We start from the raw sequence: 57,671 nt of genomic DNA on the forward strand, positions 1-57,671 counted from the left end.
TGGCGCGGGTGACGGTGCCCTCTCTGCGTTGCTGCATGATATGTCAGCCAACCGTTACCACCGTGACAATGTGCCTAATTCGCGTAAACACCAGTATCCATTTTTGACCTACTCGTCTTTCTCTCAGGTGTGTAAATACGCCAACCGTGTGAGCTATGAGGTATTGGCGCAGCACTCACCACGCCTTTCTCGCGGGTTGCCAGAACGTGAAGATAGCCTGGAAGAAGCCTACTGGGAACGCTAAGGCGAGAGGCTTTGAATGCGAATAAAAAACCGCCAATTTGGCGGTTTTTTATTGCGAGGATAAGGGCGTTGTTATTGATACGCCTTTTCATGGACAGTGCGTACGGCGCGGCCAGAGGGATCGGCTTGGTTTTTGAAAGATTCATCCCACTCAATGGCTTTGGCACTTGAGCAAGCAATTGATGGGCCGCCTGGAACGCATTTCGCCGCATCGTCGAGCGGGAAAAGCTCTGCGAAGATCTCACGATACATATACGCTTCTTTGGTGGTCGGCGTGTTGTATGGAAAGCGAAATTCAGCGGTGGCTAACTGCTGGTCGCTGATCTTTTCGTCGGCAATGGTTTTTAAGGTATCAATCCAGCCATAGCCAACCCCATCGCTAAACTGCTCTTTTTGTCGCCATGCCACTGATTCGGGCAGTAAATCGCCAAAGCACTCACGAATGATGTGTTTTTCCATTTTACCGTTACCGCACATTTTATCGTCCGGTTTGATTTGCATCGCCACTTCCAAAAATGCTTTATCGAGGAAAGGCACACGGGCTTCCACCCCCCAGGCGGCCATTGATTTGTTGGCGCGGGCACAATCGAACATGTTTAGTGCGAGCAGTTTACGCACGGTTTCCTCGTGGAATTCTTGTGCGTTAGGCGCTTTGTGGAAATACAGATATCCGCCAAAGACTTCATCGGCGCCTTCACCGGAGAGCACCATTTTGATCCCCATCGCACGAATTTTGCGTGACATCAAATACATAGGTGTAGAGGCGCGAATAGTCGTCACATCATAGGTTTCAATGTGATAAATCACATCGCGAATGGCGTCTAGCCCTTCTTGAATGCTGTAAGTGAATTCGTGATGAACAGTCCCTAGATGATTGGCAACCTCTTTGGCTGCTTTTAAGTCAGGCGCGCCCTCAAGACCAATCGCAAATGAGTGCAAACGCGGCCACCAAGCCTGGCTTTGGTCATCATCTTCAACGCGGTTCGCCGCAAACTGTTTGGTGATCGCAGAGATCACGGAAGAATCGAGCCCGCCAGAGAGTAATACGCCATACGGCACATCGGTCATGAGCTGACGATGTACGGCACTTTCTAACGCCTCTTTGAGCGCGGCTTTATCGGTGCGGTTGTCTTTGACGGCATCATAGTCCATCCAATCGCGCTTGTAGTAGCGGACAGGCTCACCCTGCTTACTCCATAAAAAGTGACCAGGAGGGAATTCGCTGATGGTTTTACATACCGGTGTCAGTGCTTTCATTTCTGACGCTACATAATAGTTACCGTGCTCATCATGGCCGTGATACAGCGGAATAATGCCAATATGATCGCGGCCAATCAAGTAGGCATCTTGCTCTTCATCGTACAAAATAAAGGCAAAAATACCGTTTAAGTAATCCAGCAGCTCAGCGCCTTTTTCTTGGTATAACGCCAAAATAATTTCGCAATCTGATTCTGTTTGGAACGGATAATCCGCCGCGAATTCGGCACGAAGCTCTTTGTGATTGTAGATCTCACCGTTCACTGCCAACGCTTGGGTTTGTTGTGGGTTATAAAGTGGCTGCGCACCACTGTTAAGATCGACAATCGCAAGGCGCTCATGGACCAAAATAGCTTTATCTGATGAATAGATCCCCGACCAGTCAGGCCCTCGATGGCGCATGGTTTTTGACATTTTGAGCGCAACGTCACGCAATTGTTGCGGATCGGTTTTAATGTCGAGCGCTCCAAAGATTGAACACATAATTTTCCTCTCCATAGTGTTGATTGATGTGCTGTGGCAGCCATGTGCTGTGGCAGTTATATAGTGCCAACGTGGTGGCCACAATGTAGAGACACTGTGCCTTGGGGAGAGGAAATGCACAAGTAGATAAAACAAATTCGTTATCTAAATCGTGCCCTTGATGAATATTATTTAAAAATAACGATAAATAGCGAATAAAAACTAAAAATAGCGCAGATAACATACAAAAACGCACAAGAAGCGTCAGCATCTTGTGCGTCATAAGGGAGAAAACAGCGATAAAACGGCGCTAGTCAGCCGATGACGAAAAGCGCTCTCGCACATGGCGAGCAAAGCCACTGCCTGCTTCTTGGTAGATATTAAAGGCTTCGTCTACACCCAGAGCCTTAAGTTGCTCCAACTCATCTTGGTACTTAGCAATCGCGGCCACTTTGCCCTTAAAGGGCGTTTGCCGGATTTGTTCCAGTGCCAGTGTATTGGCTTGGCTATTGGGCATCGCAAGTAAAATCAGTGATACGTTGCCATTTGAGACCGCTCGGGACCAAAAGTCGGGGTCGGTGGCATCACCCATGATCACCTGCCGTCCTTCTTGCTGGTGGTGAGCGACGGATTCCTCTCGGGTATCAATCCCCACGATGGGCTGCTGGTGAGTGGTTGCCAATTCATCGTAAGCGCCCGTGCCGATACGCCCCATCCCCAATACCAATATGCTGGCGTCACCGAGATTAATGGGTTGTTCACTGCTGTGAAGTTTATCTGGAGCACGCTCGGGTAACCAGCGCGAGGCCCATGTATACAACGCGTTACTAAAGGTATTTAGCGGCGCAGAGAAGATAAAGCTGAGCGAGACCGCGATCGCAATAGAGACAAGAATCGGCCCAGGCATTAATCCGGTTTGGTACGCCAGTCCACCGACAATGAGACCAAATTCACTGAAGTTGAACAAGGTAAGGGTGGTAAACAGCGCGGTGCGCACACGATAGCGAAAACCACTAACGACCCAATAATACAAAATGCCTTTTATCGGCAGCAGCAACATTAAAATCAACGCAAAACTAAAACTTTGCCAAGTAGGTTGCTCGGATAAGCCAATATTGAGGAAAAAGCAGATTAAGAATAACTCTTTAATATTAAATAGAGATTTAGCCATTTCTGATGCGCGGGGATGACTGGCGAGTAACATTCCCAAGATGAGCGCGCCTAAATCAGGCTTGATCCCGACCGCGCCAAATAGCCCGGCGCCAGCAACCAGTGCAAGGAAAATAGCGTAGAGTACCAGCATTTCCCCATGGCCTGCCTTATCGAGTAGCTTGCCGAGTACGGGCTTGAGCAGAGGCAAAGCGAATAACAATAATGCGGTCAGATCAGGTGTTTTTCCTGAGATGGCTGTCAAAAAGATCACCGCGAAGATGTCTTGCATGATCAGCATGCCAATCGCCAAGGTACCATACGTTGCGTTGAGTTCGCCTTTATCTTGTAAGGCTTTAATCGCAAAAACGGTGCTAGAAAAAGATAACGCAAAACCGAGTAGCAGCATCTCTGACAGGCCCATGCTTGATAGCATGGGAAGACTCAAGGCTTTCAGGCCCATTAGCGCTAAGGTAAAAAAGCCGGTTGTCAGCACATTGTGCGCGGTAGCTCCAAACCAAATTTCTTTAGCAAACAGCGTTTTGACATCGAGCTTTAACCCAATTGTAAAAAGGAGAAGGGTGACCCCTAGTTCGGCCAGCTGGGTGATCACGGGGGTGGATTGATACCCCATTGCATGGAGAGCAAAACCGGCAAGCAGAAAGCCAACTAAGGGGGGAAGGTGGCAGCGCATTAATATGTAGCCACTAACAAAAGCGGTTGAGATAAAAACCAGTTCCATATTTTATACTTATTCCAGAGTTGAATGAGACAACGTCTTGTCTGTCACGTGGCTATAATGTACACGTTTTGTGGTCAATCTGTGAATGTAAAATAGTCACTAACTTGGCCGATGAGGGATAGATGTGAAAAGGGGAGAAAAACGGGCTTACAGAGGAGCAAGCCCGATAGCATTATTCTCCGAGTAACTGTTGAAGGAGTTCACCGTTTAGCATCGCACGCTTGACTAAAGCAAACGCCGCCATAGTCGGCTGAGTTTGTAAATCCGCGCTAACGATCGCCAGTTTTTGGTGGAAGCTTGGCAGTGACTGGTTTTCTACACAGCGCTCAATGGCGGGGAATACCACACTTTTGGCGGCGGTGATCTTACCCGCAATGACGACCAGCTGTGGGTTAAACAGGTTGACCGTCATCGCGATCGCTTTACCCAAATGATTACCGACTTTGACTAAAACTTGACGGGCCAGCTCATCGCCTTGCTCGGCGGCTTGGCAAATGGCCTCGATGGTTAACGTTTGATCGTGCGTTAGGCTGCTGGGATGCCCTTGAGCCAATAATTGCTGCGCATGCTCAATGATGGCCTCGTTTGATGCGACGGTTTCCAGGCAGCCAAAGTTACCACATTGGCATTTCTTACCGAGAGGGTCGATTTGAACATGGCCGAGTTCACCCACATTCCGGTTGTGACCGAGAAAGATCTGGCCATTGACGATAATCCCTGCCCCGGTTCCGTGATGCACACTGACCAGCATTGAATCGTAGTAGTCTTGACTGGCGCCAAAGTAGTGCTCAGCGAGTGCTTGTCCTCGAATGTCGTTGCCAACAAAGGCTTGCACGCCAAATTCATCGCGCAGTGTATCGGCGAGCGCGAGTTGCTGAATATTAATATTGGGCATGTACTCGACCACACCAGAATCTGGGTCGACCAAACCTGGCATCACAACCGAAATGGCAATGAGCTCTCGAATGGCATGTTGGTGAGTATCAATAAATTGGCTCACGATATCGATTAAGCCTTTGACCAACTGATCTTGATCTTGGTAATGAAAGGTTTCACCGTGCTCAGCCAGTGAGGCGCCGCTTAAGTCATACAAAGATAGCTCAATAAAATGACGCCCCAATCTTACGGCAAGCGTATGAAAAGGGGCGCACTCGGTGGTCAGTGAAATGGCGCGACGTCCACCGGTTGAGGCCTGTTGCGCCACTTCTTTGATCAGGCCTCTTTCCAAGAGTTGGCGGGTTATTTTTGTCACACTTGCAGGAGCCAGTCGACTCACATCAGCAATTTGTATGCGTGAAATAGGCCCTTGTTGATCAATGAGTCGATAAACGGCTGCGCCGTTCAATTGCTTTACGAGATCGACATTCCCAATTTTTCCGCCAGTCATAGGTGTCCTAGCTGTGTAAATAGTGCCCGTTTACGATCGTTGCTTGAATGTTGATTGAACGGTCAAAAATGGCAAGATTCGCGACTTTTCCGGGACGAATACTGCCATAATGCTGATCAATGCCCATTGCGCGAGCAGGATAGAGCGTCGCCATCCGCAAGGCTTCATCCAAGGCGATCCCTACATGCTCAACACTGTTATGCACCGCTCGGTCCATCGTCAATGCTGAGCCGCCAAGTGTACCATTTTCATCAACACACTTACCGTCGCGGTAATATACTTTCTTACCTACAAAAATAAAGTGATCCATGTCAGCTCCTGCTGGTGCGACTGCATCGGTAACCAACACTAATTTATCCCTTTTTACTTGGTGCGCGAGTCGAATATTGGCATATGACACATGAAAGCCATCAGCAATCACGCCGGTATAAACATCGGGAGTATCATAAATCGCACCGACCATCCCAGGCTCGCGCCCTGTGATCGATGTCATGGCATTAAACAGGTGCGTAGCAAAGCCGATACCATTGGCGAAGCCCTCTCTCGCTTCAGCGTAGGTCGCATTGGTATGTCCTGCCGAGACAATAATCCCTGCCTTTGTCAGCGCCTGGATATGGGCGCGGGGGGTGAGCTCGGGCGCGACAGTAACTTTTGTAATGACGTCTGCGTTATCGCATAAGTATGCAATCATGTCATCGCTACTTGGGCGAATATAATCAGCGCTATGAATTCCTTTTTTTTGAGTATTTAAATAAGGTCCTTCTAAATGCAACCCAACTGCTTGATGCGGGTGCTTGGCTTTATGGTCCCGCATTGCCGCGACAGCGGCTTTCATATCGGCATCAGAGCTGGTGATCAGGGTAGGCAGGAAATTAGTGCAACCTGATTTAAGATTCGCTTGGTGCATGGTGTCGATGGTTTCGGACGTAATGTCATCATTAAACATCACGCCGCCACAGCCATTCAGCTGCAGATCAATAAAACCAGGGCTAACCATCGCACCTTCTAGACTGCGTGTTTCAATGTCAGTGGAAAGCGCATGTTGTGGGCACACGTCTGCAATCAGGCCTTCCCGAATGACGATGGCATGATCATCAAGTACCTCATGGCCAGTAAAAATCCGGCAGTGGGTTAGGGCATACATGCTTAAATTCCTTATAAATGATGGATATTTTGGGCTTCAAGCTCTTGAAAGTACTTCACCGTTTTGACTTTTAGCTCTGCGGTTGAGGGCGAGTCGCACACAATCATGGCCTTGGGATGAAGCTGCAGTGCCGAGACGGTCCAAAGATGATTGACGGACCCTTCCACCGCCGCTTCGAGCGCTTGCGCTTTATTGGCACCAGTAACCAGAATCATGACTTCTTCGGCATCGAGTAGCGTACCAACACCGATGGTGAGCGCGTGTTTTGGCACTTGATTGATATCATTATCAAAGAAGCGAGAGTTTGCCACACGCGTGTCTTCGGTCAAGGTTTTGATCCGAGTTCGCGATGCTAACGAAGAGGCCGGTTCATTAAATGCAATGTGGCCATCGTTACCCACACCGCCCATAAAGAGATGAATTTTGCCGTAGGCTTTGATTTTTTCTTCATAGCGTTGGCATTCCGCCTCGATATCGGTCGCATTTCCATCAAGCAGATTGATGTTTTTTTCCTGAATATCAATGTGGTTAAAGAAGTTTTCATACATAAAGGTACGATAGGCCTGCGGATGATTGGCCGGGATACCACAGTATTCGTCCATATTGAATGTCACCACATGTTCAAAGCTGATTTCGCCTTTTTTATGAAGTTTAATCAATTGGTTGTAGGTATTCAGTGGGGTGCCACCGGTCGGCAAACCTAACACAAAAGGGTGGTCTGCGGTCGGGGCAAACTGGTTAATGGTATCGACGATGTAACGCGCCGACCAAAGACCAACTTGCTGGCTGGTTTGTAAAGGAATGAGTCGCATGAGTCACCTCGGTAATCGGTTCCGTAATCTAGGCTCTAGCATAACGGATATGTGCATTTATTTTTATCATAAAATAAGTTTTATGATCAGGCTAACAATTTTCTTCTGTTTTGGGGTTATTCGGTGATGATTCTCACAAATAGCACGGGTTTAATTTGCGAAGCGAATTTATTGCCATAAACTGCAAGTGAGTAACATTGCTTTACAAAAGAAGTGATTTAATAAAAAGTCCTTGAGTGAATGCTCAAGTGGTGGTTCCAGCAAAGGCGCATAGACGCACAATTGCTGAACACAGAAAAATACACAGGGGGAACGACGGTGAATATTCTTGGTTATGCACAACGTATAGGTCGTGCGCTGATGGTGCCGGTAGCGGTACTACCTGCAGCTGCGATCTTAATGGGGGTCGGCTACTGGCTGGATCCAACCGGTTGGGGCGCAAATAACGCCCTTGCTGCTTTTATGATTAAGTCAGGCGCGGCGATCATTGATAACATGTCCGTCTTATTTGCCATTGGTGTGGCATATGGGATGTCAAAAGATAAAGACGGTGCGGCGGCACTGGCGGGCTTTGTTGGCTTTATGGTGATCACCACGTTATGTGCCCCAGGCGCGGTTAGCCAAATTGGTTTAATCGATATTTCTCTGGGTAACAATGAGTTAGCGTTTAGCAAAATCAATAACCAGTTTATCGGTATCTTGATTGGTGTGGTATCGGCTGAGCTTTATAATCGCTATAGTGGCGTTGAGCTGCCAAAAGCGTTGGCCTTCTTTAGTGGTAAACGCTTGGTACCTATCCTGGTATCTGTGGTGGCTATCGCCATTTCGTTTGTACTGATGTTTGTCTGGCCTGTGGTGTTTGGTGGCCTGGTTCACTTCGGTGAAAGCATTACCAACTTAGGCGCCGCCGGTGCTGGTATTTACGGCTTCTTTAACCGCCTACTTATTCCAGTCGGGCTGCATCATGCGCTGAATGCGGTATTCTGGTTCGATACCGTCGGGATTAATGACTTGGGTCGTTTCTGGCTCGGTGCGCAAGGCCTAGAATCTGGTGAGGCGATTAAAGGCACTACAGGTATGTATATGGCCGGTTTCTTCCCCGTGATGATGTTTGGCCTACCGGGTGCAGCGTTGGCTATGTATCACACCGCTCGCCCAGAGAATAAAGCACGTGTGGCATCGATCATGATTGCTGCAGGTTTTGCGTCTTTCTTTACCGGGGTGACTGAACCGCTTGAGTTTGCCTTCCTGTTCGTCGCGCCAGTGCTATTTGTCTTGCATGCGTTCTTGACCGGTATTTCGTTGTTCATTGCTGCAACGTTCAACTGGACGGCAGGTTTTGGTTTCTCGGCAGGCCTTGTTGACTTGGTGTTGTCTTCGAAAAACCCTGTCGCCAACGAGTGGTATATGCTTCCTGTCATGGGGCTGGTGTTCTTTGTGCTCTACTATGCCACCTTCCGAGCGGCTATCATGGCAATGAACTTGAAAACGCCAGGTCGAGAAGATGACGCGGTTGAAAGTGCGCCTGCCAACAACAATGGCAAGAGTGATAACCGTGAACTTGCGCGTCAATACTTGAAAGCATTAGGCGGCCATCAAAACCTGACTTCGATTGATGCCTGTATTACGCGTTTGCGTCTGTCAGTTGCTGACCGTGATATTGTTGATGAAGCGAAGCTGAAAGCGATTGGTGCGATGGGCGTGGTCAAACTCGGCGAAAATAACTTGCAGGTTATCCTCGGTCCATTGGCAGAGATTATTGCCGGGGAGCTCAAGCAGATCCCTGAAGATGAAGATCTCTCCAAGGTGTCGTTGCCTTAAACTTAGTTTGAATGATAAATAATGACGATGAAAACGCTCAGCGGGTTGCTGGGCGTTTTTTTTATCCACGGAGCATGTTGGTTTCGTCTAAAAAAGTAACAATTAAGAGGGCGTAGCAAAGACAATCACAACAACGGGTTGAGTCAGAGGGCGGAATAGGCGATCATAACGTCTATGTAGCTTTAAAATTCGCATTTTTGATACGAGGTAACCTTGATGAGTGATGCTGAAGCTCGTCCCACTAACTTTATTCGCCAAATCATTGATAAAGATTTGGCGGAAGGGAAACACACAGCGATCGTGACACGTTTCCCACCGGAGCCGAATGGGTATTTGCACATTGGCCATGCTAAATCAATTTGTTTGAATTTTGGGATTGCGCAAGACTATCAGGGTGAATGTAACCTGCGTTTTGACGATACCAACCCAGAGAAAGAAAACGTTGAGTATGTCGCGTCAATCAAGCGTGATGTGCAGTGGCTAGGCTTTGATTGGGCGGGAGAGGTGCGTTACTCCTCAAACTACTTTGATAAGCTTTATGGTTATGCCATCGAGTTGATTAAAAAAGGATTGGCGTATGTTGAAGAGCTCACGCCCGATGAGATCCGCGAGTATCGCGGTACCCTGACGGCGCCGGGCAAACATAGCCCTTACCGTGAGCGTACTGTTGAAGAAAACCTCGCACTGTTTGAAAAAATGCGCGCGGGGGAGTTCGAAGAAGGAAAAGCCTGTCTACGAGCCAAAATAGATATGGCATCGCCGTTTATGGTGATGCGTGATCCTGTGCTTTATCGCGTTCGTTTTGTCCACCATCACCAAACTGGGGATAAGTGGTGCATTTACCCAATGTATGACTTCACCCACTGTATTTCTGATGCGCTTGAGGGCATTACTCACTCACTTTGTACGTTAGAGTTTCAAGACAACCGTCGATTGTATGATTGGGTACTGGAAAACATCACCATTGATTGTACGCCTCATCAGTATGAATTTAGCCGTCTGAATCTCGAATACACGGTGATGTCGAAACGTAAACTCAATCAATTGGTAGAAGAACAACTCGTTAATGGTTGGGATGACCCGCGTATGCTGACTATCTCTGGCTTACGTCGTCGCGGCTATACACCGGCGTCGATTCGTGAGTTTTGTCAGCGCATTGGTGTCACTAAGCAAGACAACACCATTGAAATGAGCTCTTTGGAGTCTTGTGTCCGTGACGACTTGAACGACAACGCACCGCGCGCAATGGCTGTTCTTGATCCCATTAAACTGGTGATTGAAAACAAAACAGACGGTGTTGAGTGGCTTGACGCGCCGAATCATCCGAACCAACCCGAAATGGGAACCCGCCAGGTACCCTTCTCGAGTGAAATCTGGATTGAGCGCGAAGACTTCCGCGAATCAGCAAACAAAAAATATAAGCGTCTGGTGTTAGACAAAGAAGTGCGTTTGCGTAATGCCTATGTGGTGAAAGCAGAACGCTGTGACAAGGACGAAGACGGCAATATTACTACGGTGTATTGTCGCTACGACCCCGATACGTTAGGGAAAGACCCAGCCGATGGTCGTAAAGTCAAAGGCGTTATTCATTGGGTATCTGCCGATAAGGCGTTACCTGCTGAGTTCCGTTTGTATGATCGCCTCTTTACGGTACCTAACCCAGCAAGTGCAGATAACTTTGCCGAGACGATTAATCCAGAATCACTGCAAGTACAGCAAGGCTATGTCGAGCCAAGTATGCAGAATGCGCCGGCTGAAAAAGGTTATCAGTTCGAGCGGACGGGCTATTTCTGTGTCGATAACAAAGATAGCCAACCCGATGCACTTGTTTTTAACCGAACAGTGAGTCTAAGGGATACTTGGGCGAAAATAGAAGGGAAATAATAAAAAGCCGGCGTGTTTATCACGCCGGCTTTTTTGTTGTTATGTCACACCGCTAGTCGGTGAGCATCGATTAATCTGCGTTGTGAATGGAAGGATCGGCTTTGCAGTCGCCCTCCTGACAATGGCCATACAGATACAGGCTATGGTTGGTTAATTTCACATTAAAGCGGGCGGCAATCTCTTTCTGACGCTCTTCAATTAAGTCGTCAGAAAACTCAATGACTTTACCGCAATCAAGGCAAACTAAGTGATCGTGATGATGCTGTGTCGCGAGTTCAAAGACCGATTTACCGCCTTCAAAATGGTGACGCGTTACAATGCCCGCATCATCAAATTGGTTTAATACGCGGTAGACCGTCGCTAGGCCAATTTCTTCGCCTAGATCAATTAACTTCTTATACAGGTCTTCGGCACTGATGTGCTGGCAATCTGGCTGTTGCAGCACTTCTAGGATCTTGAGTCGTGGGAGCGTGACTTTCAGCCCAGCTTGCTTCAACGCCTGGTTATTGTCTGACATGTGTATCTACCTGTTTTCTGTCTCTGTGAAGACAGTTGGATTAGCAAGGAAATATTCTATAAGACTATCAAAATTGCACTGCTCTCGCTACATCAGCCATGCTTTCTGCGTACGAAAATTGTTCATCTGTGGTTGCATCAATGTTTACAAGATGTGAATATTACCTGGTTGGACCAGATAAGGAAGTCAATAGACCATGAATCGTTTCTATAAGCCACGAGTGGTGAAGTGGGCACTTAATAGCTGGCCACCGTTTTGGGGTGCCGGTATTCGTATTGAAAACATCAGCCCTGACTTTAAACGTGTCAATATGCGATTGAAGTTACGTTGGTGGAACAAAAATGCCAATCGTACTCAATATGGCGGCAGTATCTTCTCCTTAACTGATCCTGTTTACGCATTGATGTTAATGGGTATTTTAGGGCCACAGTACCATGTGTGGGACAAGCAAGCTGATATCAATTTTATCAAGCCTGGGACCACCGATTTATATGCAGATTTTGTGATCAGCGAAGCGGTATTAACTGATATTCAGCACAAGGCAGGGCGGGGTGACAAGGTGTTACCCGAATTTGTGGTACATGTGAAAGATGCACATGGCGAGGTGGTTGCAGAAGTCAAGCGCACGCTGTATGTGAGAAAGAAACGGCAATACCGTGATATCTCGCCCAAAGAAGCTGCGTAATAAAAAACGCCAAGGCTAAGCTCGCCTTGGCGTTTTTACGTCTCTCGAATCAGTGTGTTTTAGTCTTCGAGTTCGGCTAAACACATTTCTTCGTGAATTTGCTTAACCCATTTGCTCACACGTTCGTCGGTCAACTCTGGTTGGCGATCTTCATCAACGCATAAGCCGACAAAGTGGCTATCATCCACAAGGGCTTGCGAGGCTTCAAACTCGTATCCTTCCGTTGGCCAGTGACCAATGATGGTCGCGCCCTTGGCTTCAATAATATCACGCACTGTGCCCATTGCATCACAGAAGTACTCTGCGTAATCTTCTTGGTCACCACAGCCGAAAATGGCAACGAGTTTGGTGGAAAAGTCGATTTGCTCTAGCTCGGGAAAGAAATCATCCCAATCACACTGCGCTTCACCATAATACCAAGTTGGGATCCCGATCAGCAGCAGATCGAAGTTATCAATATCTTCTTTGCTGCTTTTCGCGATGTCTTGCACGTGGACCATTTGCTTGCCCAGCTGCTTTTGAATGCTTTTCGCAATTGCTTCAGTGTTGCCTGTGTCACTACCAAAGAAGAGACCTACACTCGCCATATAAAAATACCCGTTTTTGTCAGTGGGTTGCTGTTTGCAACTAACTCGAATTTAAGAAAAAGCCGTGCTTTTTCACACCCATATGCATAGGCGATTATTCTCCGTTGGGTTAGCCGATACCGACGCCTTCCCAAACCAATTGAATAACCCCTTTTACGATAAAGCCGACACAGCCTAGCGTGAGCACAAACCAGACGATTCGTCGACCGAATACTGGTACGTTGCCCTCACGTAACACGTCTTTAATTGCCATGCCGATAAAAAAGAAAATCGCGGCGAAGACGAGATCTAGACCAATTTTTTCGAGCAATTGAAAGTGCTCGTAAAGCATGCGTGCCTCCATTGAGCACCGACTTCTGCGGCGCAATATACCACAAGGGTTGCTTAACTGTTAACGCTCGCCCGGCATTAAAAAGCGTTCGATGACACTTGCGACCACGGCTGGCTTTTCTGCATGTAGCCAATGCCCTGTGCCTGCCACCATGTGCGCTTTTGAATGGGGGAACTGCGCGACAATGGTATCGCGATGCTCAGACTGGATGTATTCAGAGTTCTGTCCTTTAACAAATAATGTTGGGCCTGAATACGGTCCAAAGGCTGTCCACCCCATGATGTCACGATAACCGTGATAAAGATTATCAATATTAAAGCGCCAGTCGTAGTGACCGTGATCGGTTTTATAGAGTGATTTCAATAAAAATTGGGTCACACCTGGGTTTTCGATCGATCGATTCATGATCGATTGCGCTTGCTGGCGATTTTCTAAGGTAACTGTTTGGGTCTCGCGTAGTGCGTTAAAGACATTGTCATGTCGGCTAACTTGATAGTCGACGGGTGCAATGTCCATCACAACCAGCTGCGAGACGCGCTCGGGAAAACGCTGGGCGATGGCCATGGCGACTTTGCCGCCCATCGAATGGCCCACCAGCGTGACCGTCTCAAGACGTTGCGCGTTCATCCAAGCAACCACAGCATCTGACTGGCTTTGATAATCCATACTCTTAGTATGATAGGACTGTCCATGGTTGGGGAGATCAATCTGATAGACACAAAAATGCTGAGCAAGGCTTTTAGCTAGCCCACCTAAATTATCCAGATCCCCAAATAAACCGTGGATTAATACGAGTGGTGACCCCTCACCACGAGATTTTCCATTTAACAACACGTTGCTTTTCTCTCAGATTACTGGCTTTAACGTAGAGTATACCTATCTATCTCTGTATAATCGCCCCGTCAAACGATAAACAGGACGCGATGAAAAACAATGAAAACGATTGAGGTTGACGACGATCTATACCGTTATATTGCCAGCCAAACCCAGCATATTGGCGAAAGTGCATCAGACATTTTACGTCGCCTATTACTGTCGGATGCGGCACCGCAGCCCAGTCAAGCTGCGCCGACGACGTCCTCTCGTTCTAGTGGCATTGTTGTCAGTAAAGATGCTGGACGGAGTGTGTCCACTGATCGTGTCAAAGCGATGCGAACGCTTTTGATCTCAGATGAGTTTGCCGCACAAGATCGTGCCATAGGCCGTTTTATGCTTGTCCTAACCACTTTATACCGTGTTGATCAGCAAGGTTTTGCTGATGGTATGGCGTTAAAAGGACGTACTCGTCTGTATTTTTCCGATAATCCACAAACACTGTTGGAAAGCGGCAAAACAACCAAACCTAAACAGATTCCAGATACACCTTTTTGGGTCATCACCAATACCAACACTGGTCGTAAACGCCAAATGGTGGAGCAGTTGATGGAAAAAATGCAGTTCCCCAGTGATTTGACCGAGAAGGTTGTGAACGCGATTTAATCTATGCCACTCATGGGAGAAGAGAAATATGGCAGTGCATCCCCAAGCAGGACAACGCGCACAAGCAGCAGACTTGTGTGATATTCCTGCGCTTGTTACGCGTTTTTTCCAAGCTCAACCTCGACCAGGGCAACCCGAACAACAAGTTGCTTTTGGTACGTCAGGTCATCGCGGGAGCGCATTAAGCACCACCTTCAATCGTGATCATATTTTAGCGATTGCGCAGGCAATCTGTGATGAACGCCAAGCCCGTGGCATCACAGGGCCAGTGTTTGTCGGTAAAGATACACATTCATTGTCTGCGCCTGCGTTTGGGGCGGTCATACAAGTGTTGGCGGCGAATCAGGTGCAAATTATCGCACAGGCAAATCAGGGCTATACGCCAACACCGGGCATTTCCCAGCAAATTCTGGCTTATAATCGTGATCATGCTGAACAAGCGGATGGCATTGTCATTACCCCTTCACATAATCCACCGCAAGATGGCGGCATTAAATATAATCCGCCACATGGCGGGCCGGCAGAGGGAGAAATCACCAAGGCGATTGAATCCCGAGCCAATCGATACATCGATACCTATTTAGAGGGTGTTCAACAAATCGATATCGATGCGGCGATGGCCAGCGACTATTACGTTGAAAAAGATCTCGTGACTCCTTATGTTGCCGGTCTGACGCAGGTGGTTGATATTGAAGCCATTCAAAAAGCGGGATTAAAGCTGGCTGTTGACCCTTTAGGTGGTGCAGGTATCGCCTATTGGCAACAGATTGCGACTCAGTATCAACTCGATATTACCTTGATTAACGATCATGTCGACCCGACGTTTGGCTTTATGCCGCGCGATAGTGATGGCGTGATCCGGATGGATTGTTCGTCTGCTTATGCGATGGCTGGGTTGCTCGCTTATAAAGACGATTATGACTTGGCTTTTGGTAATGATCCCGACTTTGATCGTCACGGCATTGTGACCCCCGCCGGTTTGATGAACCCTAATCATTACTTGGCGGTGTGCATTGATTATTTATTCCGACATCGTCAGCAGTGGCCTGCAGGGTTAGGTGTCGGTAAAACACTGGTGTCTAGTGCCATCATCGATAAAGTCGTCAATGACTTATCACGCCCGCTGGTTGAAGTCCCGGTCGGCTTCAAGTGGTTCGTGCCTGGTTTGCATGAGGGTACGCTTGGCTTTGGCGGTGAAGAGAGTGCGGGGGCGTCGTTTTTAACCTTTGATGGTCAGCCTTGGTCTACCGATAAAGATGGTATTATTCTTTGCTTACTGGCGGCAGAAATCCTGGCGGTGACGGGGCTGACACCACAGGCTTATTATCAAAAGCTGGCGGATAAACATGGGGATCCTGCCTATAACCGTTTGCAAGCGGTCGCCAACGCGCAACAAAAGCAGGTGCTGAGCCAACTGCGTCCGGAAATGGTGACAGCTGACACCTTAGCAGGGGATGTCATCACTGCTAAATTGACTCATGCACCGGGTAACGGCGCGGCAATTGGCGGACTCAAAGTGGTCACGGATCATGGTTGGTTTGCGGCTCGCCCATCAGGAACCGAAGACATTTATAAAATTTACTGTGAGAGCTTTAAAGGCGAGCAACACTTGCGCTTGATTGAACAGGAAGCGCAACAAATTGTCGATCGCGTGTTTGAGCAACAGGGCGTCTAGCGCGCTGTTTCCGTTCTCCGTTTGCAAAAAGCGTGCACGATTAAGTGCGCGCTTTTTATTTTTTGGGGGCGGGCGAAGGTGCGTTGTTAGGCCAAGTGTTCGGCACCACGAACCAAGGTGTTTGTGTGTTATCTAACAAATGACACGTGCGGTCTATGTTACCGAGACTGCCTGAGACCATGGGGGATAACTCACCAAACTCTGGCAGAGATAACCATTGATCGCGGGCCAACATGGCAAATTCTTTGTCTGTTGGCAGTTCGTCAGGCCAGCACCACCAACCACCGACACTTGCCGCATTAACGGGAGGCCAGTCGGGTAGGTCAGTATCCTGGCTGTAATGACGGTAAAGCCGGCCTTGGACCATTAAGCGTTTTTGGGCGGGCCGCCAATGAGGAAACTGTTGGCAAAAGCTTGGATGACTCGACAGAGCCAATTGATGGTCAATCATGCGCGCAACTTTAATATCGAGTGCGTCCTTGGCGTTCGGACCCAGCCAGCGATTCTGATGAGCAAGATAAAATTTTACCGCGACTTCCCAGTGTTCTAACTGCCCTTGGTACTCAATCAAAAAATCAATGGCACCTCGTGTTTTTCCAGCCTCATTAACCTGTATTTCCTCTGCTTCTAGTCGCAAGTGAGGATGATGATGGATTAACTCAGTGAGCAACCATTGATAATAAAAGCCAATTCGCCTAGGGCCCGCGTACGGTTTAGATGCCGATACCGAGACGGCCGAGAAAAGTCCGTGCGGTACAAGCGAAAACCGCTCAGAAGACAACAACGGAAATTGGCGTTGTATCCATTTTATATCCGCTTGTATTTGTTCCCTATTGGCAAACAACGCGTCCGGTGAGTGGTGTGACCGCAGATAAGCCATAATGTAATTTAATTACCTTGTTAATCGTTTGTTAATGCCAAAAGCGCACTTTTAGGATAAAAAAGCAGCAAAATGTAGTAATACTACAAAACTAATGATAGACTTCACACATAACTGGTCAGATGAGTGAGGTTAGCTATGTATAAACCGTTCGATAAAACCCGTGTTGTTCTGCGTCGTTGTGTTGTCGTAGTGGCGGGCATCACTTGCCTGCCAACGCTGATTGCGCCATCGCTGGCTTCTCGTATTTATAGCCATTTGCACCAAGTATGGCTTAAAGACAGCACCAAACCTGTATGGCTGGCTGAGTCCGAGAAAGCTGGGGGCTATCTGTAACCCGCGAAGGTCTGATTTAAACGTACAACTTCGTGTGGTTGAAAAAGGCGGTTAGCATCAATGCTAGCCGCTTTTTTTATCTTTGCTTGTCAGGTTACACTGTTGCCATTGTCTCGCAAGTGAATGTGATTGCTATGAATAATTTCCAGCTAGAAGCCCTGCTTAACGCTGAACTGAAACCTGAACAAGTTAAAGACTACAGCCCAAACGGATTACAAGTTCAAGGCCGCGATAATGTACAAACCATTGTTACTGGCGTGACGGCCTGCCAAGACTTAATTGATAAAGCAATTGAATATCAAGCCGATGCTATCTTGGTTCATCATGGCTACTTTTGGCGTGGTGAGTCGCAATCAATACGCGGCATGAAGTATCAACGGATTAAGATGTTGATTGAAAACGGTATCAACTTATACGGTTACCATTTGCCGCTTGATATCCATCCCACATTAGGCAACAACGCCCAGCTAGCCAAACGATTGGGGATTGAGATCATAGGTGGCTTGGAGCCCAATAATCCAGTCTCCATTCCTGTCTATGGCAAATTATCAACACCGATGACTCTTGGCCAATTCGAGCAACAAGTTGCGACCGTGCTTAACCGAACGCCACTTGTCGTTGACGGTGGCAGGACAGCACGGATAGAGACCGTCGGCCTGTGCACGGGAGGGGCGCAAGACTTTATCGACTTAGCCGTCGAGCAAGGCATGGATGCGTATTTATCGGGTGAAATTTCTGAGCGAACCACGTTTTCAGCGCGCGAGCAGGGTGTGCATTATGTTGCCGCGGGGCACCATGCAACAGAACGTTATGGGGTTAAAGCGTTGGGTGAGTGGTTAGCTGACCATCATGGGCTTACCACGCACTTTGTCGATATCGACAATCCCGCATAAAAAAAGCCGCCCATCGAGGCGGCTTCGTTAGCTCTATCATCAAGGTGTCGCAGTTAATCGCGTTTATCCATCGGCGTGAATTCACGCTGGGTATAGCCTGAGTAAAGCTGGCGTGGACGACCAATGCGCTTGTGTGGATCCGTATGCATTTCGTTCCAATGAGCAATCCAACCGATCGTCCGCGACATCGCGAATATAACGGTAAACATCGATGTGGGAATACCGATGGCTTTGAGGATGATGCCCGAGTAGAAATCGACATTCGGATACAATTTCTTGTCGATGAAGTATTGATCGGAGAGTGCGATGCGTTCTAACTCCATCGCCACATCCAATAACGGGTCTTGAATTTGTAGCTCTTCAAGCACTTCATGACATGCTTCGCGCATGACCGTTGCACGTGGGTCATAGTTCTTATAAACCCGGTGACCAAAGCCCATTAAGCGGAAAGGATCATCTTTATCCTTAGCGCGTTCAATGTACTCAGGAATGTTATCGACATGGCCGATTTGCTCGAGCATGCGCAAGCAAGCTTCATTGGCCCCGCCATGTGCCGGCCCCCACAAGGACGCGATACCGGCAGCAATACAAGCAAACGGATTGGCTCCCGATGATCCCGCTAGGCGTACCGTGGATGTTGAGGCGTTTTGCTCATGATCCGCGTGTAGGGTGAAAATCTTATCCATCGCGCGCGCAACTACCGGATTCACCTCATATTCCTCACATGGTGTGGCAAACATCATATGAAGGAAGTTCTCTGCGTAGTCCAAATCGTTACGTGGATAAATAAATGGCTGGCCAATCGAATACTTGTAACACATAGCCGCCAGGGTAGGCATCTTCGACAGCAAACGAAACGCCGTAATTTCACGGTGTTTATCATTGGTGATGTCGAGAGAATCGTGGTAGAACGCGGCAAGCGCCCCTACAACCCCGACCATAACGGCCATAGGGTGAGCATCACGACGGAAACCATGGAAGAAACTCGCGATTTGTTCGTGAACCATGGTGTGGCGCACGATCATAGAACGAAAACCATCGTATTGTTTTTTTGTAGGGACTTCGCCGTAGAGCAGGATGTAACAGACTTCTAAGTAATCAGCGTTATTGGCAAGTTGATCTATCGGAAAACCACGGTGCAGTAAAACACCCGCTTCGCCGTCGATGTAGGTGATTTGCGAATCGCAAGATCCTGTCGCAACAAACCCCGGATCAAACGTGAAGTAACCTTCATTGACTAGCTTGCGCACATCGATCACATCCGGGCCGACAGTGCCTCCGATAATCGGCAGTTCGATTGGTGCTTTCCCTTCGATATGTAGGGTAGCTTTCTTCTCTGCCATAACAATCTCCTTTGTTATTTTATAATCCCATCCAGGATACGGACCCGACCGTTTTACCGATCGACCTCTATTATGTCAATTTTTAACCTATCGATGTGTGCGTCAGTTAATAACTTATGTGCGTTAGTTAATAACTTATTTGCAATGGGGGTTAAATATCTGTTGTGAGATTCCGGTCAATTTTGTGCGTTTGTAATTGTCTGTTACGCCACGTATACTTTTTCGAGGTCTCTGGGCAAATCAGTATCCTAGAGCGTTTAGGGGCTCAAACACCTTTCCTAACTGACGTGATCCATTCACCGAGAATTGCAGTTATAAGCAATAAGGTACATGAAGCGCGTTACGCAGATGTTGCAGGTCTTACGCTTTGAGTACTGAGGTTCAGAGAGTGTAATAACTATAAATGCTCAATAGAGCTGAGTGGGCAATATCGTGAAAGAAAGAAAGTCAAGACCCGTAAACCTCGACCTTAAGACGATTCGCTTCCCCATTACAGCGATTGCGTCTATTTTGCATCGGATATCAGGTGTGATCACCTTTGTTTCGATCGCCATCCTACTGTGGCTGCTTAGCCTGTCTCTCTCTTCTCCTGATGGATTTCAATCTGCTGCTGCGATACTCGATACCTTCTTCGTCAAGCTCGTACTTTGGGGCATTTTGACGGCGCTGGCTTATCACATCGTTGGCGGGATTCGTCATTTAATCCAAGACCTGGGTTACTTTGAAGAGCTGGAGTCGGGGGCAAAAAGTGCCCAAGTCTCGTTTGTAATTGCAGGCGTGCTAGCTGTGTTGGCGGGGGTTTTAGTATGGTAACAAAAAACATTTCATCGGTGGGTCGCAACGGTGTGCACGATTATGTGCTGGTCCGAGCTACTGCGATTCTCATCACACTTTACACACTTTATATGGTCGGTTTTGCCGTCTTTGGCCCTGAGATTACGTATGCCTCATGGACAGCGTTTTTCGGCCAGACCAGCACGAAGGTCTTCACCATGTTGGCCCTGGTCTCTGTGCTGATCCACGGCTGGATTGGGATGTGGCAGGTGTTGACTGATTATATCAAGCCAGCCTTGCTGCGCGGTGTATTACAGCTTGCTGTTGTCGCCACGCTTCTCATCTATGTGTTTGCCGGTTTCTTTGTATTGTGGGGTGTGTAAGTGAGTATTCCAGTTCGCGAATTTGATGCAATCGTTATTGGAGCAGGTGGCGCCGGTATGCGCGCGGCACTGCAAATATCCGAGCAGGGCCTAACGTGTGCGCTGTTATCTAAAGTGTTCCCAACTCGCTCTCATACTGTGTCAGCACAGGGCGGGATTACAGTGGCACTGGGTAACTCGCACAAGGATAATTGGCAATGGCATATGTACGATACCGTCAAAGGCTCCGATTATATTGGTGATCAAGACGCTATCGAATACATGTGTAAAACAGGCCCGCAGTCAGTCATTGAGCTAGAGAAAATGGGATTACCCTTTTCTCGCTTTGAAGATGGTTCGATCTATCAACGACCCTTTGGCGGTCAATCAAAAGAATTTGGGGGCGAGCAAGCGGCACGTACCGCCGCGGCAGCAGACCGAACTGGCCATGCCTTATTGCATACGCTTTACCAACAAAACATCAAAAACAAAACGACGATTTTTTCAGAGTGGTATGCCCTTGATCTGGTCAAAAACCAAGATGGAGTGATTGTCGGTGCAACGGCGATGTGCATGGAAACGGGTGAGATTTGTTACTTCAAATCGAAAGCAACCGTGTTGGCGACTGGGGGCGCAGGCCGTATTTATCAGTCAACCACCAACGCGCACATCAATACCGGGGATGGTGTCGGTATGGCGCTCCGTGCTGGCGTACCGATGCAGGACATGGAARTGTGGCAATTCCACCCCACAGGCATTGCGGGTGCCGGTGTCTTGGTGACAGAAGGCTGTCGTGGTGAGGGTGGCTATCTACTTAATAAAGATGGTGAACGCTTCATGGAGCGTTATGCGCCTAATGCAAAAGACCTTGCGGGTCGTGACGTGGTTGCCCGATCAATGATGATCGAGATCCGTGAAGGACGCGGCTGTGAGGGGCCATGGGGCCCACACATTAAGCTGAAGCTCGACCATCTCGGCAAAGATGTACTGGAATCGCGCTTGCCGGGTATCTTGGATTTGTCGCGCACTTTTGCACATGTCGACCCGATCAAAGAGCCGATTCCTGTTATCCCAACGTGTCACTACATGATGGGAGGCATTCCAACGCAAGTATCCGGCCAAGCCATTAAACAAGATCCACTGGGCAATGATATCGAAGTTCAAGGGCTTTTTGCCTGCGGTGAAATCGCCAGTGTCTCTGTACATGGCGCCAACCGCTTAGGGGGCAACTCGCTCTTAGACTTGGTTGTCTTCGGCCGTGCAACAGGGTTACACCTAGGGGAAACCTTGGCAGCGCAGGTGGAAGCAAGAGACGCCAGTGAATCAGACATTGAAGCCTCTCTGGCTCGCGTCAATCGCTGGAATAGTACTCAGCAGGGTGAAGACCCAGTAGAAATTCGCAAAGACCTTCAAGCGTGTATGCAAGAAAACTTCTCGGTGTTCCGAGAAGGCGAAGCGATGGAAAAAGGGCTGAAAGAGTTGGATGCTATCCGTGAGCGACTCAAAACAGCACGCCTTGATGATACATCAACAGAGTTTAACACCCAGCGCGTCGAGTGTTTGGAGCTGGAGAACCTGATGGAAACTGCCTATTCAACGGCGGTCTCCGCGTATTATCGGACGGAAAGCCGTGGTGCTCATGCGCGCTTCGACTACCAAGAGCGTGATGACGAGAATTGGTTGTGTCACTCCATCTATAACCCAGAAACGGAAACCATGTCCAAGCGCGACGTCAATATGGCGCCTGTGCATCGTGACGCTTTCCCACCGAAAGCACGTACTTATTAAGGGGGTCGAAACGATGAACGTTAATTTTTCAGTCTATCGCTATAATCCAGATGTGGACGATGCGCCATACATGAAGGATTACACACTCGACGTCCCTGAAGGGTCAGATATGATGCTTTTGGATGCGCTGTTTCAACTCAAAGAGCAGGATCCAACCCTGTCATTCCGTCGCTCGTGTCGAGAGGGGGTCTGTGGCTCTGACGGTGTCAATATGAACGGTAAAAATGGGCTGGCATGCATCACGCCTTTATCCTCGCTAATGGATAAGTCGGAGATTGTTATTCGTCCGTTGCCTGGTTTGCCCGTAGTGCGTGATCTTATTATCGATATGGGGCAGTTCTATGAGAACTACGAGCGCGTCAAACCTTATTTGATCAACGATGAGACACCACCGTCGCGTGAGAACCTTCAAGCGCCGGAAGATAGAGCAGAGCTTGATGGTTTGTATGAGTGCATCATGTGCGCTTGCTGTAGTACGGCGTGCCCATCGTTTTGGTGGAACCCTGACAAGTTCGTCGGCCCTGCAGGCCTTCTTGCTGCCTATCGCTGGCTAGCAGATAGCCGTGATACGGCAACTGAAGAACGGTTATCTGATCTAGACGACGCTTTTAGTGTCTTCCGTTGCCACGGAATAATGAACTGTGTCAGTGTATGTCCAAAAGGGCTTAATCCAACCAAGGCAATTGGGCACATTAAGTCAATGCTGATTCAGCGCGGCGTTTAAAACGCTGAACCAATAACGTAGATAAAAAATGCCCCGTTCTAGGACGGGGCTTAATAACAGGTAACCCGGCTTAGAACCGGTGTTTGGATAAATAACTAGTGGTTAAGGGATAACAATGCAAAATGGCGTGATGAAGGCTTGGTTAGAGTCTTCTCATTTGGCTGGCGCCAATGCAACGTACGTAGAAGATCTCTACGAAATGTACCTCAGTGACCCGGAGTTAGTTGATCAAGAATGGAGAGCGGTCTTTGACCAGCTACCAGTGGTGAGTGATACCGCGGTAGAACAACCCCACTCTCGAGTTCGCGATTACTTTCGACGCTTAGCTACCGATACATCGCGTGCAAGTGCTTCAGTCAATGATCCAGATGTAGACGCGAAACAAGTCAAAGTTCTTCAACTGATCAATGCGTTCCGTTTCCGTGGCCATCAACAGGCCAGTTTAGACCCCCTCGGATTATGGAAACGTAAACCTGTCCCCGATTTGTCACCTGACTTCCATTCTCTTAACGAGCAGGATTTTAACGAGACCTTTAATGTCGGCTCATTTGCAATTGGCAAAGACAATATGCAATTAGGTGAGTTGTATGACGCACTGCAAAAGACCTATTGCGGGTCAATTGGTGCTGAGTACATGCACATTACAGATACCGAAGAAAAGCGTTGGATTCAAAGCCGCCTCGAATCAGTTGTGGGACAGCCACAATTTAGCGAGGAAGAGAAGCTCACCTTTTTGGAAGAGCTAACGGCAGCAGAAGGCCTTGAACGGTATTTGGGGGCTAAATTCCCTGGGGCAAAACGTTTCTCGCTTGAAGGGGGCGACTCGCTCATCCCTATGCTCAAAGAGCTTATTCGCCATGCGGGAAGTAACGGTGGGCGTGAAGTGGTTGTTGGGATGGCTCACCGTGGTCGACTCAATGTTTTAGTCAATGTGCTAGGCAAAAAGCCGTCAGAGTTATTCGATGAGTTCGCAGGGAAACAAGATGAAAGTTGGGGAACCGGTGATGTGAAATATCATCAGGGGTTCTCGTCTGACTTTGCGACCCCAGGTGGTGACGTTCATCTTGCTTTGGCGTTCAACCCGTCACACCTTGAAATTGTTAATCCAGTGGTCATGGGCTCCGTGCGTGCGCGTCAAGACCGACTCGAAGACAGCACAGGCTCAAGCGTATTGCCGATCACCATTCATGGCGATGCGTCGATTGCGGGACAAGGCGTGGTGCAAGAGACCTTTAATATGTCTCAAGCGCGGGGCTTCCAAGTGGGCGGCACGGTGCGGATTGTGGTGAACAATCAGATTGGTTTTACAACCTCAAATCCGGCAGATTCTCGCTCAACCCAGTACTGCACCGATATCGCGAAAATGGTTCAGGCGCCGATTTTCCACGTCAATGCCGACGATCCCGAAGCGGTAGCATTTGTGTCGCGTTTAGCGCTTGATTTTCGTAATGAGTTTCAACGCGATGTGGTCATTGATTTGGTCTGTTATCGCCGTCATGGCCATAACGAAGCGGATGAACCGAATGCCACGCAGCCGATGATGTACCAGAAGATCAAAAAACATCCGACGCCGCGCAAACTCTATGCGGATGTACTTGATCAACAAGGCATTGCTAACCTAGAAAAAGCGACCGAATTGATCAACGAATACCGCGATCTGTTGGATAGCGGTGAATGCGTAGTGAAAGAGTGGCGCCCAATGGTGTTGCACTCGGTCGACTGGACCCCTTATCTCGGCCACGACTGGACGGTTGAGTGGGCGAACAAGTTTGATGCCAAACGGCTGAGAGAGCTTGGTAACCGTATCTGTCAATTGCCAGATAGCCATACGCTACACAGCCGAGTCGGTAAGCTTTACAAAGATCGTAAAGCGATGATTGATGGTGAAAAACCTGTTGACTGGGGGATGGCCGAGACATTGGCCTATGCCACGCTGGTGGACGACGGCAAGCGTGTTCGTATTACGGGCCAAGATACTGGCCGTGGTACTTTCTTCCATCGTCACGCGGTGTTACATAACCAAGGCGATGGCAGTACCTATGTCCCCCTTGCCAATATCCATAATAAGCAAGGGCCGTTCGAAATTTATGACTCTGTGTTGTCTGAAGCGGCCGTCGTGGCATTTGAGTATGGCTATGCGACCGCAGAGCCGGGTGGCTTAACGGTATGGGAAGCGCAATTTGGCGATTTTGGTAATGGCGCGCAAGTTGTGATTGACCAGTTCATCAGCTCTGGCGAGCAGAAGTGGCGCCGGATGTGTGGTTTAACCATGTTGCTCCCTCACGGTTATGAAGGGCAGGGCCCTGAGCACTCTTCCGCGCGCTTAGAGCGGTATTTGCAATTATGTGCCGAGCAAAATATGCAGGTCGTGGTGCCCTCGAGCCCCGCTCAGGTTTATCATATGCTACGCCGTCAAGTTGTTCGCCCGATGCGTCGACCATTGGTGGTTATGTCACCTAAATCCTTGCTACGCCATCCGCTTTGTGTATCCAGCCTAGACGATCTGACAGAGGGCGATTTCCAACCCGCTATCGGTGAAATGGATGATCTGGATCCAAGCAAGGTGAAACGGGTGGTTATGTGTGCCGGTAAGGTCTATTACGATTTGCTGAAAGCACGCCGCGAGCAAGAAATCGATGACGTAGCCATTGTTCGTATCGAGCAACTTTATCCGTTCCCGCTTGAGGCGGTGAAAGAAGTGATTGCGCCTTACGGCAATGCAAAAGACTTTGTATGGTGTCAAGAAGAGCCACAAAACCAAGGGGCTTGGTACAGCAGCCAGCACAATTTCCGTGCAGCCTTACCGGATGGTGCCACACTCAGCTACGCTGGGCGTGCCGCCTCGGCATCGCCAGCGGTAGGTTATATGTCTGTACACCAGAAACAACAAAAAGCGTTAGTACAAGACGCTCTGACCCTAAAGTAAGAACTAGAACATTAAGGATAAATACGATATGACAATCGAAATTCTGGTTCCCGATTTACCCGAATCTGTGGCTGACGCAACGATTGCCACATGGCATAAACAGCCAGGTGACTCGGTAACCCGTGACGAAGTACTGGTTGATATTGAAACAGATAAGGTCGTGCTAGAAGTTCCCGCTCCTGCAGATGGGGTACTGGAATCCATCATTGAAGATGAAGGGTCAACCGTGCTGGGGAAACAAGCGATCGCCAAGCTGAAAGAAGGGGCTGTCGCGGGTGAACCAACCAAAGATGTGCCCGCTGAATCAGAGGCATCACCGGATAAGCGCCACACTGCGTCACTAGAAGAAGAGAGCAATGACTCACTGAGCCCTGCCGTCCGTCGCTTATTGGCTGAACATGATCTTTCTTCGGATGCGGTGAAAGGCACGGGTGTAGGCGGACGCATTACCCGAGAAGATGTGGAAGCGCACCTGAAGAAGCAGCCCGCGCAAAGTAGTGAGCAGAAAGCGGCGACCCAAGATGTGCCGCCAGTGGCAGAGCGAGGCGAGAAGCGTGTGCCGATGACGCGTTTGCGTAAGCGCGTGGCAGAACGTTTGCTCGAAGCAAAAAACAGCACCGCGATGCTAACTACATTTAACGAAGTGAACATGAAGCCAATTATGGAACTGCGTAAGCAGTACCGTGATTCGTTTGAAAAGCGTCATGATATTCGCCTTGGTTTCATGTCTTTTTACGTTAAAGCGGTCGTTGAAGCCCTTAAACGTTATCCAGAAGTGAATGCGTCAATAGATGGTGATGAGATTGTGTATCACAACTATTTTGACGTCAGCATGGCGGTTTCTACCCCGCGTGGTCTGGTAACGCCTGTACTACGCGACTGCGACAAACTAGGCTTTGCCGATATCGAAAAAGGTATTCGTGACTTAGCCATAAAGGGGCGTGACGGCAAGTTGACCGTTGATGAACTCACCGGAGGTAACTTTACCCTGACCAATGGCGGTGTGTTCGGCTCATTAATGTCAACGCCGATCATTAACCCACCTCAAGCTGCCATTCTTGGCATGCATAAAATTCAAGATCGCCCAATGGCGGTAGATGGCAAGGTTGAAATCTTGCCGATGATGTACCTTGCGCTTTCCTATGATCACCGCCTTATTGACGGTCGTGAGTCGGTTGGTTTCTTGGTCACCATCAAAGAGCTCCTTGAAGACCCAACACGTCTGCTCCTAGACGTTTAATGGTGTTATCGACCTCTTTTTGAGGGAAATAAACCGTTTTGAAGGGGACGGAGGTCCCCTTCTTTGGAAAGCATAAAGATACAATAATGGACACTAACACGGATAGAACATCATGAATCTGCACGAATATCAGTCAAAGCAGCTGTTCGCTGAATATGGTCTACCAGTTTCAGAGGGCTATGCCTGCGATACACCACAAGAAGCTGCTGAAGCAGCCGATAAAATTGGCGGCAACAAATGGGTTGTGAAATGCCAAGTTCACGCCGGTGGCCGCGGAAAAGCGGGCGGGGTAAAACTCGCGAACTCAAAAGAAGAAATCCGCGAATTTGCACAGAAATGGCTGGGTAAAAACCTAGTGACATTTCAAACGGACGAGAATGGCCAACCAGTCAGCAAAATTTTGGTTGAGTCTTGCACCGATATCGCTAAAGAGCTTTACCTGGGCGCCGTGGTCGACCGTGGCTCGCGTCGCGTTGTTTTCATGGCATCCACCGAAGGCGGTGTTGAAATAGAAAAAGTCGCCGAAGAAACGCCAGAGCTGATTCACAAAGCATCGATTGATCCTTTGGTTGGCCCACAACCTTACCAGGGTCGCCAACTGGCATTTAAACTTGGCTTAGAAGGTGAGCAAATCAAGCAGTTCACTAAGATCTTTGTCGGGATTGGTCAACTGTTCTTGGATAAAGATGTTGCCTTGGTCGAGGTAAACCCGCTGGTGATTACTGAACAAGGCGATTTGCATTGCTTGGATGCAAAGCTAGCGATTGACAGTAATGCGGTATATCGTCARCCGAAGGTGCGTGCGATGCACGACCCGAGTCAAGACGATGAGCGCGAAGCGCATGCGGCACAGTGGGAGCTGAACTATGTTGCGCTAGACGGCAACATTGGTTGTATGGTGAATGGTGCTGGCTTGGCAATGGGGACCATGGACATTGTTAACTTGCACGGTGGTAGCCCTGCCAACTTCCTCGATGTGGGAGGCGGTGCGACAAAAGAGCGTGTGACAGAAGCCTTTAAAATCATTCTGTCTGATAGCAACGTAAAGGCGGTATTGGTGAACATCTTTGGCGGCATTGTGCGCTGTGATCTGATTGCAGATGGCATTATTGGTGCGGTTGAAGAAGTCGGCGTTAAAGTGCCTGTTGTGGTTCGTCTTGAGGGGAATAACGCAGACTTAGGCGCCAAAAAACTGGCCGATAGTGGTTTGAACATCATTGCGGCAACATCGCTAACCGAAGCCGCACAGAAAGTCGTTGCTGCCGCGGAGGGTAAATAACAATGTCAGTGCTGATCAATAAAGAAACCAAAGTTATCTGCCAAGGATTTACGGGCGGTCAAGGAACCTTCCATTCCGAGCAGGCGATTGAATATGGAACTCAAATGGTCGGTGGCGTATCACCGGGCAAAGGCGGCACGACTCACCTCGGCCTTCCGGTCTTTAATACCGTGGCAGACGCGGTTGAAGCGACCGGCGCCACTGCCTCGGTCATTTATGTGCCAGCGCCTTTTTGTAAAGATGCCATTTTAGAAGCGATTGACGCCGGGATTGAGCTGATCGTCTGTATTACCGAAGGTATTCCAACGCTGGATATGCTGGAAGTGAAAGTGAAACTGGATCAAGCAGGGGTGCGAATGATCGGCCCTAACTGCCCCGGTGTGATTACCCCCGATGAGTCTAAGATTGGCATTATGCCAGGACATATCCATCAGTCGGGTAAGGTAGGCATTGTTTCACGCTCAGGCACCTTGACTTATGAAGCGGTAAAACAAACAACCGATGAAGGCTTTGGCCAATCAACGTGCGTTGGAATTGGTGGTGATCCGATTCCAGGCTCAAACTTTATCGACATCCTCGCGATGTTCGAAAAGGATCCAGCCACCGAAGCAATTGTAATGATTGGTGAAATCGGTGGTACCGCCGAAGAAGAAGCCGCCGCGTACATTAAAGCGAATGTTACCAAGCCGGTTGTGGCTTATATTGCTGGTGTGACTGCGCCTCCAGGCAAACGTATGGGCCATGCGGGTGCAATCATTTCTGGTGGTAAAGGTACCGCAGACGATAAATTTGCGGCCTTGGAAGCGGCAGGCGTGACAACAGTGAAAAGCTTGGCCGATATTGGCAAAGCACTACGTGAAAAAACCAACTGGTAATGTAATTTTCCAGTCACGTAAAGCCCAAAGCCGCTCATGTGAGCGGCTTTTGTCGTTACAGGGAAGACGTTAAGGCGTTAGCAAAGGCCTGCGCGTTTTCACAGCATAAACGTGTTTAACGTTTAGACTCGTTCAGACTATGATCGTCTTCAGGCTATGATCGCATTCAGAGCATCATCGCATTCAGGCCGTGGTCGCAGATACTCAGGTAACGGCGCGAGAGGGGACCAGCTGCGTAAGCATAAATACACTGGCTGCAGCAACCACTACTGACGGCCCTGCGGGCGTATCATAAAACCAGGATCCAGCCATACCCAGCATCACGGCGAACATACCAATCAGGCTAGCAAAAGCAGCCATTTGCTCTGGCGTAGACGCCAGTCGGCGGGCTGTTGCAGCGGGAATGATCAGCATGGATGTAATAATCAGCGCGCCAACAAACTTCATCGCCAATGCGATCACTAAACCAATCAATAGCATCAATAAAAGCCGCAGTTTTTCGACCGCTATCCCTTCGACTTTAGCCAGCTCTTCACTGACGGTCATCGATAGAAGTTGTTCCCAATAATATCCCAGTACAGCAAGCGTAAAGCAGGCGCCGACCGCGAGCCAGGTAAGGTCAGCAAATGAAACCGCCAGCAGATCGCCAAACAAATAGGCCATCAAATCAACCCGCATGTTGTCTAAAAAGCTGACCGCCACTAAGCCCAAAGACAGAGCGCTGTGTGCCAATATCCCGAGTAAGGTATCGGTAGAAACCAGATGTTGGCGTTGCAGACCAACCAACAAGATCGCGAGAAGCAAACACGTCACCACCAGCGCGAGATTTAAGTCAATTTGGAGCAAAAACCCAAGCGCGAGCCCAAGTAATGAAGCGTGTGCTAAGGTATCGCCGAAATAGGCCATCCGACGCCAGACCACAAAAGAGCCTAATGGCCCAGCAATGGCAGCGATAAGTAGGCCACCCATAATAGGGGCAAGAAGGAACTCAATCATGGTGGTGCTCTTGGTGATCACAGCTTACAGGCTGGCCTGCAAGATCATGTTGGTGATGATGGTGGTGATGATATAACGCCAGTTGTTCACTGGTTTGACGACCAAACATCGCGACATAGGATGGATGCTGAGATATGGCGTCGGGTGCGCCAGAGCAGCACACATGGTGTTGAAGGCAAATGACGTCATCGGTCTTGGCCATGACTAAATGCAAATCGTGTGACACCATTAATACCGCGCATTTTAGTGTATCGCGCAGGTGCGCGATGAGGCTATACATTTCTAATTGGCCGCTGACATCGACCCCTTGCACCGGTTCATCTAACACCAGCACATCCGGCTGTTTTAAGATCGCACGCGCCAAAAGAACACGTTGTGTTTCACCGCCCGAAAGCGTGTGCATATTGGCGTATTGCAATGATTCTGCGTTGACGGTTTGCAACGCGTGATCAATTTGGGAATTGGTATAGCGTGTTCCTAGGCGAATAAATCGGTCAACCGTCAAAGGCAGTGTCTGGTTAAGCTGAAGTTTTTGTGGCACATAGCCTATCTTCACCCCTTTAGCGACGTGAACCATACCCGCTGCGGGCTTTACTAAACCAATTAATGCTTTGACTAAGGTTGATTTCCCCGCGCCATTTGGACCAATGAGCGTGGTAATCTGTCCTCGTTTTAATTGCATAGAGACCTTGTCCAGCACATTTCGGCCGTTATAGGTCACCGTCACCGCGTCAAGCGAGACTAGCGAATTTGTCATAGTGAAAAAAAGCATTGTGAATTGGAATTGTTATAATATAACATTTCTGCCCGTCGAGAAAACAAAAGAATGAGAGGAATGATGACAGCTCGTATTATTGGTGGACTTTTTGCGCTATTGCTGGTGATGCCGGCTCACGCGATCACGGTGATGACAACCATTAAACCGCTTCAGCTTATTACGGCAGGACTCATTGCCGATGATGATCGTTTAGACGTGCTTCTACCTCCTGGCGCATCACCGCATGGCTACGCCCTAAAACCTTCAGATATTCGCGCGTTGAATCAAGCCGATATCACCCTATGGGTCGGGCCCGAACTCGAACTGTTTCTCGATAAGTTATTAGCCGATAAGCCCTCGGTGCTGACGCTATCTCAGATCGAGGGGATGCCACTGCGTGATTTTGACGGCGCCCATGATCATCATGGCCATGATCACGGTGAACATAACATCGACCCTCATCTGTGGTTGGGTCCAGACACCACACGGGTAGCCGCGCAAGCGATTACCGCGGCTTTAATTGAGGCGGCGCCGGATAAAGCGGCGATCTATCGGGCTAACCTTAACCGTTTTAATACCCAGCTAACCCAGACCGTCGCGGATATTGAAGATGAGTTATCCACGCATATGCAGTCAGGCTACTTTGTCTTTCATGATGCCTATGGCTACTTTGAAACGGCCTTTGGCCTCGAGAAAACCGGCCATTTTACCGTGGATCCAAGCCAAAAACCGGGCGCTAAGACGTTAGTAACCATTCGCCGAGGATTGCTTAATCATGATGCGACCTGTATCTTCACTGAGCCGCAGTTTAATCCTGCACTGATTGATGCTGTGACCCGACATAATGACGTCAATGTCCTCGAACTCGATCCATTGGCGACGTCAATTCAGGTAACGCCTGATGCTTATCAGGTGTTTTTAAAAGATATGGGAAATCGTTTCGCACGTTGTTTAAAGCATGAAACTACTCACTAACTGGTTAGCTGCTACGGCTCGGCTACCACGCCAGCACAAGCTAGCACTCGCATCATTATCTCTTTTAGTTGGCGCTGCCTTGATGTGGCAGCCCCATCCTTTTTCCTCTTCACGTGATCGCCAACCGATACCTATCCCGAACGATACGCAAAATATCACCTCCGTCGAGCACAGTGAGCCTATCGAACAGGGTCTGGATGCTGATGATCCTGCACTTCGCGTACCGGAAGATGCATTAGAAAAAGACATCACCTCGGAAGCACCGCGCACCCACCAACACACGGTGGCTGCCGGCGATACCTTGGGAGGTATTTTTTCCCAATACGGACTTCCGATCAGCCAGCTTTATCAAATGCTTGATGAAAATGATCGCGTGGGTGACATCCGTCGTGGTCAAAACATGGAGTGGCAGGTCGATGAACAAGGACGGTTATTAACGTTCACCCTGTACCAATCGCTCAAATACCGGGATCAGTATCGTTTTGAGCAGGGGAAGGTAGCGTATGCGCGTTTAGAAACCAAAGGGGATCGTGAAAAAGTCACCGTGATTGGTCGTGTCAACAGCAGTTTTTACCAACAAGCTCGCCAAGCGGGGCTAACCCCCAATCAAATTCAAAACCTGGTTTCGGCATTACAATGGCGGTTTGACTTTGGACGCCAATCGCGTCGAGGCGATCAGTTTGCGATTCAGGTAGATAAAGAGTTTATTGACAATAAACCGGTCTCATCTGGAGATATATCCGCCATGCTCTATCGAGCGGGAGATCGTGATATCTTCATTTATCGACATACAGATGGCCGTTTTTATGATGAGCAAGGGCAAAGCTTAGATCGTGCCCTGCGCCGCATCCCTACGGCGAAACGCTACCGGATTAGCTCATCGTTTGATCCTCACCGCAAGCATCCCATTACGGGGCGTATCTCTCCGCATAACGGGACCGACTTTGCTACCCCCGTTGGGACGTCAGTGCTAGCGGCAGGTGATGGCGTGGTGGTGAAAGCGCGAAAACACCCGTTAGCAGGAAACTATGTTGTCATCAAACATGGTCGTGAATACTCAACCCGTTATCTCCATTTACACCGGATTTTGGTGAAACCTGGCGACCACGTATCAATGGGACAACGGATTGCGCTCAGTGGCAACACGGGACGCTCGACCGGCCCACACCTGCATTTTGAGTTATTAAAGTACGGCCACCCTGTGAATGCCATGAAAGTGCCGTTGCCCGAAGCTCATCCCGTGCCGAGTCAGGAGAGAGGTGAGTTTCAGCGTCAAGCAAAACATGCGCAGCAAGCACTGGAGCAGCGTCTTAATGGGTAATAAATATTAAAAATGTGAGGACTCGCTCACATTTGGGGAGGCAGGGTTTTCTTTCGTAGTGACTAGCAGGACACTACAAGGCTTAACCCTGCAACCCTGTCTCGCATTTTATACATGAAACGCCAATGTCTTTGTTTTTTATGGTTGGCTCTTGTTCTCCTTTGTCTGCCTTTGCATGCGCACGAACCACTACAAACGTCATTTCAATCTTATCCGGGGCTCAGTGCGCTTGGTGATGTGCGAGATGTCGCGGTCCAACCCTCAGGCGGTATGTGGCTGCTTAATAATCAAGGCGATATTTATTTCTTCGATGGACAACAATCCCACCCTCTAGACGAAACGCTGACCTTACCTGACGAAAAAATAGTGACCATTGCCTATGCCCACCAAACGTTATGGCTTGCGGGCCAACGAGGTATTTATCGCTTTCGCACGGGTGACAATACGCTAATCCAATATAAGTTGTCAGACAGCGGCAAAGACACACGCGGCGAGAGTCAACCTCGATTAGCCGCGGTGAATAACACGCTGTGGTATATCCAAGATGGACAATTAAGCCGTTATCACGTCAAAGAGAATCAATTTCGTATTTGGCGAGCTGGTCAATGGCGTGCGGACCATACGTGGCTTACCGCTGAGCACCGATTAGTCGCGATCGGCAAAGGTTTGTATCAGCTTACCGATGACGGTATTCGCCAACTCACGCGCTTTACGAGCTCTGTGACTGCGATAACGGCAAAGGGAGATAGAGCTTGGGTCAGTACTGAACGAGGCGTCTACCTCTTAGCGTTATCAGACCGTGCGGTTCAAGCACAGCATCTACTTAATACCCAAGGGGGTTACCAGCGCCTAACGGTTGGCTCCGGTGGGCTTTGGGCGGCGCGTGCCGATGGCGTCTATTTTCTCTCTATTGGCGGGGAAGCAACGCCCGTGTGGCAGCCCGGCGCTCGGTTAATACCGGGAAAGTCAGTCACCTTTTTGTGGGGCGACTTTGAGGGCGGCGTCTGGTTTTCAACCGATAAGACAACCCGTTATCGCGCGCCTGGGCAACGCTGGATTTCGCATCAACATCAGGATGTGCCAACAGCGATGACACAAGGTTTTCTGGCCAGTAGTGATCCTCGGGGGCTGTATTCAGGCGGTTGGCGGAATTTAAGCGCTGACCTCACGCTCCCCGAGTCTCTCTCGTCACTCTCGGCTCAGCATTTATATGTCGACTCAAATGGCGTTATGTGGCTGGCGTTCAAGGATCGCCTCATTCGCTATTGGCCTGAATCTGAAAAGGTTATCGATTATGGCACTAATTGGCAATCTGATGCGGGCGATATATTAGGCTTTTATGATGATGGCAGAGGGAGTGTTTGGATTCGTCATCGCCAAGGGCTGACGCGTTATCGTCATGATCAGTTCCAGCCGATACCGCTCATGGATGCCTTACTACCCATCGTTGATCTCTATGCCGATGAGCAAGGGCGGGTATGGTTGGTGAATAATAAGGGGCTATATCAATACAACCCAAACTTATCTAATTCAACCTCGGTGGCGTACCTAGCATTGGAGAATGAAGCCTTTCGCTGTATCACTGGAAATCGAGATGGTATCTGGGCGTACAGTAATCAGGCTTTAATCCATATTGCACCACGAGGTTTTATCCGCACTTTCCGACTGCCTTCTGAGTCTGAGCAAGTGGCTTGTTTTGCGTCTCGCCCGCATCAGTTGACCATTCTGGACGCTGAAAATAAGTACGTGATTGAAACCGACCAACTCGCGTTTTCGCTGCGTAAACCGCCTCAGGTGGTGATCGGGGCTCTGTGGCAGCAACATAAGCGCTGGCGTGTTGGCCCACGCCAGCAGACCGCAATCACACTGCTCGAAAAAAGCCCGGTTAACGTGTCTTGGGGAAGCTGGCCGCCAGAGCGTCAGGTCTCTCGTATTCATTACCAATTGGTCCCTTACCGACAATCTGGCCAGTCTTTGGCTAAACCGCTGGCCGCTTGGCAGCAAACCGGAAGAGAAACCTTCTCGTTAGCGAATATGGTCGGAGGGCACTATCAGCTTCGGGTTGCCATTCCGCGTGATGGCGCGTCGCATACTGTGCTGGATATGAGGGTCTCTATGCCGATATTGCCTCACCTGGTGAGCGGTGTCGTTTTGATGCTCTTTGTCAGTATTGTATTAGCCGCAGTTAGGTTAGCGTTCAAACAACGGCACCAGGTTGGGCAGCATACTGATTTTCCCTTGGATCATGCCGGTGCATATCCGGTTTTTCAGTCCACGTTGAAACCCATGTGGACTGAAGACCAAGCGCTCGCTGTGCCGAGTGAAACTAAAAAACGAGAGGGTGCAACGGAGGCCTTGGCGGAATCCTCGGATGCTGGGTGACATGATCACGACAAAACCGTTAGTCCTTGAGTAACAAGCGCCTCTCTAAACTGACTCACAAGTGCTGTTTGCTGTGACGGTGAGCGCGGCGTCGCCTGGAGGTGCCCCCAGATTGGATTGGGCCATACTGCATCGTCGCGAAATCGCGCAACATGATGGAGATGAAGCTGCGGGACCAGATTACCAATTGCTGCAATATTGAGCTTATCGGGAGCAAAAAGAGATTCTAGACAGCTTGCGACTAGGGCGGACTCTTGCCAGAGTGTTTGTTGATCGCTTGGGCTAAGATGATGAATTTCTTCGATGCCATCTACCCGAGGGATAAGCAAAAGCCATGGACCAAAATCTGCGCCTGCAAGACGTAATTGGCACAATGCAAAATCGCCGACATACGCGCTGTCAGCGGCTAAACGAGGGTGAAGAGAAAAAGACATAGCCACTCCGTATTGAAATGAATCTCGCCAGCTTACATCACAACCTACGAGTGGGTCACGGCAAATAAAAAGCCCACCGACAAGGTGGGCTTCGCTATCAGGTTATATCGTCCGCTTAGCCATTACATGCGTTCAAGCGTATTGATGCCCAATAGCGCCAAACCTTGCTTGATGGTTTTCGCAGTGAGTGCGGCCATGCGCAAGCGGCTTTGGCGAGTGTGTCCTTCTGAGAGCAGGATTGGGCAAGCTTCATAAAAGCTAGAGAACAAGCCTGCAAGCTCAAAGAGGTAACTACACATTAAGTGCGGCTGTCCTTCTCGGGCTACAGATTTCACGGCTTCTTCAAATTGCAGTAGCTTAGCAACCAATGCTTTTTCTTTTTCGTGCTCAATGATCATCTCACCGTCAAGCGCATCCCGATCGACGCCTGATTTTGCAAAGACTGAGGCAACGCGGGTATATGCGTATTGCATGTAAGGCGCGGTATTCCCCTCAAAGGCCAGCATATGATCCCAGTCGAAAATATAATCGGTAGTACGGTGCTTGGAGAGATCGGAGTATTTTACCGCTGCCATTGCAACCGTCGTCGCGATATTCGCTTGCTCGGCCGCATCCATATCAGGGTTCTTTTCAGCAATCAGTGCTTTGGCACGCGTTTCTGCTTCGTCCAATAGGTCAGCAAGACGCACTGTGCCGCCCGCACGTGTTTTAAACGGTTTGCCATCTTTACCCAGCATCATGCCGAATGCATGGTGCTCCAAGCTAACGGTTTCCGGAACATACTCGGCTTTACGAACAATGGTCCAGGCTTGCATTAGGTGTTGATGCTGGCGTGAATCAATGAAATACATCACGCGATCAGCGTTAAATTGTTCATAGCGATACTTGGCGCAAGCAATGTCGGTGGTGGTATAAAGAAAGCCGCCATCACGTTTTTGGATGATCACACCCATCGGCTCGCCATCTTTATTTTTATATTCGTCGAGAAAGACCACCTGAGCCCCATCGTCTTCGACCGCGATGCCTTTCGCTTTTAAGTCTTCAACAATACCCGGCAGCATATCGTTATAAAGGCTCTCGCCCATGACATCTTTTGGTGTCAGGGAAACGTTTAGACGGTCATAGTTCTGCTGGTTCTGCTCTAACGTGACTTTAACGAGCTTTTCCCACTTCTCTTTGCAATAGGCATCGCCACGCTGCAATCGCACCACGTAGTCACGTGCGGTGGCGGCAAAGGCTTCGTCTTCATCGTAGCGCGCTTTAGACTCACGATAGAAGTTTTCAATATCGCCCAGCTCCATAGAGATATCATCACCGCGTGACTCGTGCAGCTCGAGGTTAGCAATCAACATACCGAATTGCGTTCCCCAATCACCTAGGTGGTTGGCCCGTGTAACCTTGTGACCCAAAAACTCTAATGTACGCACCACCGCATCACCGATAATGGTGGAGCGTAAATGACCAACGTGCATTTCTTTAGCAACGTTAGGTGCCGAGTAATCGACGACAATATTTTGCTTATCTTGTTTCTCGATACCTAAGTGAGCGTCGGACAGGGCGATATCCGCCTGTTTAGCCAGCCACTGATCGTTTAAAAAGATATTGATAAAGCCTGGACCGGCAATCTCTGCGCGACTTGCCATCTCACCGAGATCAAGCGCATCCAATACCTTTTGGGCAAATTCACGCGGGTTCGTCCCGATCTTTTTGGCTGCACCCATCACACCATTGGCCTGATAATCACCAAATTGTGGTTTTGCAGATTGACGCACTGCTGCTGGTGTGCCCTCAGGCGCACCCGCCGCAACCATGGCGGCAGAAACTTTTTCGTTAAGAAGACTTTGAATATTCACTTGCTTACCTTTACTACTAGCCGGGCTGATTATGAATGACCCGTTATGTGGGTTTCCAGCTTATCAATACAAGAATCCGCCAACACTGTATTGCGCGAGAATGAAGCGTGCAAACACAGTGTTGGCGGGATGCTGTATTGTCGCGAACCATGACGTTCATCGACGCGGATGATCCCTAATGATACCCATAAAACAGCAGGCATTGGCAATAGTTATTCACCGCCTTCCTTGATATCTTTACGCGCCGGAATACAACGAGCCTTTTTTCCCTCTCGGAGGTTACCAATTATGATGCCATTAAAGGCAAAGTCGTAGTGCGAGATGACACCACTTTTTAGATAAAATCAACCAGTTGCTTACACAGGTTCTTATGATCTCAACAATGAGGTAGAGGCCAGCGCCGGTGCGCTGGCAATCGATGGCGGTTTGGTGAAAATAAGGAGGCTGAGTTACAAGATCACGGTTTTATTGCCGTGAACGAAGACGCGATCGTCGATAACGCGAGCGATCGCTTGGCTGAGCACGCTTTTTTCTACGTCCCGGCCAGCTTTTGCCATATCTTGTGCGCTAAAGCTATGATCAACATGAATCACATCTTGGCCAATAATAGGGCCCTCATCTAAATCGTTGGTGACAAAGTGTGCCGTCGCACCAATGATTTTGACCCCGCGCTCGAAGGCTTGATGATAGGGGCGTGCACCAATAAAAGCAGGCAAAAAGCTATGGTGAATATTAATAATGCGATGCGGATATTGGGCGACAAAATCTGGCGTTAGCACCCGCATATATTTGGCAAGAATAATATAATCAGGCTGGTGGCCTTGAATGGCCTTAATCATCGCTTGCTCGTGCTCGTCGCGACTTAATCCTTCATGGCTAACAAAGTGAAACGGGATATCAAACCGCTCGGTTAAAGGCTGTAACTTATCGTAATTCCCCACCACAGCGGCAATCTCTATATCGAGCGATCCGTCATACGCTTTCATCAAAATATCGCCGAGACAATGCGACTCTTTGGTGACCATGATCACCACACGTTTGCGACGCGAACTGACTAATTGACGCTGACTACCGGGTGGTAATGCGTGGTCAAGATCCAATAGCAAGGTATGATCGTTGAAAATTCCCTCCAGCTCGGTGCGCATATAAAACTGACCGGTGGCGTGATCAACGTATTCGCGGTTATGAATAATATTGAGTTGGTGTTTGTAGCAAATATTGGTAATGGTAGCGATTAAGCCTTGAGCGTCAGGGCAATCCGTGAGTAGTGTTTTTCGTTCCATGCTGATACTGTGCTGCTTATTATTAAAGCCTCGGTTTTACCCTGTCTGGCGGGCTAGGTCAAAGTGATTTTCGCAGTGATCTTGGCTTTCGACCCTGAATGGTTTGATCCATTTTGGGGGTTTGGCATAATGCTCTCTTTCCCCTGTGTATTTATCCAATGATCCGTAAGGTTTTTTCAGAGACGGGCGCGCTGGCTAAAGCCATTAACGGCTTCGTGCCTCGCCAACCGCAAACAGATATGGCGATCGCTGTCGATACGGCCATTCGTGAACAAGGCCAGTTAGTGGTTGAAGCGGGCACAGGAACCGGGAAAACCTATGCCTATCTGGCCCCGGTGTTGTTAAGCGGTAAAAAAGCGATTATCAGTACCGGGTCGAAAAACCTGCAAGAGCAGCTCTACCATCGCGATTTACCCTTGATGAAGTCTGCGCTGGGCTATACCGGTACCACGGCGCTACTCAAAGGCCGGGTTAATTATCTTTGCCCTGAACGTTTAGAGCGGCAAATTAGCGAGTGTCACCGCCCAGATAGTGAACCGGGACAACTGAGTCAGTTGGTCAAAATTCGTGAGTGGTCATCGTATACTGAATCGGGCGATTTGAGTGAATGTGAGGCGCTTGCCGAAGACAGTCCGCTCATTCCTGTTGTGACCTCCACCAATGATAACTGTCTGGGAAAAGACTGCCCCAGCTATGAAGACTGTTACGTGGTTAAAGCCCGACGTCGTGCGATGGATGCCGATGTGGTGGTGGTTAATCATCATTTATTTTTGGCAGATGTCGCCATCAAAGAAACCGGCTTTGGTGAACTGATCCCAGATGCCGATGTGATGGTGTTTGATGAAGCGCATCAACTGCCCGATATTGCCAGCCAGTATTTTGGCCAGTCTTTGTCGAGTCGCCAACTCCAAGACGCGGCCAAAGACATTCATATCGCCTACCGGACCGAACTTCGTGACACCCGCCAACTGGAAAAAGTGGCCGATCGTCTCTCGCAAGCAGCGATGGATATGCGGTTAGTAATGGGGGAGCCAGGGTTTCGAGGCAATTGGCGCGAGCTTCAAGCGTCGCCCGTGGTTGAAAAAGAACTGGTGCGACTGTCCGATGCCCTCGATTTAGTTCATGACGTTGTCAAGTTGTCGCTTGGGCGAAGCCAGTTATTGGATGCCGCATTTGACCGTATTACGCTGTTTAAAGCCCGATTAACGCGCCTTCGCGATACGTCGATAACCGGATATTCCTACTGGTATGAATGTACACGCCATCATTTTAGCTTGAATATTACGCCATTATCCGTAGCGGACCGTTTTCGTGAACAAATGGCCGAACAAGGCGGTGCATGGATCTTTACCTCGGCCACCTTGGCCGTAGAGGGAGATTTTGGCCACTTTAATCACCGATTAGGGATCGATGCCAAACAACAAATGACGCTGGAAAGCCCGTTTAATTATCCAGAACAAGCTCGATTGTGTGTGCCACGTCATGTCCCTGAGACCAATAGTTATCGCCGTGCGAATAAATTGGCCGCCATGCTCGGGCCGGTGATTGAACGCAACCAAGGCCGTTGCTTTTTTCTCTGCACGTCGCACCAAATGGTCCGTGAGCTCTCGGCGTTATTTCGCGAGCAGTTGTCATTGCCGGTGTTGATGCAAGGCGAAATGCCTAAACAGCGCCTATTGGCAGAATACTTGTCTTTAGGTAACGCGCTACTGGTGGCGACAGGGGCATTTTGGGAAGGCATTGATGTACGAGGCCAGGCCTTGAGTTGCGTTATCATTGATAAGTTGCCGTTTGCGTCGCCGGATGATCCTTTATTAAAAGCACGCATTGAAGACTGCAAATTGCAAGGTGGCGATCCCTTCGCTCAGGTACAAATTCCCGAAGCAGTGATCACGCTTAAACAAGGCGTGGGGCGATTGATTCGTGATCAACAAGACTATGGCGCATTGATTATCTGTGATAACCGCTTAGTCACCCGTGCCTATGGCGCGACCTTTTTACGCAGTTTACCTGCTATCCCACGGACACGGGAGCTTAACCATATTGACGATTTTTTGTCGCCCTCAGAGGCGGACAATAAAACCGTTCACTCGCATTTATCACATCAACCTATAGAGGGTTAAATGACGCTAAAAATACTTGCCGTCGATACGGCGACGGAGAATTGTTCAGTGGCACTTAGTTGTGGCGATCATGTTATTTCACGCAGTGAAATCGCCCCACGCGAACACACGAATAAGATCCTGCCGATGGTTGATGAAGTCCTGGCAGAAGCCGGCGTCGCACTCAGCCAGGTGGATGCGTTGGCGTTCGGCCGCGGGCCGGGCAGTTTTACCGGTGTACGCATTGGTATTGGTATTGCCCAAGGACTCGCTTTTGGCGCGGATTTGCCCATGATTGGCGTGTCGACGCTAGAGGCGATGGCGGCACAAAGCTACCGACTGAGCGGCGCAACCCGTGTCCTCGCTGCGATTGACGCGCGGATGGGCGAGTTATATGTCGGTCAGTACCAACGCACACAAACAGGCCGTTGGCAGTGTTTAGGTGAGGAAGTGGTCGTCGCACCCGATGCGCTTTCACCTCACTCGAACCAAGGTGTTTGGACATTGGCAGGAACCGGCTGGCCTGCCTATCCTGATCTAGAGGCCCAGTTGGGATTGCAAAGCGTCAGGTCAGACGTGTTGTACCCGCAAGCGCAAGATATGATCGCGATTGCACAACACGCGTACCAGTCAGGAGAAGCGGTGGCCGCCGAGCTAGCCAGCCCCACCTATTTGCGAGATAAAGTCACGTGGAAGAAATTACCCGGGCGAGAGTAGGCCGGTAGTCGGTCGGTGAGCATAGGAAGCGAATATGGTATCGATTAACGGTGTACCGTCCCCACAGACGACCCGATCGAATCAATCCCAGCGTGCGGCAAACAAACAGAAAGCCACACGCAAGCAAACGCCGAAGACGACGCAAGTTGCCAACGCGGTTCGCCAGCGCGTTGACCCAGTGTCGGTTGCGCAAGCTGAGCAAGCGCAGCAACAGGTGCAGTATGATTTACCTGATGGTCGAGGTCGGCAGGCAATGGAATCTTACTTCGCCGTGTTAAACCAAACACGGCGAGAGGAACTGTTGAGCTTGGTTGGGGTCGATATATACGTTTAATGGCGCACAAAAGGAGCGTGTTGTATGAAACCTTATTGGCTAGTCGTTCTTGGTGCCTTGGTTTTAACCGGCTGCTCAACGTTGCCGGAGACACTCAAAGGACGCATGGATCAGCCCGTGACTGAATATCCAGTTGTGGCGAAAATGACTGAGGCGCAACGAGGCGAGGAAGTGCGCTTAGGCGGGATGATTGTCGGTGTCAACAACCGGGAGTCTGACTCGGTTGTAGAAATCGTAGCTTTACCAATCTCAGATGCGGGACGTCCCGATATTAAGGCCTCATCCCTCGGGCGTTTTAAAGCCGTTTTTGATGGGTTTGTGGAGCCTGCTGATTATGCCAAAGGGCGGCCGATTACCATTCTCGGCGACTTTGACTCACGCCAGCAAGGTATGGTCGATGCGTACGCCTATGATTACCCAGTGCTTAAGGTGAAAGGACATCAATTATGGAATATTGAGCAACAAGTGATTGATGATGACAGGCCGTATTGTTACGGGTCGTATTGTTCTCGACTTCGTATCGGTGTCGGTACCGGGCATGTGCAAAGCGTGATTACCCTTCCTTAACCCATAACGGGTCGCCATGCTATCCACACCGTTAAGTGCAAAGCTTGATGCTTTATTGGCCCAGCCCCCTGAGCAAGTGGGCCTTTGCTCGGGGTTGGTTGCCACATCTATCCCGCTTGCAGACATTCAGGTAGCGGCGGCTGTGCGTACGCCCAGCCATGGCGCACCGACATTAGTGTTCATGCACGGTTGGCAAGATAATCTCGCGAGTTTTCATTCGCTGCTTCCTTTATTGCCGCAAGATTTTGGGCTCATTCTGTTTGATTGGCCAGGACATGGTTTATCGGAACACAAACCCGGTGATTATTATTATCCGTTTTTTGACTATCTTGATGATCTGCACCAAGTGCTGAACCACTCATCGCTCTCGCTGCTCGGTCACACAGGGCCGGTGGTGCTGGTGGGTCATTCACTGGGTGGGGTGGTCGCTAGCTGTTATGCGGCTAGTTTCCCCGATAGTATTGATGCCATGGTGACCATTGAAGCGCTCGGCCCGATCGCGGAACCTGAGCAGACGGTCACTGAACGTTTTGTGAACAGCTTGAATCAACGGGCCATTTTAAGAGCAAAGGCCCCCCGTTACTTTGATTCGGCGCTTAAGGCGCTACGGTTACGCGCCTCGATAAATAAAGTGTCGCTTGAGTCACTTCTGCCTTTGGTGGCTCGAGGACTTTCGGTATGTACACAAGGCGTACGCTGGCGTCATGACCGCAAATTAGACGCAGAAGCGCTTTATCGAATGTCGCCAGCTCACAGTGAGTCGATTATTCGAGCGATCAATTGCCCAGTACTGGCGATTCGAGCGACAGATGGGTATCCTGCATTTCGCTCAACAGATGCGGCCATCCGGGCAACGTGGTTTCAACAACTCACCCTCGCTGAGCTTCCCGGAACCCATCATTGCCACCTTCAACAACCGCAACAAACTGTGTCGTTGATAACGGATTTTGTGACCAAAATTCAAACGCGCACTTAAAATGCTCGTGTAAAAATAATGTTAACGTTATGGTAGGCAGGTTAAACACTTGTTTGAATTATACCTTGCGTCGATCGAAGTGGGCAAAATAGCCGACCAGCAGAAATATAGGAGAAAGCCAGTGGAAAAGGTATGGCTTAATCGTTACCCGTCGGATGTGCCGGCGGAAATAGATCCAGATGCTCATCGCTCCCTTGTTGAAATGTTTGAACATTCTGTTCAACAGTACGCCGACCAGACTGCCTTTATTAATATGGGGCAGGTGATGACGTTTCGTAAATTGGAAGAGCGTAGCCGCGCGTTTGCGGCCTATTTGCAAAATGAGCTGAAGCTGAAAAAAGGCGATCGCGTTGCGATCATGATGCCAAACCTGCTGCAATATCCGATTGCTTTATTCGGCATTTTACGTGCCGGTTGTGTTGCTGTTAACGTCAATCCGTTATATACCCCTCGTGAGTTAGAGCACCAGCTGACGGACGCGGGAGCAAAGGCCATTGTGATTGTCAGTAACTTTGCCCATACATTAGAAAAAGTGGTCGACAATACCCCAGTCAAGCATGTGATTTTGACCAGCTTAGGCGAGCAACTACCGCGCGCCAAAGGAACCTTGGTGAACTTTGTGGTCAAATACGTGAAGAAAATGGTACCCAAGTATCATTTACCTCATGCCACATCGATGCGCCAAACGCTGAGTCGTGGTCGCCGAATGCAATACGTTAAGCCTTTCTTGAAAGGCGATGATGTCGCTTTCCTCCAGTACACGGGTGGCACCACTGGATTGGCGAAAGGCGCTATCTTAACCCACCGCAATATGTTGGCGAATGTCTATCAAGCAAAAGGTACCTACCAGCCGGTGCTTAATGCGGGTGAAGAAGTGGTGGTAACTGCATTACCGCTTTATCACGTCTTTGCGTTGACCGTAAACTGCCTGTTGTTTATCGAGATGGGGGGGCAGAACTTACTGATTTCTAACCCGCGTGATATTCCAGGCTTTGTGAAAGAGCTACAAAAATATCCATTTACCGCGATCACCGGCGTAAATACGTTATTCAATGCCTTACTCAACAACGAAGATTTCCATGAGCTCGATTTCTCGAACCTACGCTTGACCGTGGGAGGAGGCATGGCGGTACAGCGTGCAGTGGCTGAAAATTGGAAAAAACTGACGGGTAAGCACTTACTCGAAGGATATGGGTTAACCGAATGCTCACCTTTGGTTGCCGCGTATCCGTACGATCTGCGAGACTACAATGGCTCAATTGGTTTGCCCGTGCCCTCGACTGAGGTCCGTATTGTCGATGATGAAGGTAACGATGTCGCCGATAATCAACCCGGTGAGCTTCTAGTACGTGGCCCACAGGTGATGCAAGGCTACTGGAATCGGCCTGAAGCCACACGGGAGAGCATTGATGAACATGGCTGGTTAGCGACCGGTGATGTGGTGCAGTTTGATGATGATGGTTTCTTGCACATTGTTGACCGCAAAAAAGACATGATTTTGGTATCAGGCTTCAATGTTTACCCAAATGAAGTGGAAGACGTGGTCGCTCTGCACGAAAAAGTGCTCGAGGTTGCAGCGATTGGCCAGCCTAACGAAAACTCGGGCGAGTTGGTGAAGATCTGTGTGGTGAAAAAAGATCCCTCGCTCACGCGAGATGATCTCGTTGCCCACTGTCGTAAGCATCTTACGGGCTATAAGGTACCGCGTGTGGTGGAATTTAGGGATGAATTACCTAAAACCAATGTTGGTAAGATTTTGCGTCGTGAGTTAAGAGACGAGTCTGAGGCGCCTGCGCAAAAAGCGTCGGCTTGATGCGAACCGACCCAGAAAAGGGTAAACTAGCGATAACGAATCACGAAATGCCGGCATCGCCGGCATTTTCTTTATGGGCTTTTTTGTGAACTATCAACTGATCACCTCTTCTCAACAACTCGTGGCTATATGCACGCGTCTTCGTCAGCAAGCAACCGTGATGGTCGATACCGAGTTTGTCCGCACTCGCACTTTCTATGCTCAGCTGGGCTTAGTTCAGCTTTATGACGGGGAGTGCCTCGCGCTAGTCGATCCTATCGCGATTGACGATTTATCGCCTTTGTGGGCACTGATGGCCGACGTCAGCGTGACCAAAGTACTACATGCGAGCAGTGAAGACTTAGAGGTGTTTCTACACCATGCGGGTGCGCTACCGACACCAATGATTGATACCCAAATCATGGCAGCATTTTTAGGCCATGGTGTATCGGAAGGGTTTGCAAGCTTAGTTGAGCGTTATGTCGGTGTGGCGCTGGACAAGGGCGAGTCACGCACTGACTGGTGTGCACGGCCACTGACCGACAAGCAAAAGCACTACGCCGCAGCAGATGTTTACTATTTGATGCCACTTTATCAGGCGTTGTCTGACGCCTTAGCGCAGACACCGTGGCAAGAGGCTATCGTCGAGGAGTGCGCACTGCTTTGCCTGAAAAAACAGCAGCCAAAGGCGGATGATGCTGTCTATCGAGAGATTAAATATGCTTGGCAGTTGAATCCACAACAATTGGCAGTATTGCAAGCGTTGGCAAAATGGCGAGCCAAAGAGGCACGACGTCGTGATATGGCGCTTAATTTTATCGTCAAAGAACAGCACCTTTGGAAAATGGCGCGATACGATATACGCACAGTAGAGCAAATGCAGGAACATGGGTTTGATCGCTTTGAAATTCGCTATCATGCACAAACACTGATAAAAATCGCAAAACAGGCTGACAAGGTGACTGCGGATAAATGCMCGCCAGCGCTGACACGATTGGTTGATGAACCAGGCTATAAAGCAGTGATCAAAGCAATTAAAGAAAAAGTGCAAGAAGCGGCTGATAACGCTGGATTAGCGCCAGAGTTTATTGGCTCCAAAAAACAGCTGAATCAGCTGATTACTTGGGTATGGCGAGACGATTGCCAAGAAGAGAAGCGCCCCGAGTTGGCAAAAGGATGGCGTTACACGTTAATTGGCGACGCCCTGTTAGCGATTATTCCCAAAAAGCCAACCGCCTAAACCTAAAAAGCGGTGCTCGTGCACCGCTTTCGTGTTTTTGAGAAAAAGGGGCCGTATTAGTGGTCCTTTCCTTCCTCGGGGAGCGTAACATTTAGCTCTAAAACAGACAGATCATCATCCCCTTGCTCGAGGCTAACCGATACCTGGTCTGGCGCAATATCGACATATTTCCGGATGACATCTAAGATATCCTGCTTAAGCTGAGGCAGATAGTTTGGAGCAGGGCTATCGGCACTACGACGCTCGGCAACAATAATCTGTAAACGCTCTTTCGCGATGTTGGCGGACTTTTTCTTAGTGGGCCGGAAGAATTCTAGCAATGCCACATTAGCCTCCAAATAAGCGTTTTAAGAAACCTTTACGCTCTTCCTCAATAAAGCGGAAGGGGCGCTCTTCACCCAGCAGACGAGCGATGGCATCTTCGTAGGCCTGGCCTGCGTCAGACTCTTGGTCAAGCACAACAGGCTCACCTTTGTTCGAGGCGTGTAATACCGACTGGCTTTCCGGGATCACGCCCAGCAGAGGAATACGTAGAATATCTTCAACGTCTTCGACACTTAGCATTTCGCCATTGGTCACACGTGCAGGGTTATAACGAGTGACTAATAAATGGTGTTTAACCGGCTCCTCACCGTTTTCTGCGCGGCGTGATTTAGAGTCAAGAATGCCAAGAATACGGTCAGAATCGCGTACAGATGACACTTCAGGATTGGTCGTGACAATTGCTTCATCAGCAAAATACAGCGCCATTAATGCGCCAGCCTCGATGCCCGCAGGAGAGTCGCAAATAATGTATTCAAAACCAAGCTCGTCCATGTCTTTTAAAACACGTTCAACCCCTTCTTTGGTCAGCGCATCTTTATCGCGTGTCTGAGAAGCGGGTAGAATAAACAAGTTTTCTACGCGTTTATCTTTAATCAGTGCTTGATGGAGATTCGCCTCACCATTAATGACATTAACAAAGTCGTAGACAACACGGCGTTCACATCCCATCACCAAGTCCAGGTTACGTAAACCGATATCAAAATCGATAACCGCTGTTTTTTTGCCTGTTAATGCTAATCCGGTCGCTAATGCTGCACTTGAGGTGGTTTTTCCCACGCCACCTTTGCCGGAAGTAATTACAATAATTCGTGCCATTCCTCGTCCTTATTCTGTTATAGCGTGAGGGGGTCAATCTGTAAGCTTTCTTGATTAAGCGACACCATGGCTGGCCGCTCAACATGTTCTGGTGGAATCTTATCATTCAGCCAATAGCTACCTGCCACTGACAATAATTCTGACTGAAGGTTCTGACAATAAATGCGTGCTTGTTTTTGTCCGCATGCGCCGGCAATTGCTCGGCCTCGTAGCACGCCATAAATATGAATGCTGCCATCGGCAATCACTTCTGCCCCGGCGCTAACATGATTCAAGATGACCAAATCTGCGTTTTTAGCATAAATTTGCTGGCCGGAACGAACAGGCGCGGTGACCACTTTTGCTGGCGTTTGTATCGGATCTGCGATCCGTGACTGCTTACTTGATTTAAGCACGGCCAGTCCCGAATCTAGCGCAAGTTGGCGTGTATGGTTGTGCGTGACCCCAGTCAGTCCGATAAGAATCATTCCCGTTGCCTGTAAACAGCGCTTTAACGCACTGATGTCAGGACATTGAGAAAGGCGTTGAACATCAGCCACAACGGGGGCACCTTCAAAAAAACCAGGTGCTTGAGTGACCTTCTCGGCCAGCACATCAGCCGCCGCGGCGAAGTTATCGTCAACAAGATGGAGGACGGATAGGGTGAAAGTAGAGCCTTTCAACTCCGGTTGTTTAAGCATGTGATTCGATCCCGGTTCTGTCGTTAAAACACGAGTCAGACGCGCATTATCAGACGTTGAATAGCATGGTATATTCACAGCACGGATGCGGCAAGCAAGGTTTGCTTTTCGAGTCAGATTTCTCGTTTTAATGATGTTTTTTAGCTTTATAGTGAGAAACCACCGCAAATACGTGTTTTGATACACTTTGCGGTAAAGTTTAACAAACCTTTGCCCGAGGATGACAATTTATCGCCTGTTTTATGGCATGCTCGTGAGGACTTTTGAGATGTATTGCGCAATTTATCGAAGCAAAAAGAAAGAAGGCACCTATCTTTATCTTGCAGAGAAAGATAAATTCGATGATGTGCCAGAGGCGCTGATGAACAGCTTTGGGCAACCAGAGTTCGCAATGATGATTGACTTAGACAAGCGTGAAAAGCTTGCGGTGGTCAATATCACCAAGGTAAAGCAAAGCCTGCAAGAGGAGGGGTTTTTTGTACAGCTGCCCCCACCTCCGGACGTAGCGCTGCAGGCTATTCGTAACAGAAACGAAAAACTGTAAAAGGAAGACTATGCGCAAAGGTATGATTTCAGCCTGTATGGCGGCTGCATTAATCGTTAGCCCAGTGATGGCCAAGCCAGGATTTGAACAATATGTGGCCTCATTAAAAGATGAAGCTCGTGAGGCAGGGATTAGCGATGCATTGCTCGAGCGAGCGTTTGACGGGATTGAATATCATGAACGTGCGGTAAGCTCAGATCGAAATCAACCTGAGCGGCGCCTTACTTTAGACGAGTATATTCCCCGTGCGGTACCAGACTGGAAAGTGGCGCAAGCGAAAAAGCTCTACAATCAGCATTATGACGCATTAAAAAAAGTGGGTGAACAATACCAGGTGCAACCACGTTTTATTGTTGCCCTGTGGGGCGTTGAAAGTAACTTTGGTAAGCTCCAAGGCAGTTATAATGTGATTGAGGCATTGTCGACATTGGCATTTGATGGCCGTCGAGAAGCTTTTTTCCGTAAAGAAACCATGGCAGCACTGACAATATTACAGCAAGGTCATATTGCCCCCGAAGACATGAAAGGATCATGGGCGGGAGCAATGGGGCAATCTCAGTTTATGCCCAGTTCGTTTATTAATTATGCTGTGGATGGCAACCAAGATGGTAAAAAGGATATTTGGCAAACGGAGGCCGATGTTTTTGCATCGGCAGCGAATTATCTGAAACAAGCTGGTTGGGATGATACCTACACATGGGGTCGGCAAGTTCAAGTTCCAGAACAGCTTGATCGGTCTCTACTCGGTACCGGAGCAGACAAGGGCTTATTGTTAAGTGACTGGCAGACGAAAGGCGTAAGACGCATGAACGGCCAAGCGTTACCCAAGGTCGACATCAAAGCATGGCTCATTCAGCCTGATGATGAAAAGGGGAGAGCGTATTTGGTCTACAATAATTATCAAAGCTTATTGAAGTGGAACCGCTCGCATTACTTTGCTCTGGCGGTTAGTCATTTAGCCGATAGAATTAAATTTGATTGATACCCTATAACAAAAAAAGAGGCCTTGGCCTCTTTTTTCTTTTTCCTTGGTAAAAAGTTTATGCTTCTTGACCAGGGATGAGGAAATCGTCGAGTGTTGCAGAACCACTTTCCGTCGCTTCGCGAATAACCTTAGGCATACGGCCTTGACCTGTCCATGTTTTATGTGAACCGTCATTATCAGTATATTGGTATTTAGCTGGACGTGCTGCGCGCTTTCCTGGTGTTTTCGCTTTAGTGCTGCCACCTAATAGCTTCATGAGCTCTTCTGGCTCAATGCCATCGGCCACTAACATTTCGCGGTATTTCTCTAGCTTTTCTAAACGCTCTTGTTCTTTTGCTTCTTCTTCGCGATCAATTTCTTTACGCTCTTCAACCACAGTATGTAGTTTCTCTAACGCTTCGTTTAGTTGCTCGGTTGACATCTCTTTGGCAAGAGCGCGTAAGCTACGCAGGTTGAGTAACGCTTTCATTGCATCAGACATTATTGGTTCCTGTTTAATTTATTTGTTAATAGAAGGATGATAGCAGTATAAATGAAATATACAATATTACATATATTAATACGCCACATTGTTCATTATTTGCAAGTTATTCGCAATCCTAGCGTATAGTTTTAGTGGCGTTTTGATTCTTGTGTCTAAAAAAATAGAATGCGCGTCGTTTATCATTGGCATGGAAAAGGAATAGAACGCCTGACAACGAGCCGATGATTTTTCAAACATAAACAGTTGCGATAGTGAGCACGATGTGTAGAATGCACTTCGCTTAACGTAGAGGTGCGTTGTTTATGAGTCATGCGCAAGAGGGTGATACCGATGAGGGCGCATAAAAGGAAACAATGCCGAAGCCAATCAGATCATCACACCGATTGAGCTGGGGCTGTTACCGAATAGGAGCAGCACTGCCATAGTACTTAGAAACACACTATGGAGCGCTACTGTATGTAGGAGGCAAGTTGTTTGCCGTGTAATACCACGCCTTACCGTCTTCGTTTCTGCAGTAGATCTCCAACCACCTGGTTGATATTGAGATCATGAACTTAACAGACTTTTCTTCATCCGCTTTATCACTGCTTCCTCCGTTGCTGGCCTTGGGTCTTGCGATTGCAACTCGACGTGTCTTATTGTCGTTGGGTATGGGGATAATCCTTGGCACCGTATTACTGACGGATTTTTCACTTGTGCCCGCTAGTCAGTATTTACTGGACGTGATCACTGGCTTATTTATCGCTGATGGCGGTTTAAACAGCTGGAACTTGAGTATCCTCGCCTTTTTAATATTATTGGGCATGATTACCGCGTTATTATCCTTATCGGGGGGGACGCGCGCGTTTGCGAATTGGGCACAAAGCCGGATTAAGAGTAAACGTGGTGCGAAGTTACTGGCTGCTTTTCTTGGGGTATTCATCTTTGTTGATGATTACTTTAATAGCTTAGCGGTAGGGGCCGTTTCTCGCCCAGTCACGGATCGTTTTCATGTTTCACGGGCAAAACTTGCCTATATTCTCGACTCGACAGCGGCGCCTATGTGTGTGATTACACCGGCCTCCAGCTGGGGAGCCTATATCATTACCGTTATTGGCTCTATCTTGGTTGCGCATGGTGTTACCGATTACACCGCACTGGGTGCGTTTGTCATCATGATTCCGATGAACTTTTATGCCATTTTTGCGCTGCTGTTAGTGTTTGCCGTGGTCTGGTTTCAGCTTGATATTGGCCCCATGCGCCAATTTGAATACCAAGCAAAAAAAGGCAGCCGATTAGGTGATGAAAGCGAACATTGTGCTGATATTTGCGATGATTTAGGCATCGAAGAAAGTGAAAATGGCAGTGTAGCGGATCTGGTGGCTCCGATAGTCGTGCTAGTGATCGCCACGATTAGCGCCATGCTTTACACCGGTGCGCAATCTTTAGCCGCTGATCATCATGCATTCTCTATCCTGGGAGCGTTTGAGAATACCGACGTCGGCATGTCATTACTGTGGGGCGGACTGGCCGGCCTGTTTGTTGCGCTAGTGATGACGGTTAAACAAGGCATTGCTAAGCCCGATATTGCGAAGACGTTATGGGTCGGCGCTAAATCAATGTTTGGTGCGATTCTTATATTGCTATTTGCTTGGTCGATTGGCCATATCATTGGTGATTTACAAACGGGTAAATATTTATCCTCGTTAGTACAAGGTAACCTACCTGCTCAATTGTTACCTGTGGTTTTATTTTTATTGGCGGCAGTGATGGCATTCGCCACGGGCACGTCGTGGGGCACATTTGGTATTATGCTCCCGATTGCGGGGGATCTTGCGGCAGCGACGGATATTGCGCTGATGTTGCCGATGCTGTCTGCGGTATTAGCCGGTGCTGTATTTGGCGATCATTGTTCTCCTATCTCAGATACCACTATTTTATCCTCAACAGGGGCGCGCTGTGGGCATATTGACCACGTCGCCACGCAGCTACCTTATGCAATCGGGGGCGCAGTCGTTGCGACATTTGGCTTCTTAGTGCTTGGCTTTACCGCCTCTTTGTTATGGTCATTAGCCGCGTCGACGCTGGCGTTCATTCTTTTGTGCTCGGGGTTACTTTGGCTTAAAAAGCGGCCCTGTCAATTGAAAGGATAGTCCTTCAAGCCCCGCATAAACGGGGCTTTTCTTTTTCTGCGGGTTCGGTAGCATGCCGGTGTATTGAATGATGTTGGCCCTGAAGTAGGGCGTTACGTGTAGAGACAGTTATGGCCCAGTTATATTTTTACTATTCGGCAATGAATGCCGGTAAATCGACCACCTTGTTGCAATCTGCGTTCAATTATCAAGAGCGTGGGATGCAGCCTTTACTGTTCACCGCCGCGATCGATAATCGCTACGGGCAAGGTAAAATAAGTTCACGTATAGGCCTGGACGCGGATGCACATCTGTATGACAACCAAACGTCGTTGTTTGAGCATGTGGCGGCCATTTTATCTCAGGACAAAGTCGACTGTTTGTTAATTGACGAGAGCCAGTTTTTAACCAAGCAGCAAGTACTGGAACTGACCGATGTCGTGGATAAATTGCGGATCCCTGTCCTATGTTATGGTTTGCGTACCGATTTTCGTGGTGAATTGTTTGAAGGGTCACAGTACTTACTCGCGTGGGCTGACAAATTGGTGGAGCTTAAAACTGTGTGTCATTGTGGGCGTAAAGCCAGTCGTGTCATTCGGCAAGACACTGAAGGCAACGCGATTGCAGATGGCGATCAGGTTGTGATTGGGGGCAATGAACGTTATGTGTCTGTTTGTCGTCGCCACTACAAGCAGATGCTCGGACTGCTCTGAGCAATGGAACCTGTGTGACACACTGAAAAGACAAAAAAGGCGAGCAACAGCTCGCCTTTTCTTCAATTTGGCCGATCGGGGTCAGTGCTATTTCACTGCCTCTTGATCGACTGGCACAATTTGGCTGGCATGGTAGCCTTTGGGTCCTTCCTCGACTTCGTAGCTGACGGTTTGCCCCGCTTTTAATGTCTTATATCCATCCATTTGAATCGTAGAGTAGTGAGCGAATACGTCTCCTTCCCCTTCTCCTGGACAAATAAAGCCAAATCCTTTTGCATTGTTAAACCATTTTACTGTACCAGTTTCCATGCGACACATCCTTCTTGCATCAAACTTTGCATACCTCGTGATAAACGCCTTGTCACCTTCTGGTTAGCCTTGAGCTTGGGATTCCCCCTGGCGCAGACTGACCGAAGCCAGCTTGGTCATTTACCTACCACACAATCCACTTTAGTAGATACTTTTAGGCAGTCAAGCGCTGGCTATAACATATAACAAGAATGTAATAATAAATCGAAAAAGTGTGAGGGAGTGACGATAATTCATTAAAGAACAGACATGTCATTTGCATGAATGTCGGACTGTTATCGATGCTTTTTCGCTCTTGATAAGTGTTGTTTTTATGGTTTGTTTTATATAACACATTGTTTAATAACATTTTGTTTGAGAGTTTTGTTTTTTGTTGTGATTTGACGTTGTTTGCCGGCGCGGTATCGCGTTTACGAATGCGTGTTAGCGCCAAATGCGTAAACATGAAGGTTTATTGAATAATTGTAAGAAGAAAGAACACAGGATAAGCGAACATATGATCCTGCTTGCGTGGTGATAGCCCATCGGGTAGGTGTATGTCTGCCTTTTTTTTTGTGCACGCATACAGGCACCCGGTTGGTAACACATTTTCATGGGCTTTGGCATAGTCAGTGAACGAATTTGCGTGTTTCACCCTATATATATGTGCAACGATAAAGCACTACCATGATTAACAATTGCTCAGACAAACGATGTTCGCATTGAAAAGGTTGCTGGAATACAATCTGTAGCTTAACTTTAAAGACAGGTGGACGGGATTCGTGGATGGCAGTGCTGCCCCGCCACACAATGAGCCTTGATACCCTAACAATGCATTGAAGTGGTTATGAGTAATTGGAATCAATGGGGTTTGCCTGACGCAGAGCTTGAGGCGTCAGAAAAAACTAAGTTACAACCGCCATCGATGTACAAGGTGGTGCTCAACAATGATGACTACACTCCCATGGAGTTTGTTATCGAAGTGCTCCAGACGTTTTTTGCCATGGATGTGGACAAAGCGACACAAGTCATGCTGGCGGTGCACTATGAAGGAAAAGCGGTCTGCGGTGTGTTTACTGCCGAGGTCGCTGAAACGAAAGTGGCACAGGTAATGATGTATGCCAAAGAGCATGGCCATCCGCTACTGTGCACGATGGAGAAAGCGTAAGCTGCTTCATCACGCTTTAGCGCGGTTTTTGAGGGAGGTGCCTTTATGCTTAACAAAGAACTTGAAGCAAGTTTGAACGGCGCGTTTGCACGTGCGCGTGAAAAACGCCACGAATTTATGACGGTGGAGCACCTGCTTCTCGCGTTAATCGAAAATGCGGCGGCGCATGAAGCGCTGGTGGCATGCCGAGCTGATCTGGAGGCGCTACGCAAAGAACTCGACGCGTTTATTGAACAAACCACACCGCTGATCCCGGCGGATGATGAGTCGCGAGAAACACAACCCACGTTGAGCTTCCAGCGCGTCTTGCAACGGGCCGTGTTCCATGTTCAGTCATCGGGGCGCAGCGAAGTCAGTGGTGCGAACGTGCTTGTCGCTATCTTCAGTGAGCAAGAGTCGCATGCGGCTTATTTATTGAAGAAAAATGATGTCAGCCGCTTAGACGTGGTGAACTATATCTCCCACGGCACCACCAAAGACGACAGTGAAGATCTTCCCAGTAGCGATATGGGGACAGAAGAAGCGGGCGCCGACCCAGGTGAAGATCGCTTAGAAAACTTTGCTACCAACCTAAACCAGTTGGCGCGCGTCGGTGGCATAGATCCCTTGATTGGTCGTGACAAAGAGCTAGAGCGAACCATTCAGGTGCTGTGCCGTCGTCGCAAGAACAATCCATTGCTGGTGGGGGAAGCCGGCGTGGGTAAAACAGCGATTGCCGAAGGGCTGGCGTGGCGCATTGTCGAAGGCCAAGTGCCCGATGTCATTAAAGACTGCGTCATCTATTCGCTAGATATTGGCTCGCTCTTGGCGGGGACCAAGTATCGCGGTGATTTCGAGAAACGCTTTAAATCAATTTTAAAGCAGCTTGAGAAAGAAGATCATGCCGTACTTTTCATTGATGAGATCCACACTATCATTGGCGCGGGTGCGGCAAGTGGCGGCCAAGTCGATGCTGCAAACTTGATCAAGCCGCTACTGAGCAGCGGTAAGTTACGTTGTATTGGTTCGACAACCTACCAAGAGTACGGCTCTATCTTTGAGAAAGAGCGTGCATTGGCGCGTCGCTTCCAAAAAATTGATGTGTTGGAGCCGTCTATCGACGATACCACCAAGATCTTGATGGGCTTGAAACCGAAATACGAAGCTCATCATGAAGTGCGGTATACCAACAAAGCGATTCGTGCGGCGGTTGAGTTGTCGGCAAAATACATCAATGAGCGCCACCTTCCTGACAAGGCGATTGACGTGATTGATGAAGCGGGCGCGCGATGCCGAATGGCACCTGCGAGTAAGCGTAAAAAAACCGTCAACGTGCCTGATGTTGAAACCATGATTGCAAAAATGGCACGGATCCCGGAGAAGTCGATTTCTTCTTCCGATAAAGATGTGCTGCAGTCGCTAGACGACAAACTTAAGATGTTGGTGTTTGGGCAAGATACTGCGATCACGGCATTGTCAGAGGCGATTAAACTCAGTCGTGCCGGCTTGGGTGATGATAACAAACCCGTGGGGTCGTTCTTGTTTGCTGGGCCAACAGGTGTGGGCAAAACAGAGGTGACCGTGCAGCTTGCGCGTGCCATGGGCATTGAACTCCAACGTTTTGATATGTCCGAATACATGGAACGTCACACCGTCAGCCGCTTGATTGGTGCACCTCCAGGTTATGTTGGCTACGATCAAGGCGGCCTGCTGACGGATGCGGTGATTAAGCATCCTTACAGTGTGGTGCTGCTTGATGAGATCGAGAAAGCGCATCCTGACGTGTTTAACTTGTTACTCCAAGTCATGGATAATGGCACACTGACTGACAACAATGGCCGCAAAGCCGATTTCCGTAATGTTATCTTGGTGATGACAACCAACGCCGGGGTGGCGGAAACGGTACGTAAGTCCATCGGTTTGATTCAGCAGGATCACAGCCATGATGCAATGTCGGAAATTAAAAAGGTATTTTCACCTGAGTTCCGTAATCGTCTCGACAATATCATCTGGTTCAATCACTTGGATGAGCAAGTCATCTTGCAAGTGGTGGATAAATTTATTGTTGAGCTGCAAGCGCAACTGGATGCTAAAGGTGTTTCACTCGAAGTGACATCGGAAGCCAAACAGTGGTTGGCAGAAGAGGGCTACGATAAGTCGATGGGTGCGCGACCGATGGGGCGTGTGATTCAAGATAATCTGAAAAAACCATTAGCGAACGAACTGCTCTTTGGTTGTTTGATCAATGGAGGAAC

At 48.9% G+C, this 57,671-nt stretch carries 53 protein-coding genes and 1 riboswitch (2 of these 54 running past the window's edge); of the genes, 32 read left to right on the forward strand and 21 right to left on the reverse strand.

The features are described 5' to 3' along the window. A protein-coding gene (locus BZG76_RS03335) for an inosine/guanosine kinase (protein WP_077460153.1) crosses the window boundary here: on the forward strand, nucleotides 1–244 show its 3' end. It extends 1,058 nt beyond the left edge of the window; the window shows 244 of its 1,302 coding nt (coding positions 1,059–1,302); its start codon lies beyond the left edge, outside the window; it ends in the stop codon at nucleotides 242–244. A gap of 71 nt (nucleotides 245–315) precedes the next feature. Here BZG76_RS03335 and asnB read toward each other — a convergent pair whose 3' ends face one another. The 5 genes from asnB to nagB all read right to left on the reverse strand — a co-directional run bounded on the left by asnB (nucleotide 316) and on the right by nagB (nucleotide 7,196). Then, nucleotides 316–1,983 (reverse strand): asparagine synthase B, encoded by a 1,668-nt coding sequence (gene asnB / locus BZG76_RS03340; protein ID WP_077460154.1) that lies wholly within the window; start codon nucleotides 1,981–1,983, stop codon nucleotides 316–318. A gap of 289 nt (nucleotides 1,984–2,272) precedes the next feature. Then, on the reverse strand, nucleotides 2,273–3,853 hold the full coding sequence (locus BZG76_RS03350; RefSeq protein WP_077460156.1) for a cation:proton antiporter family protein: 1,581 nt from the start codon (nucleotides 3,851–3,853) through the stop codon (nucleotides 2,273–2,275). Nucleotides 3,854–4,025: 172 nt separating this feature from the next. Then, nucleotides 4,026–5,240 carry a DNA-binding transcriptional regulator NagC gene (gene nagC, locus BZG76_RS03355; RefSeq protein WP_077460157.1) on the reverse strand — a complete coding sequence of 405 codons (1,215 nt, stop codon included), beginning with the start codon at nucleotides 5,238–5,240 and terminating at the stop codon, nucleotides 4,026–4,028. Nucleotides 5,241–5,247: 7 nt separating this feature from the next. Next, nucleotides 5,248–6,384: an N-acetylglucosamine-6-phosphate deacetylase gene (nagA, locus tag BZG76_RS03360; RefSeq protein ID WP_077460158.1), complete on the reverse strand. Its 1,137-nt coding sequence runs from the start codon at nucleotides 6,382–6,384 to the stop codon at nucleotides 5,248–5,250. 11 nt (nucleotides 6,385–6,395) lie between these two features. Continuing rightward, nucleotides 6,396–7,196: a glucosamine-6-phosphate deaminase gene (nagB, locus tag BZG76_RS03365; protein ID WP_077460159.1), complete on the reverse strand. Its 801-nt coding sequence runs from the start codon at nucleotides 7,194–7,196 to the stop codon at nucleotides 6,396–6,398. Between the two features lie 318 nt (nucleotides 7,197–7,514). On the opposite strand from nagB, the gene nagE reads away from it, so the two are divergent. Together nagE and glnS are read left to right on the forward strand one after the other, a co-directional pair. Beyond that, the gene (gene nagE, locus BZG76_RS03370) at nucleotides 7,515–9,017 is read left to right on the forward strand and encodes an N-acetylglucosamine-specific PTS transporter subunit IIBC (protein WP_077460160.1); all 1,503 of its coding nucleotides are present in this window, start codon (nucleotides 7,515–7,517) and stop codon (nucleotides 9,015–9,017) included. Between the two features lie 216 nt (nucleotides 9,018–9,233). After that, nucleotides 9,234–10,901 carry a glutamine--tRNA ligase gene (gene glnS, locus BZG76_RS03375; protein ID WP_077460161.1) on the forward strand — a complete coding sequence of 556 codons (1,668 nt, stop codon included), beginning with the start codon at nucleotides 9,234–9,236 and terminating at the stop codon, nucleotides 10,899–10,901. A 70-nt stretch (nucleotides 10,902–10,971) separates the two neighbouring features. Here the strand turns inward: glnS and fcrX are convergent, their stop codons facing one another. Then, on the reverse strand, nucleotides 10,972–11,418 hold the full coding sequence (gene fcrX / locus BZG76_RS03380; RefSeq protein WP_021022470.1) for a ferric iron uptake transcriptional regulator FcrX: 447 nt from the start codon (nucleotides 11,416–11,418) through the stop codon (nucleotides 10,972–10,974). Between the two features lie 196 nt (nucleotides 11,419–11,614). On the opposite strand from fcrX, the gene BZG76_RS03385 reads away from it, so the two are divergent. Next, complete coding sequence (locus tag BZG76_RS03385) at nucleotides 11,615–12,103, forward strand: DUF4442 domain-containing protein (RefSeq protein WP_077460162.1); 489 nt, start codon at nucleotides 11,615–11,617, stop codon at nucleotides 12,101–12,103. A 59-nt stretch (nucleotides 12,104–12,162) separates the two neighbouring features. Here the strand turns inward: BZG76_RS03385 and fldA are convergent, their stop codons facing one another. The 3 genes from fldA to BZG76_RS03400 form a co-directional block, all read right to left on the reverse strand. Then, nucleotides 12,163–12,690, reverse strand: coding sequence for a flavodoxin FldA (fldA, locus tag BZG76_RS03390; RefSeq protein ID WP_077460163.1), 528 nt, complete (start codon nucleotides 12,688–12,690; stop codon nucleotides 12,163–12,165). A gap of 109 nt (nucleotides 12,691–12,799) precedes the next feature. Then, complete coding sequence (locus tag BZG76_RS03395) at nucleotides 12,800–13,021, reverse strand: DUF2788 domain-containing protein (RefSeq protein ID WP_021022467.1); 222 nt, start codon at nucleotides 13,019–13,021, stop codon at nucleotides 12,800–12,802. A gap of 60 nt (nucleotides 13,022–13,081) precedes the next feature. After that, nucleotides 13,082–13,855 carry an alpha/beta fold hydrolase gene (locus BZG76_RS03400; RefSeq protein WP_021022466.1) on the reverse strand — a complete coding sequence of 258 codons (774 nt, stop codon included), beginning with the start codon at nucleotides 13,853–13,855 and terminating at the stop codon, nucleotides 13,082–13,084. A gap of 99 nt (nucleotides 13,856–13,954) precedes the next feature. Here BZG76_RS03400 and seqA point away from each other — a divergent pair, with 99 nt between their 5' ends. Beyond that, a complete protein-coding gene (seqA, locus tag BZG76_RS03405; RefSeq protein WP_021022465.1) occupies nucleotides 13,955–14,500 on the forward strand; it encodes a replication initiation negative regulator SeqA in 546 nt (181 codons plus the stop codon). 28 nt (nucleotides 14,501–14,528) lie between these two features. Next, a complete protein-coding gene (gene pgm, locus BZG76_RS03410) occupies nucleotides 14,529–16,175 on the forward strand; it encodes a phosphoglucomutase (alpha-D-glucose-1,6-bisphosphate-dependent) (protein WP_077460164.1) in 1,647 nt (548 codons plus the stop codon). Nucleotides 16,176–16,230: 55 nt separating this feature from the next. On the opposite strand, the gene BZG76_RS03415 is transcribed toward pgm, so the two are convergent. After that, a complete protein-coding gene (locus BZG76_RS03415; protein WP_077460165.1) occupies nucleotides 16,231–17,055 on the reverse strand; it encodes a DUF1853 family protein in 825 nt (274 codons plus the stop codon). A 138-nt stretch (nucleotides 17,056–17,193) separates the two neighbouring features. Here BZG76_RS03415 and BZG76_RS03420 point away from each other — a divergent pair, with 138 nt between their 5' ends. Together BZG76_RS03420 and BZG76_RS03425 are read left to right on the forward strand one after the other, a co-directional pair. Beyond that, nucleotides 17,194–17,391, forward strand: coding sequence for a DUF2517 family protein (locus BZG76_RS03420; RefSeq protein ID WP_021022462.1), 198 nt, complete (start codon nucleotides 17,194–17,196; stop codon nucleotides 17,389–17,391). A 134-nt stretch (nucleotides 17,392–17,525) separates the two neighbouring features. Further along, a complete protein-coding gene (locus tag BZG76_RS03425) occupies nucleotides 17,526–18,284 on the forward strand; it encodes a Nif3-like dinuclear metal center hexameric protein (RefSeq protein ID WP_077460243.1) in 759 nt (252 codons plus the stop codon). Nucleotides 18,285–18,337: 53 nt separating this feature from the next. Here BZG76_RS03425 and BZG76_RS03430 read toward each other — a convergent pair whose 3' ends face one another. Further along, complete coding sequence (locus tag BZG76_RS03430; protein ID WP_077460166.1) at nucleotides 18,338–19,627, reverse strand: citrate synthase; 1,290 nt, start codon at nucleotides 19,625–19,627, stop codon at nucleotides 18,338–18,340. A 420-nt stretch (nucleotides 19,628–20,047) separates the two neighbouring features. On the opposite strand from BZG76_RS03430, the gene sdhC reads away from it, so the two are divergent. From sdhC to sucD, 8 genes are all read left to right on the forward strand, one after another. Further along, nucleotides 20,048–20,440 carry a succinate dehydrogenase cytochrome b556 subunit gene (gene sdhC, locus BZG76_RS03435; protein ID WP_021022459.1) on the forward strand — a complete coding sequence of 131 codons (393 nt, stop codon included), beginning with the start codon at nucleotides 20,048–20,050 and terminating at the stop codon, nucleotides 20,438–20,440. Further along, nucleotides 20,434–20,784 carry a succinate dehydrogenase, hydrophobic membrane anchor protein gene (gene sdhD / locus BZG76_RS03440; protein WP_021022458.1) on the forward strand — a complete coding sequence of 117 codons (351 nt, stop codon included), beginning with the start codon at nucleotides 20,434–20,436 and terminating at the stop codon, nucleotides 20,782–20,784. Before sdhC ends, sdhD begins: the two co-directional genes overlap by 7 nt. Then, a complete protein-coding gene (gene sdhA, locus BZG76_RS03445; RefSeq protein WP_077460167.1) occupies nucleotides 20,785–22,551 on the forward strand; it encodes a succinate dehydrogenase flavoprotein subunit in 1,767 nt (588 codons plus the stop codon). A gap of 13 nt (nucleotides 22,552–22,564) precedes the next feature. Continuing rightward, nucleotides 22,565–23,275, forward strand: a complete 711-nt coding sequence (locus BZG76_RS03450; protein WP_077460168.1) for a succinate dehydrogenase iron-sulfur subunit — start codon at nucleotides 22,565–22,567, stop codon at nucleotides 23,273–23,275. A gap of 115 nt (nucleotides 23,276–23,390) precedes the next feature. Further along, nucleotides 23,391–26,201, forward strand: coding sequence for a 2-oxoglutarate dehydrogenase E1 component (sucA, locus tag BZG76_RS03455; RefSeq protein WP_077460169.1), 2,811 nt, complete (start codon nucleotides 23,391–23,393; stop codon nucleotides 26,199–26,201). A gap of 28 nt (nucleotides 26,202–26,229) precedes the next feature. Continuing rightward, on the forward strand, nucleotides 26,230–27,441 hold the full coding sequence (gene odhB, locus BZG76_RS03460) for a 2-oxoglutarate dehydrogenase complex dihydrolipoyllysine-residue succinyltransferase (protein ID WP_021022454.1): 1,212 nt from the start codon (nucleotides 26,230–26,232) through the stop codon (nucleotides 27,439–27,441). Between the two features lie 112 nt (nucleotides 27,442–27,553). Then, on the forward strand, nucleotides 27,554–28,720 hold the full coding sequence (sucC, locus tag BZG76_RS03465) for an ADP-forming succinate--CoA ligase subunit beta (protein ID WP_077460170.1): 1,167 nt from the start codon (nucleotides 27,554–27,556) through the stop codon (nucleotides 28,718–28,720). 2 nt (nucleotides 28,721–28,722) lie between these two features. Continuing rightward, entirely contained in the window at nucleotides 28,723–29,595 is an 873-nt protein-coding gene (sucD, locus tag BZG76_RS03470) for a succinate--CoA ligase subunit alpha (RefSeq protein WP_021022452.1), read from the forward strand. 204 nt (nucleotides 29,596–29,799) lie between these two features. Here sucD and znuB read toward each other — a convergent pair whose 3' ends face one another. Together znuB and znuC are read right to left on the reverse strand one after the other, a co-directional pair. After that, complete coding sequence (znuB, locus tag BZG76_RS03475; protein WP_077460171.1) at nucleotides 29,800–30,591, reverse strand: zinc ABC transporter permease subunit ZnuB; 792 nt, start codon at nucleotides 30,589–30,591, stop codon at nucleotides 29,800–29,802. Then, the gene (gene znuC / locus BZG76_RS03480; protein ID WP_077460172.1) at nucleotides 30,584–31,348 is read right to left on the reverse strand and encodes a zinc ABC transporter ATP-binding protein ZnuC; all 765 of its coding nucleotides are present in this window, start codon (nucleotides 31,346–31,348) and stop codon (nucleotides 30,584–30,586) included. Before znuC ends, znuB begins: the two co-directional genes overlap by 8 nt. A gap of 78 nt (nucleotides 31,349–31,426) precedes the next feature. Between znuC and znuA the strand changes: the two genes are divergently transcribed. The 3 genes from znuA (at nucleotide 31,427) to BZG76_RS03495 (ending at nucleotide 36,026) form a co-directional block, all read left to right on the forward strand. After that, nucleotides 31,427–32,323, forward strand: coding sequence for a zinc ABC transporter substrate-binding protein ZnuA (gene znuA / locus BZG76_RS03485; protein WP_241824039.1), 897 nt, complete (start codon nucleotides 31,427–31,429; stop codon nucleotides 32,321–32,323). Then, nucleotides 32,307–33,644, forward strand: a complete 1,338-nt coding sequence (gene mepM, locus BZG76_RS03490) for a murein DD-endopeptidase MepM (RefSeq protein WP_077460174.1) — start codon at nucleotides 32,307–32,309, stop codon at nucleotides 33,642–33,644. Before znuA ends, mepM begins: the two co-directional genes overlap by 17 nt. Before the next feature lie 114 nt (nucleotides 33,645–33,758). Next, on the forward strand, nucleotides 33,759–36,026 hold the full coding sequence (locus tag BZG76_RS03495) for a hypothetical protein (RefSeq protein ID WP_077460175.1): 2,268 nt from the start codon (nucleotides 33,759–33,761) through the stop codon (nucleotides 36,024–36,026). A gap of 5 nt (nucleotides 36,027–36,031) precedes the next feature. Here BZG76_RS03495 and BZG76_RS03500 read toward each other — a convergent pair whose 3' ends face one another. The 3 genes from BZG76_RS03500 to purU form a co-directional block, all read right to left on the reverse strand. Then, a complete protein-coding gene (locus BZG76_RS03500) occupies nucleotides 36,032–36,460 on the reverse strand; it encodes an HIT domain-containing protein (RefSeq protein ID WP_077460176.1) in 429 nt (142 codons plus the stop codon). Between the two features lie 122 nt (nucleotides 36,461–36,582). Next, nucleotides 36,583–38,313: an arginine--tRNA ligase gene (argS, locus tag BZG76_RS03505; protein ID WP_077460177.1), complete on the reverse strand. Its 1,731-nt coding sequence runs from the start codon at nucleotides 38,311–38,313 to the stop codon at nucleotides 36,583–36,585. Nucleotides 38,314–38,762: 449 nt separating this feature from the next. Then, nucleotides 38,763–39,596, reverse strand: coding sequence for a formyltetrahydrofolate deformylase (purU, locus tag BZG76_RS03510; RefSeq protein ID WP_021022444.1), 834 nt, complete (start codon nucleotides 39,594–39,596; stop codon nucleotides 38,763–38,765). A gap of 158 nt (nucleotides 39,597–39,754) precedes the next feature. On the opposite strand from purU, the gene BZG76_RS03515 reads away from it, so the two are divergent. The 7 genes from BZG76_RS03515 to rnd all read left to right on the forward strand — a co-directional run bounded on the left by BZG76_RS03515 (nucleotide 39,755) and on the right by rnd (nucleotide 47,324). Beyond that, nucleotides 39,755–41,719 carry an ATP-dependent DNA helicase gene (locus tag BZG76_RS03515; RefSeq protein WP_077460178.1) on the forward strand — a complete coding sequence of 655 codons (1,965 nt, stop codon included), beginning with the start codon at nucleotides 39,755–39,757 and terminating at the stop codon, nucleotides 41,717–41,719. Further along, complete coding sequence (gene tsaB / locus BZG76_RS03520; RefSeq protein WP_077460179.1) at nucleotides 41,720–42,415, forward strand: tRNA (adenosine(37)-N6)-threonylcarbamoyltransferase complex dimerization subunit type 1 TsaB; 696 nt, start codon at nucleotides 41,720–41,722, stop codon at nucleotides 42,413–42,415. A 34-nt stretch (nucleotides 42,416–42,449) separates the two neighbouring features. Next, nucleotides 42,450–42,749, forward strand: coding sequence for a hypothetical protein (locus tag BZG76_RS03525; RefSeq protein ID WP_021022441.1), 300 nt, complete (start codon nucleotides 42,450–42,452; stop codon nucleotides 42,747–42,749). Nucleotides 42,750–42,773: 24 nt separating this feature from the next. Further along, nucleotides 42,774–43,316: a Slp family lipoprotein gene (locus BZG76_RS03530; protein ID WP_021022440.1), complete on the forward strand. Its 543-nt coding sequence runs from the start codon at nucleotides 42,774–42,776 to the stop codon at nucleotides 43,314–43,316. Nucleotides 43,317–43,332: 16 nt separating this feature from the next. Continuing rightward, nucleotides 43,333–44,292 carry an alpha/beta fold hydrolase gene (locus BZG76_RS03535; protein WP_241824040.1) on the forward strand — a complete coding sequence of 320 codons (960 nt, stop codon included), beginning with the start codon at nucleotides 43,333–43,335 and terminating at the stop codon, nucleotides 44,290–44,292. Between the two features lie 121 nt (nucleotides 44,293–44,413). Next, complete coding sequence (gene fadD, locus BZG76_RS03540; RefSeq protein ID WP_077460180.1) at nucleotides 44,414–46,105, forward strand: long-chain-fatty-acid--CoA ligase FadD; 1,692 nt, start codon at nucleotides 44,414–44,416, stop codon at nucleotides 46,103–46,105. Between the two features lie 85 nt (nucleotides 46,106–46,190). Continuing rightward, nucleotides 46,191–47,324: a ribonuclease D gene (gene rnd / locus BZG76_RS03545; protein ID WP_077460245.1), complete on the forward strand. Its 1,134-nt coding sequence runs from the start codon at nucleotides 46,191–46,193 to the stop codon at nucleotides 47,322–47,324. Nucleotides 47,325–47,380: 56 nt separating this feature from the next. Here the strand turns inward: rnd and minE are convergent, their stop codons facing one another. Genes minE through minC form a run of 3 tightly spaced genes read right to left on the reverse strand, consistent with a single transcriptional unit; the run spans nucleotide 47,381 to nucleotide 49,144 of the window. Next, the gene (gene minE, locus BZG76_RS03550; RefSeq protein ID WP_077460181.1) at nucleotides 47,381–47,650 is read right to left on the reverse strand and encodes a cell division topological specificity factor MinE; all 270 of its coding nucleotides are present in this window, start codon (nucleotides 47,648–47,650) and stop codon (nucleotides 47,381–47,383) included. A gap of 1 nt (nucleotide 47,651) precedes the next feature. Continuing rightward, nucleotides 47,652–48,464, reverse strand: a complete 813-nt coding sequence (gene minD, locus BZG76_RS03555) for a septum site-determining protein MinD (RefSeq protein ID WP_077460182.1) — start codon at nucleotides 48,462–48,464, stop codon at nucleotides 47,652–47,654. A 17-nt stretch (nucleotides 48,465–48,481) separates the two neighbouring features. Then, complete coding sequence (minC, locus tag BZG76_RS03560; RefSeq protein WP_077460183.1) at nucleotides 48,482–49,144, reverse strand: septum site-determining protein MinC; 663 nt, start codon at nucleotides 49,142–49,144, stop codon at nucleotides 48,482–48,484. Nucleotides 49,145–49,412: 268 nt separating this feature from the next. Here minC and BZG76_RS03565 point away from each other — a divergent pair, with 268 nt between their 5' ends. Both BZG76_RS03565 and BZG76_RS03570 read left to right on the forward strand, forming a co-directional pair. Then, a complete protein-coding gene (locus BZG76_RS03565; RefSeq protein WP_021022434.1) occupies nucleotides 49,413–49,688 on the forward strand; it encodes a YcgL domain-containing protein in 276 nt (91 codons plus the stop codon). 10 nt (nucleotides 49,689–49,698) lie between these two features. Beyond that, nucleotides 49,699–50,670, forward strand: a complete 972-nt coding sequence (locus BZG76_RS03570; RefSeq protein WP_021022433.1) for a lytic murein transglycosylase — start codon at nucleotides 49,699–49,701, stop codon at nucleotides 50,668–50,670. 58 nt (nucleotides 50,671–50,728) lie between these two features. On the opposite strand, the gene BZG76_RS03575 is transcribed toward BZG76_RS03570, so the two are convergent. Further along, nucleotides 50,729–51,154, reverse strand: a complete 426-nt coding sequence (locus tag BZG76_RS03575; protein ID WP_021022432.1) for an H-NS family histone-like protein — start codon at nucleotides 51,152–51,154, stop codon at nucleotides 50,729–50,731. A gap of 281 nt (nucleotides 51,155–51,435) precedes the next feature. After that, nucleotides 51,436–51,617, forward strand: a riboswitch (Lysine riboswitch). A gap of 88 nt (nucleotides 51,618–51,705) precedes the next feature. On the opposite strand from BZG76_RS03575, the gene BZG76_RS03580 reads away from it, so the two are divergent. Both BZG76_RS03580 and BZG76_RS03585 read left to right on the forward strand, forming a co-directional pair. Further along, entirely contained in the window at nucleotides 51,706–53,289 is a 1,584-nt protein-coding gene (locus BZG76_RS03580) for a Na+/H+ antiporter NhaC family protein (protein ID WP_021022431.1), read from the forward strand. Nucleotides 53,290–53,399: 110 nt separating this feature from the next. After that, nucleotides 53,400–53,981, forward strand: a complete 582-nt coding sequence (locus tag BZG76_RS03585) for a thymidine kinase (protein WP_077460184.1) — start codon at nucleotides 53,400–53,402, stop codon at nucleotides 53,979–53,981. Between the two features lie 87 nt (nucleotides 53,982–54,068). Here the strand turns inward: BZG76_RS03585 and cspD are convergent, their stop codons facing one another. Continuing rightward, the gene (gene cspD / locus BZG76_RS03590) at nucleotides 54,069–54,290 is read right to left on the reverse strand and encodes a cold shock domain-containing protein CspD (protein WP_021022429.1); all 222 of its coding nucleotides are present in this window, start codon (nucleotides 54,288–54,290) and stop codon (nucleotides 54,069–54,071) included. 826 nt (nucleotides 54,291–55,116) lie between these two features. Here cspD and clpS point away from each other — a divergent pair. Beyond that, the gene (gene clpS / locus BZG76_RS03600; RefSeq protein ID WP_021022427.1) at nucleotides 55,117–55,437 is read left to right on the forward strand and encodes an ATP-dependent Clp protease adapter ClpS; all 321 of its coding nucleotides are present in this window, start codon (nucleotides 55,117–55,119) and stop codon (nucleotides 55,435–55,437) included. Nucleotides 55,438–55,482: 45 nt separating this feature from the next. Next, nucleotides 55,483–57,671: the 5' portion of an ATP-dependent Clp protease ATP-binding subunit ClpA gene (clpA, locus tag BZG76_RS03605; protein ID WP_077460186.1), read on the forward strand. Its footprint extends 67 nt past the window's final position; the window shows 2,189 of its 2,256 coding nt (coding positions 1–2,189); its start codon is at nucleotides 55,483–55,485; its stop codon lies off the right edge, out of view.

Source organism: Salinivibrio sp. AR647, from assembly GCF_001995415.1.
Taxonomy (GTDB): Bacteria; Pseudomonadota; Gammaproteobacteria; order Enterobacterales; family Vibrionaceae; genus Salinivibrio; species Salinivibrio costicola.

Bases quoted from the DNA above. Each gene is read 5' to 3' on its own strand.
- BZG76_RS03415 (WP_077460165.1), bottom strand. From the start codon at position 17,055: ATGGCTTATCTGCGGTCACACCACTCACCGGACGCGTTGTTTGCCAAT.
- minC (WP_077460183.1), bottom strand. From the start codon at position 49,144: ATGCTTAAACAACCGGAGTTGAAAGGCTCTACTTTCACCCTATCCGTC.
- sucA (WP_077460169.1), top strand. From the start codon at position 23,391: ATGCAAAATGGCGTGATGAAGGCTTGGTTAGAGTCTTCTCATTTGGCT.
- BZG76_RS03535 (WP_241824040.1), top strand. From the start codon at position 43,333: ATGCTATCCACACCGTTAAGTGCAAAGCTTGATGCTTTATTGGCCCAG.
- minD (WP_077460182.1), bottom strand. From the start codon at position 48,464: ATGGCACGAATTATTGTAATTACTTCCGGCAAAGGTGGCGTGGGAAAA.
- asnB (WP_077460154.1), bottom strand. From the start codon at position 1,983: ATGTGTTCAATCTTTGGAGCGCTCGACATTAAAACCGATCCGCAACAA.
- BZG76_RS03500 (WP_077460176.1), bottom strand. From the start codon at position 36,460: ATGTCTTTTTCTCTTCACCCTCGTTTAGCCGCTGACAGCGCGTATGTC.
- nagB (WP_077460159.1), bottom strand. From the start codon at position 7,196: ATGCGACTCATTCCTTTACAAACCAGCCAGCAAGTTGGTCTTTGGTCG.
- fcrX (WP_021022470.1), bottom strand. From the start codon at position 11,418: ATGTCAGACAATAACCAGGCGTTGAAGCAAGCTGGGCTGAAAGTCACG.
- odhB (WP_021022454.1), top strand. From the start codon at position 26,230: ATGACAATCGAAATTCTGGTTCCCGATTTACCCGAATCTGTGGCTGAC.
- tsaB (WP_077460179.1), top strand. From the start codon at position 41,720: ATGACGCTAAAAATACTTGCCGTCGATACGGCGACGGAGAATTGTTCA.
- BZG76_RS03385 (WP_077460162.1), top strand. From the start codon at position 11,615: ATGAATCGTTTCTATAAGCCACGAGTGGTGAAGTGGGCACTTAATAGC.
- BZG76_RS03525 (WP_021022441.1), top strand. From the start codon at position 42,450: ATGGTATCGATTAACGGTGTACCGTCCCCACAGACGACCCGATCGAAT.
- BZG76_RS03570 (WP_021022433.1), top strand. From the start codon at position 49,699: ATGCGCAAAGGTATGATTTCAGCCTGTATGGCGGCTGCATTAATCGTT.
- BZG76_RS03565 (WP_021022434.1), top strand. From the start codon at position 49,413: ATGTATTGCGCAATTTATCGAAGCAAAAAGAAAGAAGGCACCTATCTT.
- BZG76_RS03420 (WP_021022462.1), top strand. From the start codon at position 17,194: ATGTATAAACCGTTCGATAAAACCCGTGTTGTTCTGCGTCGTTGTGTT.
- glnS (WP_077460161.1), top strand. From the start codon at position 9,234: ATGAGTGATGCTGAAGCTCGTCCCACTAACTTTATTCGCCAAATCATT.
- BZG76_RS03450 (WP_077460168.1), top strand. From the start codon at position 22,565: ATGAACGTTAATTTTTCAGTCTATCGCTATAATCCAGATGTGGACGAT.
- nagC (WP_077460157.1), bottom strand. From the start codon at position 5,240: ATGACTGGCGGAAAAATTGGGAATGTCGATCTCGTAAAGCAATTGAAC.
- BZG76_RS03425 (WP_077460243.1), top strand. From the start codon at position 17,526: ATGAATAATTTCCAGCTAGAAGCCCTGCTTAACGCTGAACTGAAACCT.
- BZG76_RS03575 (WP_021022432.1), bottom strand. From the start codon at position 51,154: ATGTCTGATGCAATGAAAGCGTTACTCAACCTGCGTAGCTTACGCGCT.
- BZG76_RS03395 (WP_021022467.1), bottom strand. From the start codon at position 13,021: ATGCTTTACGAGCACTTTCAATTGCTCGAAAAAATTGGTCTAGATCTC.
- mepM (WP_077460174.1), top strand. From the start codon at position 32,307: ATGAAACTACTCACTAACTGGTTAGCTGCTACGGCTCGGCTACCACGC.
- fldA (WP_077460163.1), bottom strand. From the start codon at position 12,690: ATGGCGAGTGTAGGTCTCTTCTTTGGTAGTGACACAGGCAACACTGAA.
- BZG76_RS03585 (WP_077460184.1), top strand. From the start codon at position 53,400: ATGGCCCAGTTATATTTTTACTATTCGGCAATGAATGCCGGTAAATCG.
- BZG76_RS03530 (WP_021022440.1), top strand. From the start codon at position 42,774: ATGAAACCTTATTGGCTAGTCGTTCTTGGTGCCTTGGTTTTAACCGGC.
- sucD (WP_021022452.1), top strand. From the start codon at position 28,723: ATGTCAGTGCTGATCAATAAAGAAACCAAAGTTATCTGCCAAGGATTT.
- cspD (WP_021022429.1), bottom strand. From the start codon at position 54,290: ATGGAAACTGGTACAGTAAAATGGTTTAACAATGCAAAAGGATTTGGC.
- BZG76_RS03430 (WP_077460166.1), bottom strand. From the start codon at position 19,627: ATGGCAGAGAAGAAAGCTACCCTACATATCGAAGGGAAAGCACCAATC.
- znuB (WP_077460171.1), bottom strand. From the start codon at position 30,591: ATGATTGAGTTCCTTCTTGCCCCTATTATGGGTGGCCTACTTATCGCT.
- sdhD (WP_021022458.1), top strand. From the start codon at position 20,434: ATGGTAACAAAAAACATTTCATCGGTGGGTCGCAACGGTGTGCACGAT.
- seqA (WP_021022465.1), top strand. From the start codon at position 13,955: ATGAAAACGATTGAGGTTGACGACGATCTATACCGTTATATTGCCAGC.
- purU (WP_021022444.1), bottom strand. From the start codon at position 39,596: ATGGAACGAAAAACACTACTCACGGATTGCCCTGACGCTCAAGGCTTA.
- znuC (WP_077460172.1), bottom strand. From the start codon at position 31,348: ATGACAAATTCGCTAGTCTCGCTTGACGCGGTGACGGTGACCTATAAC.
- nagA (WP_077460158.1), bottom strand. From the start codon at position 6,384: ATGTATGCCCTAACCCACTGCCGGATTTTTACTGGCCATGAGGTACTT.
- BZG76_RS03515 (WP_077460178.1), top strand. From the start codon at position 39,755: ATGATCCGTAAGGTTTTTTCAGAGACGGGCGCGCTGGCTAAAGCCATT.
- znuA (WP_241824039.1), top strand. From the start codon at position 31,427: ATGATGACAGCTCGTATTATTGGTGGACTTTTTGCGCTATTGCTGGTG.
- BZG76_RS03580 (WP_021022431.1), top strand. From the start codon at position 51,706: ATGAACTTAACAGACTTTTCTTCATCCGCTTTATCACTGCTTCCTCCG.
- BZG76_RS03495 (WP_077460175.1), top strand. From the start codon at position 33,759: ATGAAACGCCAATGTCTTTGTTTTTTATGGTTGGCTCTTGTTCTCCTT.
- clpS (WP_021022427.1), top strand. From the start codon at position 55,117: ATGAGTAATTGGAATCAATGGGGTTTGCCTGACGCAGAGCTTGAGGCG.
- pgm (WP_077460164.1), top strand. From the start codon at position 14,529: ATGGCAGTGCATCCCCAAGCAGGACAACGCGCACAAGCAGCAGACTTG.
- BZG76_RS03350 (WP_077460156.1), bottom strand. From the start codon at position 3,853: ATGGAACTGGTTTTTATCTCAACCGCTTTTGTTAGTGGCTACATATTA.